31 protein-coding genes are annotated in these 40,798 nt (G+C 59.4%); 12 read left to right on the top strand and 19 right to left on the bottom strand.

All coding sequences use genetic code 11. The annotated features are described in order from the left end of the window. The 3 genes from ENGE1_RS28675 to chaB all read right to left on the bottom strand — a co-directional run. On the bottom strand, window positions 1-621 hold a 621-nt coding region (locus tag ENGE1_RS28675), incomplete at its 3' end, for a BapA/Bap/LapF family prefix-like domain-containing protein (protein WP_155731566.1). 722 nt (window positions 622-1,343) lie between these two features. After that, window positions 1,344-1,997: a gamma-glutamylcyclotransferase gene (locus tag ENGE1_RS22550; RefSeq protein ID WP_048252954.1), complete on the bottom strand. Its 654-nt coding sequence runs from the start codon at window positions 1,995-1,997 to the stop codon at window positions 1,344-1,346. Between the two features lie 158 nt (window positions 1,998-2,155). After that, window positions 2,156-2,389 (bottom strand): putative cation transport regulator ChaB, encoded by a 234-nt coding sequence (chaB, locus tag ENGE1_RS22545; protein ID WP_043083488.1) that lies wholly within the window; start codon window positions 2,387-2,389, stop codon window positions 2,156-2,158. Window positions 2,390-2,652: 263 nt separating this feature from the next. On the opposite strand from chaB, the gene chaA reads away from it, so the two are divergent. Further along, window positions 2,653-3,753 (top strand): sodium-potassium/proton antiporter ChaA, encoded by a 1,101-nt coding sequence (gene chaA / locus ENGE1_RS22540; protein ID WP_048252953.1) that lies wholly within the window; start codon window positions 2,653-2,655, stop codon window positions 3,751-3,753. Between the two features lie 42 nt (window positions 3,754-3,795). On the opposite strand, the gene kdsA is transcribed toward chaA, so the two are convergent. The 5 genes from kdsA to hemA form a co-directional block, all read right to left on the bottom strand. Continuing rightward, window positions 3,796-4,650, bottom strand: coding sequence for a 3-deoxy-8-phosphooctulonate synthase (gene kdsA / locus ENGE1_RS22535; protein WP_043083485.1), 855 nt, complete (start codon window positions 4,648-4,650; stop codon window positions 3,796-3,798). Between the two features lie 39 nt (window positions 4,651-4,689). After that, the gene (gene sirB1, locus ENGE1_RS22530) at window positions 4,690-5,499 is read right to left on the bottom strand and encodes an invasion regulator SirB1 (RefSeq protein ID WP_043083484.1); all 810 of its coding nucleotides are present in this window, start codon (window positions 5,497-5,499) and stop codon (window positions 4,690-4,692) included. Window positions 5,500-5,576: 77 nt separating this feature from the next. Continuing rightward, the gene (gene prmC / locus ENGE1_RS22525; protein WP_048252952.1) at window positions 5,577-6,413 is read right to left on the bottom strand and encodes a peptide chain release factor N(5)-glutamine methyltransferase; all 837 of its coding nucleotides are present in this window, start codon (window positions 6,411-6,413) and stop codon (window positions 5,577-5,579) included. Then, window positions 6,413-7,495: a peptide chain release factor 1 gene (prfA, locus tag ENGE1_RS22520; RefSeq protein ID WP_048252951.1), complete on the bottom strand. Its 1,083-nt coding sequence runs from the start codon at window positions 7,493-7,495 to the stop codon at window positions 6,413-6,415. Before prfA ends, prmC begins: the two co-directional genes overlap by 1 nt. Before the next feature lie 42 nt (window positions 7,496-7,537). Next, on the bottom strand, window positions 7,538-8,794 hold the full coding sequence (hemA, locus tag ENGE1_RS22515; protein ID WP_043083481.1) for a glutamyl-tRNA reductase: 1,257 nt from the start codon (window positions 8,792-8,794) through the stop codon (window positions 7,538-7,540). 203 nt (window positions 8,795-8,997) lie between these two features. Between hemA and lolB the strand changes: the two genes are divergently transcribed. The 4 genes from lolB (at window position 8,998) to dauA (ending at window position 13,366) form a co-directional block, all read left to right on the top strand. Then, window positions 8,998-9,612 carry a lipoprotein insertase outer membrane protein LolB gene (gene lolB / locus ENGE1_RS22510; RefSeq protein ID WP_048252980.1) on the top strand — a complete coding sequence of 205 codons (615 nt, stop codon included), beginning with the start codon at window positions 8,998-9,000 and terminating at the stop codon, window positions 9,610-9,612. Further along, window positions 9,609-10,472: a 4-(cytidine 5'-diphospho)-2-C-methyl-D-erythritol kinase gene (gene ispE, locus ENGE1_RS22505; protein ID WP_045289491.1), complete on the top strand. Its 864-nt coding sequence runs from the start codon at window positions 9,609-9,611 to the stop codon at window positions 10,470-10,472. The genes lolB and ispE overlap by 4 nt, the downstream gene beginning before the upstream one ends. Window positions 10,473-10,609: 137 nt before the next feature. Beyond that, window positions 10,610-11,557, top strand: a complete 948-nt coding sequence (prs, locus tag ENGE1_RS22500) for a ribose-phosphate diphosphokinase (protein ID WP_086499860.1) — start codon at window positions 10,610-10,612, stop codon at window positions 11,555-11,557. 123 nt (window positions 11,558-11,680) lie between these two features. Beyond that, window positions 11,681-13,366 (top strand): C4-dicarboxylic acid transporter DauA, encoded by a 1,686-nt coding sequence (gene dauA / locus ENGE1_RS22495; RefSeq protein WP_048252950.1) that lies wholly within the window; start codon window positions 11,681-11,683, stop codon window positions 13,364-13,366. Window positions 13,367-13,437: 71 nt separating this feature from the next. Here dauA and ychH read toward each other — a convergent pair whose 3' ends face one another. Next, window positions 13,438-13,704, bottom strand: coding sequence for a stress-induced protein YchH (gene ychH, locus ENGE1_RS22490; protein ID WP_048252949.1), 267 nt, complete (start codon window positions 13,702-13,704; stop codon window positions 13,438-13,440). 259 nt (window positions 13,705-13,963) lie between these two features. Here ychH and pth point away from each other — a divergent pair, with 259 nt between their 5' ends. The 5 genes from pth to nifJ all read left to right on the top strand — a co-directional run bounded on the left by pth (window position 13,964) and on the right by nifJ (window position 23,102). After that, a complete protein-coding gene (gene pth, locus ENGE1_RS22485) occupies window positions 13,964-14,548 on the top strand; it encodes an aminoacyl-tRNA hydrolase (RefSeq protein WP_048252948.1) in 585 nt (194 codons plus the stop codon). Window positions 14,549-14,664: 116 nt separating this feature from the next. Continuing rightward, complete coding sequence (gene ychF, locus ENGE1_RS22480) at window positions 14,665-15,756, top strand: redox-regulated ATPase YchF (protein ID WP_043083475.1); 1,092 nt, start codon at window positions 14,665-14,667, stop codon at window positions 15,754-15,756. A 253-nt stretch (window positions 15,757-16,009) separates the two neighbouring features. Beyond that, window positions 16,010-17,431 carry a sodium:solute symporter family transporter gene (locus tag ENGE1_RS22475; protein ID WP_048252947.1) on the top strand — a complete coding sequence of 474 codons (1,422 nt, stop codon included), beginning with the start codon at window positions 16,010-16,012 and terminating at the stop codon, window positions 17,429-17,431. 452 nt (window positions 17,432-17,883) lie between these two features. Further along, complete coding sequence (locus ENGE1_RS22470; RefSeq protein ID WP_048252946.1) at window positions 17,884-19,515, top strand: NAD(P)-binding protein; 1,632 nt, start codon at window positions 17,884-17,886, stop codon at window positions 19,513-19,515. A 20-nt stretch (window positions 19,516-19,535) separates the two neighbouring features. Beyond that, entirely contained in the window at window positions 19,536-23,102 is a 3,567-nt protein-coding gene (gene nifJ / locus ENGE1_RS22465; RefSeq protein WP_371320887.1) for a pyruvate:ferredoxin (flavodoxin) oxidoreductase, read from the top strand. Window positions 23,103-23,319: 217 nt separating this feature from the next. Here nifJ and qhpR read toward each other — a convergent pair whose 3' ends face one another. After that, window positions 23,320-24,381, bottom strand: a complete 1,062-nt coding sequence (gene qhpR / locus ENGE1_RS22460; RefSeq protein WP_048252944.1) for an AraC-like transcriptional regulator QhpR — start codon at window positions 24,379-24,381, stop codon at window positions 23,320-23,322. A 143-nt stretch (window positions 24,382-24,524) separates the two neighbouring features. Continuing rightward, a complete protein-coding gene (locus ENGE1_RS22455) occupies window positions 24,525-25,529 on the bottom strand; it encodes a phosphotransferase enzyme family protein (RefSeq protein ID WP_048252943.1) in 1,005 nt (334 codons plus the stop codon). 242 nt (window positions 25,530-25,771) lie between these two features. Between ENGE1_RS22455 and eat the strand changes: the two genes are divergently transcribed. Continuing rightward, window positions 25,772-27,133: an ethanolamine permease gene (gene eat / locus ENGE1_RS22450; RefSeq protein WP_048252942.1), complete on the top strand. Its 1,362-nt coding sequence runs from the start codon at window positions 25,772-25,774 to the stop codon at window positions 27,131-27,133. Between the two features lie 41 nt (window positions 27,134-27,174). Here eat and ENGE1_RS22445 read toward each other — a convergent pair whose 3' ends face one another. The 7 genes from ENGE1_RS22445 to ENGE1_RS22415 form a co-directional block, all read right to left on the bottom strand. After that, a complete protein-coding gene (locus ENGE1_RS22445) occupies window positions 27,175-27,978 on the bottom strand; it encodes a helix-turn-helix transcriptional regulator (RefSeq protein WP_106912882.1) in 804 nt (267 codons plus the stop codon). An 88-nt stretch (window positions 27,979-28,066) separates the two neighbouring features. After that, window positions 28,067-28,981 (bottom strand): hypothetical protein, encoded by a 915-nt coding sequence (locus ENGE1_RS22440; RefSeq protein WP_146144449.1) that lies wholly within the window; start codon window positions 28,979-28,981, stop codon window positions 28,067-28,069. A 1,082-nt stretch (window positions 28,982-30,063) separates the two neighbouring features. After that, window positions 30,064-32,133, bottom strand: a complete 2,070-nt coding sequence (locus tag ENGE1_RS22435) for a TonB-dependent receptor family protein (RefSeq protein WP_053075202.1) — start codon at window positions 32,131-32,133, stop codon at window positions 30,064-30,066. Window positions 32,134-32,475: 342 nt separating this feature from the next. Continuing rightward, window positions 32,476-33,819 carry a cytochrome c gene (locus ENGE1_RS22430; RefSeq protein ID WP_048252938.1) on the bottom strand — a complete coding sequence of 448 codons (1,344 nt, stop codon included), beginning with the start codon at window positions 33,817-33,819 and terminating at the stop codon, window positions 32,476-32,478. Between the two features lie 12 nt (window positions 33,820-33,831). Continuing rightward, window positions 33,832-35,616, bottom strand: a complete 1,785-nt coding sequence (locus ENGE1_RS22425) for a GMC family oxidoreductase (RefSeq protein ID WP_045289509.1) — start codon at window positions 35,614-35,616, stop codon at window positions 33,832-33,834. Window positions 35,617-35,619: 3 nt separating this feature from the next. After that, window positions 35,620-36,369: a gluconate 2-dehydrogenase subunit 3 family protein gene (locus ENGE1_RS22420; protein ID WP_048252937.1), complete on the bottom strand. Its 750-nt coding sequence runs from the start codon at window positions 36,367-36,369 to the stop codon at window positions 35,620-35,622. A gap of 656 nt (window positions 36,370-37,025) precedes the next feature. Beyond that, a complete protein-coding gene (locus ENGE1_RS22415; protein ID WP_048252936.1) occupies window positions 37,026-38,453 on the bottom strand; it encodes a purine-cytosine permease family protein in 1,428 nt (475 codons plus the stop codon). A 168-nt stretch (window positions 38,454-38,621) separates the two neighbouring features. Between ENGE1_RS22415 and ENGE1_RS22410 the strand changes: the two genes are divergently transcribed. Continuing rightward, a complete protein-coding gene (locus ENGE1_RS22410) occupies window positions 38,622-39,170 on the top strand; it encodes a HutD/Ves family protein (RefSeq protein WP_048252935.1) in 549 nt (182 codons plus the stop codon). Here the strand turns inward: ENGE1_RS22410 and dbpA are convergent, their stop codons facing one another. After that, window positions 39,171-40,544, bottom strand: coding sequence for an ATP-dependent RNA helicase DbpA (gene dbpA / locus ENGE1_RS22405; RefSeq protein WP_048252934.1), 1,374 nt, complete (start codon window positions 40,542-40,544; stop codon window positions 39,171-39,173). Window positions 40,545-40,798 lie beyond the last annotated feature (254 nt).

Below are 40,798 nucleotides of genomic sequence, written 5' to 3'. Positions count from 1 at the left end.
GTCACTGTCAGAATCCGAGTCACTGTCAGAATCCGAATCGCTGTCAGAGTCCGAGTCGGAGTCACTGTCAGAATCCGAATCACTGTCAGAATCCGAGTCGCTGTCCGAATTCGAGTCAGACTCATCAACCGGTCGGCCGGGGACCGTATCATCGCTATCGCTGTCCGAATCGCTATTGCCAGCAAAGACATCGCGCTTATGTCCGTCATCATCACTGGCCAGCAGGGTGAATGCCGTGGCACTTAAGCCACCGGCGGCAGCAAAAAGCCAGGGATTAATACCGTCCCCGGCACCTTCAATCAGCAGCGCATCAATATCGATTAAGGGTTCAAAATGCAAACCCGCCTGGGGATCTTTTACCCACCACAGCGCACCGTGCTCGTCCTCAAATACCAGCTCATTACCGTGCCCCTGGGCATCAACGACAAAGTAGTTATGGATTGTAGTTTTTTCGCCGTTTTTAAGCGTAATGACGAGATCGTTACCGGTGCGGGAAAGTTGAGATATTTCTTTCGGATCGATGTTTAATTTGACGATTGTAGGTCCGGAAAGATTGATAAATGAGCCACTAACAGAAGTCGTTGCACCGCCATCTCTGGCAGTAAGCTGTATGCTCGCCATATATAAACCCTCGTCTCAGACTTATTTTAAAAGTTATAAAACTAGAGAGATTCCTGGTGTTTAAGCAATGCTGAATCGATAAACGGCTTATATATGGACGTCATCAAAGATGAAATCCACAGCCTGCTTTGCTTGTTGCAAGCAAAGCGTCATCATCAATATTCTTAAATAAAATATCGTTCTGGCTGTTCTAATGTTTTACATGTTGTTTTTTATCGCTTTGTGCCTCAGAAATAGCCAACAAGCGCGAATGTACGCCACCTGCGTCAGCTGTAGGCCTTTGGCTTATTAACTGATTATGTTTCCTCTTATTCTGACCAGAATGGTCGGGGCATAGGTTACTGTAATTTAAGAGTGTAGACACTAATATTACAAAGAGCAGCATACCGCAATCACCAGTTTAATAAAAAAGCCATTCATATCACAGAAATTTAACTAACAGGCTGTTTTACAAGTAAAAATAATTTCATAAAAAATGAAAATTTAATAATAAAAAAAAGTTATTTATATTATATATCATCCGACCAGAGATCAAAAATCACACAAATATAAATATCAACACACGCTTAAGAGCGGGAATATACCCACATTAAAAACAAATCTTTTAATGGGATTATTTAACAGTGAATGATTAGAATAATATCCAGGCAACTTCTAAGGTTATCCGGATTATAGAGTACAGAAAATGGGCGACACAGAAAAGGACGAAGCCGATATTTTATCTAAATAAGCTGTCGGACCTTTACAATCAGATCGTTCAGGCTGTCGTCCCTCATCCCCAGGCGGGCCAGCGATTGCTCCAGCGAAAATAAGTATTGCGCATTGGTTCCCAACGGGCCGCTGGCGGCGGCAATCAGCGGCGCAACGATCTGCGGGCGGGTATCGGATTCATAGAGCGGATGGCGCGGATCCATAATAAATACCAGCGCGTTTACCGTCCGGCCATCGTCCAGATTGAGGCGGCACCAGGTCGGCAGGTAGCAGCCGGTGATCATTTCACGCTTCCACAGCAGGGAGAGTTCTTCTTCAAGGGAGCTGGCGTTTAGCCGATAGGCGACGCCGGTGGTGCGCCCGCCCTGCTTGAGGGCAAGCATGCGGCCCGGCTGACAGGCGCTGCCCCGGCCTGCGGTCAGCCGCAGGCAAAAGGCCCGGTGCCACCCTACAAGGGTGCCGGTGCAGGATTCACAAAACTCGAGAGCAGGGTTCCACATCAGGGAACCGTAACCGAAGATCCAGACGGGTCCATCATCGGGCCTGCAGGCCAGAGTCGCCGCAAGCGAAGCGGCGCGCTGTTCCGGTGACCAGAGCAGCGACTCCTCGATAGCGCCAAACGCCGTTTTACAATCGGCCTTTAGCAGGAAATCACGCGTTAACATCTTATTACACCTCCGCCACTGCGCGCTTCCCTGCCACCACATTCCCTCATGCACTGCTGAAATATTATCCGGATAATGGCGATAATATGCAATGTCGGCCCTGCGATACAGCAACCGCGGCTAAACAGACGCTAAAGCCAGTACCTTCCTCTTCGCTGCTAATGGCTTTTCTTATGCCATTTATCGTCATCGCCCTTTTGATACTCATTTTTAACCGCCGCCCAGGCAACCCGGTGGGCGGTCTCCTCCCGGCTGGCGTCGCCCCGCCTGTCCTCTTTGTGTCGGTACTGCTCCCAAGCGCTGTTAAAAGCCTCTTTGTAGATATCCTGCGCATGGGCGGGGAGCACGTGCTGGACGCTCTCGGGTAAATCGCTTCGCGTTTTATAGGGCATACTGACCTCCGGTTTTCAGGTAAAAAATGAGTGTGGATGCGGTATGCCGGAAAAGCAAACGTGAGGCAAAAATAGATTTAATAAAAAGCAACTGACTGTTATTTATCACTAAACAGAGGAAAAGCGCGGGATATGCAACCTCCGATTAAAAATCCTATCAAGAGGTAAAATTCAGTAAAATTTTGACGCACATCACAACCTGTCTGCTATTGTAGCCCGCTGGACTATCAATAATTACAAACCTGCTTACATGGAGATGCTACATGACACACGCACACGAGGCGGTGAAAACCCGCCATAAGGAGACCCTGCTTATTTTGCCGGTGCTGGCGCTGGCGGTGCTGTTTTTCTGGGGAAGCAGCCAGTCGCTGCCGGCGGTCGTCGGGATCAATATCCTGGCCCTGATCGGTATCCTCAGCAGCGCATTCAGCGTTGTTCGCCACGCCGACGTCCTCGCGCACCGCCTGGGCGAGCCCTACGGCTCGCTGATATTAAGCCTTTCCGTCGTTATTCTGGAAGTCAGCCTGATTTCCGCGCTGATGGCGACCGGCGACGCCGCGCCAACGCTGATGCGCGACACGCTCTACTCGATCATCATGATAGTCACCGGCGGTCTGGTTGGCTTTTCACTGCTGCTGGGCGGCCGCAAGTTTGCAACCCAGTATATGAATCTGTTCGGCATCAAGCAGTATCTGATCGCGCTCTTCCCGCTGGCGGTGATCGTACTGGTGTTCCCGATGGCGCTACCCGACGCTAACTTTTCAACCGCCCAGGCGCTGCTGGTCGCGCTGATTTCCGCCATTATGTACGGCGTCTTTCTGCTGATTCAGACCAAAACCCACCAGAGCCTGTTCGTTTACGAGCACGAAGACGACGGCGATGATGACGATCCGCACCACGGCAAGCCTTCGGCGCACAGCAACCTCTGGCACGCCGCGTGGCTTATCGTCCACCTGATTGCCGTTATCGCGGTCACCAAAATGAACGCGAATCCGCTGGAAACGCTGCTCACCAGCCTGAATGCCCCGGTCGCCTTCACCGGCTTCCTGGTCGCACTGCTGATCCTCTCGCCTGAGGGACTGGGCGCGCTGAAGGCGGTGCTGAATAATCAGGTCCAGCGGGCGATGAACCTGTTCTTTGGTTCGGTGCTGGCGACCATCTCCCTGACGGTGCCTGTGGTGACGTTGATTGCCTTTCTTACCGGCAACGAACTGCAGTTTGCCCTCGGGGCACCGGAGATGATCGTGATGCTCGCCGCGCTGATGCTGTGCCAGCTGTCGTTCTCAACCGGTCGTACCAACGTACTCAACGGCGCCGCCCACCTGGCGCTGTTTGCGGCCTATCTGATGACGATCTTTGCCTGACCGCCCGGAGACGTAAAAAAACCCGCCGCGGCGGGTTTTCTTTTACTTGCTGGTATCCAGCGGCTCGAAATTCTTCACCAGATCGTCAATAGCTTTGATCTGCTTGAGGAACGGTTCAAGCTTATCGAGCGGCAGCGCGGATGGGCCGTCGCACTTCGCGTGCTCAGGGTCCGGATGTGCTTCAATAAACAGGCCTGCCAGGCCCGTTGCCATGCCGGCACGCGCCAGCTCAGTGACCTGGGCACGGCGGCCGCTGGAGGCGGCGCCGAACGGGTCGCGGCACTGCAGAGCGTGGGTCACGTCGAAGATGACCGGCGAATTACCGGAGACGGATTTCATCACGCTGAAGCCCAGCATATCGACAATCAGGTTGTCGTAGCCGAACTGGGTGCCGCGATCGCAGAGGATCACTTTGTCGTTGCCGCCTTCGGCGAACTTATCGACGATGTTGCCCATCTGGCCGGGGCTGACGAACTGCGGCTTTTTGACGTTGATCACGGCGCCGGTTTTCGCCATCGCCTCGACCAGATCGGTCTGGCGGGCGAGGAACGCCGGCAGCTGGATCACGTCAACCACTTCGGCTACCGGCTGCGCCTGCTGCGGCTCATGGACGTCGGTAATGATTTTCACGCCGAAGGTCTGCTTCAGTTCCTGGAAAATTTTCATGCCCTCTTCCAGGCCCGGACCGCGATAGGATTTGATAGAGGAGCGGTTTGCTTTGTCAAAAGAGGCTTTGAACACGTACGGAATGCCCAGCTTCTGGGTTACGGTGACGTAGTGTTCGCAGATGCGCATTGCCAGATCGCGGGACTCCAGCACGTTCATGCCGCCAAACAGCACGAACGGCAGGTCGTTCGCCACGTTGATATCGCCAATGCTGACCACTTTTTGTTTCATAGGATCGCCTTATCAGAGGTTAATCGGATTCATTCCGGATTAATGCAGAGTAATGTGCTTGTGCGAGATGGTGCTGATCTGCGCACGAATGATTTCGCTGATCGGATCTTCCGGGCACTGCTCCACAAAGTAGCTGAGATCGTTAAGCGCTACGTGATCGCAGTCGAGCTGGGCGTAGATAAGCCCGCGGTCGCGAATTTCGTAGGGATCTTCCGGATTAAACTGCAGCAGCGCTTCGCTGACCCGCAGGGCGAGCTCCATCTGGTGCTCCTCCATCAGCGCCGACTTGAGGGTATCCAGCAGCTTGCGGATCACCTCGGCGTTATCGGCCTCGTCGAGATCTTCATTGAACAGCTCCGCCACCGGGCTGATATTGCCTTTCAGCCACACCTCCAGGGTGTGTTCGTCGAGGGTATCGCCGTTGAACGGATTGATAAGCCACATTTCGCCGGTTTCAACGTCGGCCCGCAGCAGCAGCTGGGTCGGAAAAATCACCGGCATCATCGGCAGCGACAGGCGCTGGGCAACCCACAGCATGATCGCACCGAGCGACACGGCGCTGCCTTCGCGGTTTTTCAGCACTTTATCAAGCCACAGGGCGTCGGAAAGCCGGTAGACGCCGCGTGAGGCGCTGAAGCCCCATTCGTTGTAAAACAGCTCAAGCAGCCGCTCAACCTGGCGGCTGTCGGTCCAGGCGGGGCTTATCTCCTCCTGGGCCTGACGCACCAGTTGCTCCAATTCGTCGGTGACGTCCTGGGCCGGAAAATCGTCCCGGATCAGCTCAGAAATGAGGATCATGCCATCACATAGCGGCGCTTTATTAAATTCAAAATCTGCTAATGACCTCATGCCCTACCCCAACTGCGGGCTGCCCGTGGCAGCCTGATAACTTCAAAATGATGGCAATGATAACGCTAAACGCCCCGTCAGTCAGCATGACGCTGCCCGAGGGTCAGGCGCTCGTTGCCGCCGTAATCGCGGCAGGTTTCAATCCGGCGATAGCCGGCGTCGGTAAACAGCTGCCGAACCGCCGCGCCCTGGGTCCAGCCGTGCTCCACCAGCAGCCAGCCGTCCGCCAGCAGAAACTGACGGGAGCGCGCGATGATGTGCGCCAGGTCGGCCAGGCCCGCGTCGCCCGCCACCAGCGCGCTTTTCGGTTCAAAGCGCACGTCGCCGAGGGCGAGGTGCGGGTCCCGCTCGTCAATATAGGGCGGATTGCTGACGATAGCGGCGAAGGTCTGCCCTTCCAGCGCGCTGAACCAGTCGCTCTGCATTATGGTGACGTTGGTTATGCCAAGTTCAGCGGCGTTGCGGGCCGCCAGCGCCGCGGCGTCGGCCACGTAGTCAACCGCCGTGACCCGGCAGTCGGGCCGCTCGCTCGCCAGCGCCAGGGCGATAGCGCCGGTGCCGGTGCCGAGATCGAGAATATCGCACGGCGCGGCGGGCAGGCGCTGCAGCGTCTGCTCAACCAAGCACTCGGTGTCCGGGCGCGGGATCAGCGTCGCCGGGGAAACCCGCAGCGGCAGCGACCAGAACTCTCGTCTGCCGACCAGATGCGCCACCGGCTCACCGCCGGCGCGGCGCGCCAGCAGCGCCTCCAGCGCCGCTTCTTCGGCGGGCGCCAGCGGCGTTTCGTCAAACGCGAGGATAAAGGTGCGCGCCCTGCCGGTGACGTGCCCGAGTAAAATCTCCGCGTCCCGCCGCGGGCTTTCGCCGCCCGCCAACCGGGTTACCGCCGCGCTCAGCCACTGCTTAAAATTCATCATTCCTGATCGGACAGCGCCGCCAGCTGGTCGGCCTGGTACTCCTGAACGATAGGCTCGATCAGCATGTCAAGCTTGCCTTCCATAGCTTCGTCCAGCCGGTAGAGGGTCAGGTTGATGCGGTGGTCGGTCACCCGGCCCTGCGGAAAGTTGTAGGTGCGGTTGCGGTCGCTGCGGTCGCCGCTGCCCAGCAGGTTGCGGCGGGTAGAGGCTTCGGCCTGCTGACGTTTAGCCATCTCCGCGGCGCGAATGCGCGAGCCCAGCACCGACAGCGCCTTAGCCTTGTTCTTGTGCTGGGAGCGCTCGTCCTGACACTCGACGACGATGCCGGTGGGCAGGTGGGTGATGCGGATCGCCGAGTCGGTGGTATTAACGTGCTGACCGCCCGCGCCGGAGGATCGGAAGGTGTCGATGCGCAGATCGGCCGGATTAATGTCGGGCATTTCCGCCTCCGGCACCTCCGGCATGACCGCCACGGTGCAGGCGGAGGTATGAATGCGTCCCTGGGATTCGGTGGCAGGCACGCGCTGTACGCGGTGGCCGCCGGACTCGAACTTCAGCCGGCCGTAGACGCCCTCGCCGCTGATTTTGGCGATCACCTCTTTAAAGCCGCCGTGCTCGCCCTCGCTGGCGCTCATGATCTCAACCCGCCAGCGGCGGGATTCCGCGTAGCGGCTGTACATGCGGAACAGGTCGCCGGCAAACAGCGCGGCTTCATCGCCGCCGGTCCCGGCGCGCACTTCCACAAAGACGTTGCGCTCGTCGTCCGGATCTTTCGGCAACAGCAGCACCTGCAGCTGCGCCTCAAGCTGCTCGCCCTTCTCTTTCGCGTCGCGCAGCTCTTCCTGCGCCATCTCGCGCATTTCCGGATCGTCGAGCATCATCTGTGCGGTTTCGATATCTTCCTGCACCTGCTGCCAGTCGGTAAAACATTTCGAGACGTCGCTGAGCTGCGCGTATTCGCGGGACAGCGCGCGGAAGCGATCCTGGTCGGCGATGGTTCCGGCATCGCCCAGCAGCGCCTGGACTTCCTCATGGCGCTCGTGCAGAGCTTCCAGTTTGGCAACAATAGAAGGCTTCATAGGCGTAAGTGCACCCTGTTATTAAAATAAGTGAGAGCTGCGCTATTCCAGCCCGAGGCTGTTGCGCAGAATATGCAGGCGTTCGTCATCCCCGTCGCGGGCGGCCTGCTGAAGTGATTTGGTCGGAGCGTGGATCAGGCGGTTGGTGAGCTTATAGGCCAGATCCTGCATGATAGCTTCGGCGTTGCCGCCCTGCTGCAGGGCAGCCAGTGCGCGGGTCGTGAGCTCGTCGCGCACCCCTTCTGCCTGAGAGCGGTACTCACGGATTGTCTGGCTGGCGCTCTGGGCGCGCAGCCACGCCATAAATTCGCCGGCCTCCTGCTCAACGATGGTTTCGGCCTGTTCGGCCGCCACCTTGCGCTGGGCCAGGTTGTGCTGAATGATGCTGTGCAGATCGTCAACGCTGTAGAGGTAGGCGTTGGCGAGCTTGCCGACTTCCGGCTCGACGTCGCGCGGTACGGCGATATCGACCAGCAGCATTGGCTGATTGCGGCGGGCCTTCAGCGCCCGCTCAACCATGCCCTTGCCGATGATAGGCAGCGGGCTGGCGGTGGAGCTGATAATGATATCCGCTTCTTTAAGGCGCTCGTCAACTTCGCTCAGGGCAAGGACTTCCGCATTCACTTCATCCGCCAGCACCTGCGCGCGTTCGCGGGTCCGGTTGGCAATCAGCATCTTCTTGACGCCGTGCTCGCGCAGGTGGCGGGCAACGAGTTCAATGGTTTCCCCCGCGCCGACCAGCAGCACGGTGACAGACGAGAGAGATTCGAAGATCTGTCGCGCCAGAGTACAGGCGGCAAAGGCGACGGAGACGGCGCTGGCGCCAATATCCGTTTCGGTGCGCACCCGCTTGGCAACGGAAAAGGATTTCTGGAACATGCGTTCCAGCTCGCTGACGTTAAGATGGCCGCGGCTGGAGTCGGCAAAGGCCTTTTTCACCTGACCTAAGATCTGCGGCTCGCCGAGTATGAGCGAATCCAGCCCGCTTGCGACGCGCATCAGATGGCTGACCGCCTCATTATCCTGATGCCAGTAGAGGCTGTTGCGCAGGTCGTCTTCATTAAGCTGGTGGTAGTCGCACAGCCAGCGGATCAGCGATTCGCGCAGGTTCTCCTGCTCTTCAACGCTGAGATAGAGTTCGGTGCGGTTACAGGTAGACAGCACCACGCCGCCCTGCACCATTGGCTGGGAAAGCAAGCTTTCCAGCGCCTGGTCAAGCGTATCCGGCGAAAACGAAACCCGTTCTCGCAGCGCGACTGGCGCGGTTTTGTGGTTAATGCCTAATGCGAGCAGCGTCATGGATGAAGAAGTAATGCCAGCGTTGATAAGGTTAGTCTGGACGCATCATACAGGATGCGCAAGGTCAATAAAAGAGATGCGGCCCTTTTGCAGCCATCGTTAAATTCATGATTTAAGACAATCTGAGCGTAGACGCTGCCGCGAGGCAACGCTACGATTGTTCTCAATAACTTTAATAGATAACAAGGATTTTCCCTATGAGCATGACCCGATTGATGCGCCTGGTGCCGCTGGCCGCGCTGGTTCTCTCCGCCTGTACGCTCAATCACGCGCCGAAAGGGCCGGGACAAAGCGTGGACTCGCCGCAGTGGCGGGCGCACCAGCAGCAGGTTCGTCAGCTTAACCAGTATCAGGCCCGCGGCGCGTTCGCCTTCATTTCAGACGATCAGAAAGTGTACGCCAACTTTTTCTGGCAGCAGACCGGCCAGGATAACTATCGCCTGCTGCTGACCAATCCGCTTGGCAGCACCGAGCTCTCCCTGACCGCCAAACCGGGCAGCGTGACGCTTGTCGATAATAAAGGGAAATCCTATACCGCCACCGACGCCGAGGAGATGATCGGCAAGCTCACCGGGATGCCCATTCCGCTCAACAGTCTGCGCCAGTGGATCCTCGGCCTGCCGGGTAACGCCACCGACTACACGCTGGATGACCAGGCGCACCTGAGCGAACTGACCTACGCCGAAAACGGCAAAACCTGGAAAGTGGTTTACGGCAGCTATGATGCGAAAACCACGCCGCCGATGCCGTCAAACATGGAGCTGACCGAAGGCAGCGAGCGCATCAAGCTGAAGATGAATAACTGGATCGTGAAATGAGTCCCACGCGCTGGCCGTCTCCGGCAAAACTGAATCTGTTTCTCTACATCACCGGGCAGCGTCCCGACGGCTACCACACGCTGCAGACGCTGTTCCAGTTTCTTGACTACGGCGACACCTTGACGATTGACGTCCGCCGCGACGGCCAACTGCGGCTGCTGACGCCGGTAGAAGGCGTGGCCGATGAGGAAAACCTGATTATTCGCGCCGCCCGACTGCTGATCGCGGCCGCCGGAAAAAGCGGTCGTTACGACGCCGCCTGCGGTGCGGACATCAGCATCGACAAACGCCTGCCGATGGGCGGCGGCCTCGGCGGCGGCTCCTCGAATGCTGCCACGGTGCTGGTGGCCCTTAACCACCTCTGGCGGTGCGGCCTGACGGTCGATGAGCTGGCGGCGCTGGGCCTCACTCTCGGCGCCGACGTGCCGGTGTTCGTCCGCGGCCACGCGGCCTTTGCCGAAGGCGTGGGTGAAGTGTTAACCCCGGTCACGGTGGCGGAAAAATGGTATCTCGTAGCGCACCCCGGCGTCAGCATCCCGACCCCGGTCATTTTTAAGGATCCGGACCTGCGCAGAAATTCGCCAAAAAGATCAATAGAAACGTTATTAAATTGTGAATTCAGCAACGATTGCGAGGTTATCGCAAGAAAACGATTTGGTAAGGTTGATGCGGCGCTTTCCTGGCTGTTAGAATACGCGCCGTCGCGCCTGACTGGCACCGGAGCCTGTGTTTTTGCTGAATTTGACACCGAATCCGCTGCCCGTCAGGTGCTGGAACACGCCCCCGACTGGCTGCAGGGCTTTGTTGCCCGCGGTGTTAACACCTCGCCGCTGATGCAGGCATTGAACGGGGCAAACTGAGTGTCGGTGACAGCGTCACCCCGTTCCAGACGCTGCATCGTGCTCGCTAATACACCGAATGGATGAAGCCGTGCCTGACCCGCACAAGTTCCAGGACCGCTTTATCCACCACTGGACGCATGCCTGAGGTTCTTCTCGTGCCTGATATGAAGCTTTTTGCTGGTAACGCCACCCCGGAACTAGCACAACGTATTGCCAACCGCCTGTACACTTCCCTTGGCGACGCCGCTGTAGGACGTTTTAGCGACGGTGAAGTCAGCGTACAAATCAATGAAAACGTACGCGGTGGTGATATTTTCATCATCCAGTCCACTTGTGCCCCCACTAACGACAACCTGATGGAACTGGTTGTCATGGTCGATGCCCTGCGCCGCGCTTCTGCAGGCCGTATCACCGCCGTAATCCCCTACTTTGGCTATGCCCGTCAGGACCGTCGCGTACGTTCCGCCCGTGTGCCAATCACAGCCAAAGTTGTCGCGGACTTTCTGTCCAGCGTCGGCGTTGACCGCGTATTGACCGTAGACCTGCATGCTGAACAGATCCAGGGCTTCTTTGATGTGCCGGTAGATAACGTTTTCGGCAGCCCGATCCTGCTCGAAGATATGCTGCAGCTGAAGCTGGAAAACCCGATCGTGGTTTCTCCGGACATTGGCGGCGTCGTGCGCGCCCGCGCCATTGCCAAGCTGCTTAACGATACCGACATGGCGATCATCGACAAACGTCGTCCGCGCGCCAACGTCTCTCAGGTAATGCACATTATCGGTGACGTCGCCGGCCGCGACTGCGTACTGGTTGATGACATGATCGATACCGGCGGCACCCTGTGCAAAGCTGCCGAAGCGCTGAAAGAGCGCGGTGCTAAACGCGTATTCGCCTATGCGACGCATCCGATCTTCTCCGGTAACGCGGCGAAAAACCTGCGCGACTCGGTGATTGACGAAGTGATTGTGTGCGATACCATTCCGCTGTCCGACGAGATCAAAGCGCTGCCGAACGTGCGCACGCTGACCCTCTCCGGAATGCTGGCGGAAGCGATTCGCCGCATCAGCAACGAAGAATCTATTTCCGCAATGTTCGAACACTGATAGATTTTAGCTGCTGTTAAAAACCCGCTGCGGCGGGTTTTTTTGGCCCTGACGACAATTTGTATGACTAATGCCACCTTCAGACGCCGCTCCCGACGCTGATGCGCACGAGGTGATTGCCCAGTGAACAGATCCCATCTTGCAGAGATCCTGCCTTTCCGCGCGCTCATTGACGCCTGCTGGAAGGAGAAGTACACCACCCAACGCTTTATTCGCGATCTTATCGCCGGGGTAACCGTCGGGATTATCGCCATTCCGCTGGCGATGGCGCTGGCCATCGGCAGCGGCGTGGCGCCGCAGAACGGTCTCTATACGTCGGCGGTTGCCGGGATAGTGATCGCCCTGGCCGGCGGCTCGCGCTTCAGCGTTTCCGGGCCGACGGCGGCGTTTGTGGTGATCCTCTATCCGGTCTCCCAGCAGTTTGGCCTTGCGGGGCTGCTGGTGGCGACGCTGATGTCCGGCGTATTCCTGATCCTCTTCGGACTGGCGCGCTTCGGGCGGCTGATCGAATACATCCCGGTGTCGGTGACCCTGGGCTTTACCTCCGGGATCGGTATTACTATCGCCACCATGCAGATAAAGGACTTCCTCGGCCTGCAGATTGACCACAACCCGGAGCACTACTGGCAAAAAGTCGCCGCGCTGGCGACGGCGCTGCCGACGCTGAATATCGGCGATACCGCCATTGGCGCGGTGACGCTGGCGGTGCTGATCTTCTGGCCGCGTCTCGGCATCCGCCTGCCGGGCCACCTGCCCGCCCTGCTGGCCGGCTGCGCGGTCATGGGCGTGGTTAACCTGCTCGGCGGCGACGTGGCGACCATCGGCTCGCGCTTTCACTACCTGCTGAGCGACGGCACCCAGGGCAACGGCATTCCGCAGCTGCTGCCGCAGCTGGTACTGCCGTGGCACACATCCGGCAGCGGCTTCACCCTTAGCCTGACGTCCATCCAGGCGCTGCTGCCGGCGGCATTTTCGATGGCGATGCTCGGCGCCATTGAGTCCCTGCTGTGCGCCGTGGTGCTTGACGGTATGACCGGCACCCGCCACAAGGCCAATAATGAGCTTATCGGCCAGGGGCTGGGCAACATCATCGCGCCGTTCTTCGGCGGCATTACCGCCACGGCGGCGATTGCCCGCTCGGCGGCCAACGTCCGCGCCGGCGCCACCTCACCCATCTCGGCGGTGATCCACGCCGTGCTGGTACTGCTGGCCCTGCTGATCCTCGCCCCCCTGCTCTCCTGGCTGCCGCTGTCGGCGATGGCCGCGCTGCTGCTGATGGTGGCGTGGAACATGAGCGAGGCCCACAAGGTGGTGGCCCTCCTGCGCCGGGCACCGGTGGATGACGTTATCGTCATGCTCATCTGCATGTCGCTGACGGTGCTGTTTGATATGGTGATCGCCATCGGCGTCGGCATCGTGCTGGCCTCGCTGCTGTTTATGCGCCGCATTGCCCGTATGACCCACCTGGCGCCTGTCGCGGTCAGTGCGCCGGATGATGTGCTGGTGATCAGGGTCATTGGTCCGCTGTTTTTTGCCGCCGCCGACAGCGTGTTTACCGATCTGAAGGCGCGCGCCGAAGGCAAGCGTATCGTGGTGCTGAAGTGGGACGCGGTGCCGGTGCTCGATGCCGGCGGGCTGGAGGCGTTCCAGCGTTTTGTTCAGGCGCTACCGGAAGGCTGCGAGCTGCGGGTGTCGAATCTGGAGTTTCAGCCGCTGCGCACCCTGGCGCGGGCGGGCGTGCAGCCCATTGCCGGGCGTCTGACCTTCTTCCCGAATAAGGAAGCGGCGCTGGCGGATATTGCGGCCTGACCGACCGCACGGTTCCGGAAAGTAAAGCGCCGCCCGGCAGAGGGCGGCGCTTTAGAAAACAGACGAGAGTGTTAGTGGATGTCGCGACGGCAGCGCTTGTCGTAGTGGCGGTGCCACCAGTAGCGGTCGCATACCTGCTCCCGGCCGCTGATACGCGCGCCGGCAAGCCACATCACTGCGCCGACGAAGATGGCGAGCACCGCGCCCTGCGCAAATAGGGCGGGCATATTAAAGTCGGGAAGCTGATTGAGTACCGCACAGGCAATACCCGCAACCATCACAACCATCCCTATGCCCATAAACGAATTACCGCATACTGCCGCATTTTTACGTTTCATATGTCACCTCCGGAAGCCGGGTTGACAGGGAGTGTCCCTGCTCCATGTGTGTAAAGTATAGGTGACACTTTAAGCGATATGTGCGCTGACGATCACAATTGCGAACATTCTCACAACATAACTTTACATATAACGCGATGAATTAGTGGGTTTTATAATTATTTCACCAGGCAACTACTTCGCCTGCCGCTTAACTTTGTCAACCGCGCCCGCAGCCAGTACACTACGCGGCAATTGACGATGTACTCAGGACCTGAACGTGACGATTAAACTGATTGTCGGCCTCGCCAACCCCGGCGCCGAATATGCCGCCACCCGCCACAACGCCGGCGCGTGGTATGTGGATCTGCTGGCCGACCGCGCCCGCGCCCCGCTGCGCGAAGAGAGCAAATTCTTCGGCTATACCTCGCGGATTAACCTCGCCGGGGAAGACGTGCGTCTGCTGGTGCCGACCACCTTTATGAACCTCAGTGGCAAGGCCGTTGCCGCGATGGCGACCTTCTTTCGCATCAATCCGGACGAAATTCTGGTGGCCCACGACGAACTGGACCTGCCGCCCGGCGTGGCAAAGTTCAAACTCGGCGGCGGCCACGGCGGCCACAACGGCCTGAAGGATATCATCAGCAAACTCGGCAATAACCCCAACTTTCACCGCCTGCGCGTCGGCATCGGCCATCCGGGCGATAAAAACAAGGTTGTTGGATTTGTGCTCGGCAAGCCGCCGCTCTCCGAACAGAAGCTGATCGATGAGGCCGTAGACGAAGCGGCGCGCTGTACCGAAATCTGGCTGAAGGACGGCTTAGCCAAAGCCACCAACCGCCTGCACGCGTTTAAGGCACAATAACGCCCCGCCGGGCGGCATTTTTGCCTCACGCCGTGTATAATAGGCGCAGTTGTTTACTTTTCTGCAGCCTGTTTCCTGTAACAGGTTGATTATCAAAGATTAAGGTGATTTACATCATGGGATTTAAATGCGGTATCGTCGGCCTGCCTAACGTCGGCAAATCCACCCTGTTCAACGCGCTCACCAAAGCCGGTATCGAAGCGGCCAACTTCCCGTTCTGTACCATCGAGCCGAACACCGGGGTTGTGCCGATGCCCGATCCGCGTCTGGATAAATTAGCCGAGATCGTCAAACCGCAGCGCATCCTGCCGACCACCATGGAGTTCGTCGACATCGCGGGTCTGGTAAAAGGCGCCTCGAAGGGCGAAGGTCTGGGCAACCAGTTCCTGACCAATATCCGCGAAACCGAAGCCATCGGCCACGTGGTGCGCTGCTTTGAGAACGACAACATCATTCACGTCGCGGGCAAAGTGAACCCGGCGGAAGATATCGACGTTATCAACACCGAGCTGGCGCTGTCCGACCTCGACACCTGCGAGCGCGCCATGCACCGCGTGCAGAAGAAGGCCAAAGGCGGCGATAAAGACGCGAAGGCCGAACTGGCGGCGCTGGAGAAGTGCCTCCCGCACCTGGAAAACGCCGGGATGCTGCGCGCGCTGGATCTGAGCGCCGAAGACAAAGCGGCGATCCGCTACCTGAGCTTCCTGACCCTCAAGCCGACCATGTACATCGCCAACGTTAACGAAGACGGCTTCGAGAACAACCCGTACCTCGACCAGGTGCGCGAAATCGCCGCCAAAGAAGGCTCCGTGGTGGTGCCGGTCTGCGCCGCCGTCGAATCCGACATCGCCGAGCTTGACGACGAAGAGCGCGACGAGTTTATGGCCGAACTGGGTATCGAAGAGCCGGGCCTTAACCGCGTGATCCGCGCGGGCTACTCCCTGCTCAACCTGCAGACCTACTTCACCGCCGGCGTCAAAGAAGTGCGCGCCTGGACCATCCCGGTCGGCGCTACCGCCCCGCAGGCGGCGGGCAAAATTCACACCGACTTCGAGAAGGGCTTTATCCGCGCCCAGACCATCGCTTTTGACGATTTTATTACTTACAAAGGCGAACAGGGCGCGAAAGAAGCGGGTAAGATGCGCGCGGAAGGGAAGGATTATGTCGTTAAAGATGGCGACGTGATGAATTTCCTGTTTAACGTCTAAAACGCCCCGCCGCAGCGTTCGCTTACCTCCGCAGCGTTGCCAGCAAAAATCCACGCGCCCGCGTGGATTTTTTCTTTCTCCGCCCGCCGGTTTATCAATCCGATATTTTGCACATCACTATGATAATCCGCTGCGAATAGCGCAGCGGATTATGTGCCCCGACTCACAGTAATTTCCCACCGACAGGCAAACTGTAAATGGCATATTTTTTGCCCGATTCGTACAGATTTCAATCTGCGATGGATAATTTATTATGGAAAGGGAAATAACAATCTATATCATTATTATCGTCTACATGGCGGTAATGATAGGCATCGGGCTGTATGCCAAAACCAAAATACGCAGCAGCGAAGATTACCACCTGGCGGGTCGCAGGCTCGGGCCAATTATGCTGGCGGGAACGCTGGCGGCGACGGAAATTGGCGGCGGCAGCTCGGTGGGCGTGGCGGCAAAAGCCTACGGCGCCTGGGGCATCTCCGCAGGCTGGTATGTGATAGCCACCGGCCTTGGCATTTTCCTCGTCTCTTTTATTGCGCCCTATATGCGGCGTGCCGTCGCCATGACGGTGCCGGAAATTATTGGCCGACGCTACGGTAACAGCAGCTATCTGATCACCACCGTGCTCTCTCTGGCGGCGCTGGTCGCGCTGGGGGCGGCGCAAATCACCGCGACTGCCACCATCGTGCACGTGCTGACCGGCTTTGACAGCCACTACGCAATCGTCGTTTCCGGCGTCATCGTGGTGTTCTATACCTGGCTCGGCGGCATGTGGAGCGTAACGCTAACCGATTTTGTGCAGTTCTTTTTGATTGTCTTCGGGTTCGCGATTGCTGTCCCGGTCGCGCTCTCCATGCTCGACGGCGGCTGGCAGTTCGTGGTGAATAACGTGCCCGAAAAGCAGTTCGAATTCACCCGCCTCGGCTGGAAAACCATCATTGGCCTTACCGTAATGTACTTTATGACCTTCGCCACCGGACAGGAGGCGGTGCAGCGCTACTACTCCGCCCGCAGCGAGCGCGTCGCCCTCACCGGCTCGCTGCTTTGCAGCCTGTTTATGGCTATCTACGCCTTTATTCCCGCCGTGCTCGGCCTGATTGCCCTGGCGGCATTTCCGTCCATTGAGCCAAACAACGCGCTGGCGACGGTGTCGGTCAATCTGCTCCCGCCCCTGGTCTCGGGGCTACTGCTCTCCGCGGTGATCTCGGCGACGCTGTCGAGCGCCTCCGGCGACCTGCTCGGCGCAGCCAGCATCTATACCCAGGATATTCACGCCCGCTATATCTCCCCTGACCTGACGCCGGAGCAGAACCTCCGGCTCAGCCGGCTCGTGGTGCTGGTGGTCGGCCTGATCTCTATTGCCATCGCCCTGTGGAGCGGTGAGATCATTGCCCTGCTGATGTTTGCCTTTACGCTGCGCGCAACCGGCCCCTTTGCCGCCTATCTTTTTGGCCTGCTGTGGGAGAAGGCAACGCCGCGAGCGGGGCTGTGGTCCATTATTTTTGGTTGCCTGGCGGGTCTGGGCTGGCAACTGGCGGGCGAGCCCTTCGGTATTATGGCCATCATCGCCGGTTCGCTGACGAGCGTGGCGGTATTTTTACTTGTCGCGTGGATAGAGACATCGCGCGGCGTGCCTCCGGCGCCGTCCGCCTATCCGCCAGCCCCGCCCGAAGCATAATAGGGGCCGCCGCCGGGTACTGATGCAGGCCCGGCGGAGCCTGACAGCGATAGCGGTTCCCGGCTGCGCGCAATTATCACATTGATAGCCAGGACGCGCGGCGGGCTATTCTCACCGGCAAGAAATCGCTTAACTTTAGCGATAGCTCACATAATAAGCGCTGTATTGCGCTTATTTTTAGCTATGGCACAACCGTTGCTAAAGCTATTAAGTGTTTCATTCTGACGCTGCCCTTTTTTCTTTTCCTTATCACAGTAAGACAACCCTCTGCCCGGGAAGCAACAATAATAATATTCAGGACAGCGTCGGTAATAATTACTTTAAGTAATCATTAGCGGAAATAATGGCAACCGTTATTTCACCGGCAGAATAAAAATGATATCGATTCTCGTTTTATTCTGCCGGAGGTAAATAAGCCGTTATTATAACAACCATAAGAAATAAGCAATGTTATGAAAAAAAACCAACATGATATGACACTACCGCCGGATCTCGCCGGTCATTCCGGCACGGGCCCGGTTCGTCGGCAGCGGCCGATCTATCAGGATTCACTTCCCCCCTGCAATCACGCCTGTCCCGCAGGTGAAAATATTCAGGCATGGCTGGCGCTGGCCCAGGAGGAGCGCTACGAGGAGGCCTGGCAGTCGCTGATAGAAAATAACCCGATGCCCGCCGTCCACGGCCGCGTCTGCTACCACCCCTGCGAGAGCAGCTGTAACCGCGCCCGCGTCGATCGCCCCGTCAGCATCCACGCGGTGGAGCGTTTCCTCGGCGATCTCGCACTTGAGCACGGCTGGAAGCCCGCCGGTCAGGCGGCGAATAGCGGGAAGCGCGTGCTGGTGATTGGCGCCGGGCCCTCGGGTCTCTCCTGCGCCTGGCACCTGAAACGCCTCGGTCACGATGTGGAGATCCACGAGGGGGGCCCGATGGCGGGCGGCATGATGCGCTTCGGGATCCCGGCCTACCGTATGCCGCGGGACATTCTCGATCGTGAAATTGCGCGGATCCTCTCTACCGGCATTACGCTGAAGCTGAACCAGAAGGTGGAGGACGTGCTGGCCGCCAGGCAGCAGGGCCAGTTTGACGCCGTGTTTATGGCCATCGGCGCGCATCTTGCGAAGAAGGTGGATATTCCGGCGCGGGAAGCCGGGAAGATCCTTGATGCGGTCAGCTACCTGTCGGCGGTAGAGCGCGGAGAAGCGCCGAAGCTCGGGCGACGGGTCGCTATCTACGGCGGCGGCAACACCGCGATGGACGCCTCCCGTACCGCCCGTCGCCTGGGGGCGGAAGAGGTGATGATTATTTACCGCCGCGACAGAGACCATATGCCCGCCCACGGCTTCGAAGCCGACGAGGCGCTGGAGGAAGGGGTCAAAATCAACTGGCTGCGCACCATTCGCGATATCGACAGCACCACCATGACCGTTGAAGAGATGGCGCTGGACGAAAACGGCCGCCCGCAGCCTACCGGGCGATTTGAAACCCTGAACGCCGACAGCCTGATCCTTGCTCTGGGCCAGGACGTGGATATTTCGGTCCTCCAGCGCATTCCCGGTATCCGGCTGCATAAAGACGGCGTGGTCGACGTTGACGCGCATATGATGACCAGCGTGCCGGGGATCTTCGCCGGCGGCGATATGGTGCCTTCAGAGCGCACCGTAACCATTGCCACCGGCCACGGTAAAAAGGCCGCGCGCCATATCGACGGCTGGCTGCGCCAACAGCCTTACCATAAGCCAGAAAGCGTTCCGGTCATGGAGTATCCCGGCCTGCACCTCTGGTACAACACCGACGCGGACGCCGTGTCCCAGCCCATTCTGCCGCCGGAAACGCGCAGCGGATTCGATGAAATTATTGGCGGCCTGAATGCCGGCCAGGCGCACTATGAGGCCGCCCGCTGTTACTCCTGCGGCAACTGCTTTGAATGCGACGGCTGCTACGGCGCCTGCCCGGAAGGCGCCGTCATCAAATTGGGCAAGGGCCTGCGCTATCAGTTCGACTACGCATTATGCACCGGCTGCGCCGCCTGCTTTAACCAGTGCCCGTGTCACGCCATCGAGATGGTCGCCGAGGAGAGCCGCTGATGAAAGAGAATGATACCAACATGGTGATGATGGACGGCAGCGAAGCGGCTGCCTGGGTGGCCTATAAGGTGAGCGAAATCTGCGCCATCTATCCGATTACTCCGTCATCCAATATGGCCGAACTGGCCGACGAATGGGCCTCGAAGCAGATCCCGAATATCTGGGGCGATATTCCCACGGTGATGGAGATGCAGCACGAAGGCGGCGCCGCCGGCGCCGTGCACGGGGCGCTGCAGGCGGGCGCACTCAGCACGACCTTTACGGCCTCCCAAGGCCTGATGCTGATGCTGCCGAACATGTACAAAATTGCCGGCGAGCTGACCTCCGCCGTCTTCCACGTCGCCGCCAGGGCGCTGGCGGCGCAGGGGCTCTCCATTTTCGGCGATCATCAGGACGTCATGGCCGCGCGGACCACCGGTTTTGCGATGCTCAGCGCCGCTTCCGTCCAGCAGGCGCAGGATATGGCCATGATTGCCCACGCGGCGACTCTGGAGGCGCGCGTTCCGTTTATCCACTTCCTCGACGGCTTCCGGACCTCCCACGAAGTGAATAAGATTTCGCGCCTCACCGACGATCAGATCCGCGGCATGATTGACGATCGCCTCGTGCGCGCCCACCGGGCCAGGGCCCTGAATCCCGATCGGCCCATTATGCGCGGCACGGCGCAGAACCCGGATACCTATTTTCAGGGCCGCGAGAGCGTCAATGGCTGGTACGATCGGGTACCGGACATTGTTGAGAACGCGATGGCGCGGTTCGCCCGCCTGACGGGCAGGCGCTACCGGCTGGTGGAGTACTACGGCGCCGACAGCGCCACCCACGTGCTGGTGGTGATGGGCTCGGCGGCGTCAACCGTCCGCCAGACCGTTGACTCTCTGAATCAGCAGGGCGGCCGCTATGGTGTAGTGACCGTTCACCTCTACCGCCCCTTCCCCGCCGAGGCGCTGGTGAAGGCGCTTCCCGCCAGCGTGAAGTTTGTCACCGTGCTGGACCGCACCAAGGAGCCCGGCGCCAACGGCGAGCCGCTGTACCACGACACGCTGGGCGCACTGGTCTGCGCGCTGCAGCAGGGCAAGATAGACCGGCTTCCGACCATCAGCGGCGGCCGCTATGGACTGTCGTCGAAAGAGTTTACTCCGGCAATGGTGAAGGCCGTGTATGAGCAACAGCAGCAGCCGGCGGCGAGACGCTTTTTCACCATCGGCATTCACGATGACGTCACCCATCTCAGCCTCGACTGGGACGAAACGTGGCATATTGAGCCGGACAATCAGGTTCGCGCCCTGTTCTTTGGCCTGGGCGCCGACGGCACCGTCGGCGCGAATAAAAACAGTATCAAGATCATCGGCGAACTGCCCGAATACCACGCTCAGGGCTACTTTGTCTATGACTCGAAAAAGTCCGGATCGCGCACCACATCGCATCTGCGCTTCGGCCCCTCGCCCATCGACTCGCCGTACCTGATAAGCGCCGCAAACTTTATCGGCTGCCACCAGTTCAACTTTATCGAAACCCTCGACCTGCTGACCTATGCCGCGCCGGGCGCCACCCTTCTGCTGAACAGCCCCTGGGGTCCGGATGAGGTCTTGCACCACCTGCCCGCCGGGGTACAGCAGCAGCTTCGCCAGAAGCAGGTGGCGCTGTACGTCATCAACGCCGCCGAGGTCGCGCGCGCGAACGGCATGGGCTCGCGGATCAATACCATCATGCAAACCTGCTTCTTTGCGCTTTCAAAGGTCATGGCGAAGGAGCGGGCCATCGCCCTGATTAAGAAGAGTATTGAAAAGAGTTACCTGCGCAAGGGCCAGGCGGTGGTTGATAAGAACTTTGCCGCCGTGGACGCCGCGCTGGCGAACCTGCACCGGGTGGAAATCCCGCCGCAGACCCGGAGCAGCGCCGAGTCGGGCTGGCACGTATCGCCCGAGGCGCCGCGCTTCGTACGCGAGGTGACGGCAGAAATGCTGCAGGATCGCGGGGACCGCATTCCGGTGTCGATGATCCCGTCCGATGGCACCTGGCCTACCGCCACCAGCCAGTGGGAGAAGCGCGATATCGCCCTGACCATTCCGCAGTGGCGGGAAGATCTCTGCATTCAGTGCGGCAACTGTTCGTTCGTCTGCCCGCACGCCGCCATCCGCGCCAAGTTCTACCACCAGGATCTGCTCAGCGGCGCGCCGGAGGGCTTCAAAAGCGCACCAATTAGCGCCCGCGGCTTCCCCGATACCCGCTACACGCTGCAGGTTTATCCCCAGGACTGCACCGGCTGCAACCTGTGCGTTAATGCCTGTCCGGTGCAGGCCAAAGACGCCGACGGCGCGGAGATCCGCGCGATCAACATGGTGGATAAGCTGCCGGTGCTGGAGCAGGAGAAGTCCGCCCTCGCCTGGTTCAGGACAATCCCGTGGCCCGCGCGCTCAACCATCGATTTCTCAACCGTGCGCGGCGTGCAGTATCTGGAGCCGCTGTTTGAGTTCTCCGGAGCCTGCTCGGGCTGCGGCGAAACCCCGTATCTGAAAACCCTGACCCAGCTGTTCGGCGATCGGATGATGGTGGCTAATGCCACGGGCTGCTCGTCGATCTACGGCGGGAACCTGCCCACGACGCCCTGGTCGCAGAATCGGGACGGTAAAGGCCCGGCCTGGTCAAATTCACTGTTCGAGGACAACGCCGAGTTTGGTCTGGGCTTCAGGCTGACCGCCGATCACCACCGCCATCAGGCCGCGCAGGCCCTGCAAGCCCTGGCACCGGAGTTGGGCGAGGCGCTGGTGGATGAGATCATTAACGCCCCGCAGCAGATTGAGTCCGACATCTACCGCCAGCGTCAGCGGCTGCAGCGGGTGCGAGAAAAACTGGCCGACAACCAGTCGGAGCAGGCGCAAAATCTGCGCAGTATGCTCGACCACCTGGTCCGCCGCTCGGTGTGGATCGTCGGCGGCGACGGCTGGGCGTACGATATTGGCTCTTCCGGGCTCGATCACGCCCTGGCTTCCGGGCGCGATATCAATATCCTGGTGATGGATACCGAAGTGTACTCCAACACCGGCGGGCAGATGTCCAAGTCGACCCCGCTGGGGGCCACCGCCCGCTTTGCGGCGGGCGGTAAGACCATGGCGAAGAAGGATATTGTTCTGCAGGCGATTTCCTACGGCAACGTCTACGTCGCGCGGGTCGCCTTCGGCGCCAATCCCCAGCAGACCCTGCAGGCGATACGCGAGGCGGAGGCCTATCCGGGCCCTTCCCTGATCGTTGCCTACAGCCACTGTATTGCTCACGGGATCGATATGACGCTTGGCCTGGAACAGCAGCATCGCGCCGTCGCCTCCGGCCACTGGCCGCTGGTGCGCTATAACCCGGTGCTGCGGGAAAACGGCAGCAATCCGTTTACCCTCGACAACCTGCGCCCGACGCTGCCGCTGTATGAGTACCGCCGCCATGAGAATCGCTTTATGGCGCTGATGCAGCAGAATCCGCAGGAAGCCGAGCGGCTGATGGCCATCGCCCAGTCGGTTGCGCTCCAGAAATGGGCCACCTATGAGAATCTCGCCATGCGTCCGGCAAGCACGTTCCATCCGGATGCGAGACGCTGATTTATTACCGGCCTCAGACTGCCTGAGCTGTCCCTCAGGCTGCTGACGAACCCCGCGTTTTACGCGGGGTTCTTTTTTACGGCTGCCGCCGGCGAAGAGTGAGGCCGCGAACGCCGATCAATCTTGTTTATTCATCTCTGTTACCGGCAAGTGGACCACCGTACGGCGGGCCCTGTGCCATTTCGCTCTTTCACCGGAGAGTGAAAGACAGCGACGCTCAGCCGCGCGCGCCCCCTGCCTGCCGGCAGCGGCTCGGGCTGCAGCCGAACCAGCGGCGAAAGGCCCGCGAGAAGGCGCTGACCTCCGAGTAGCCCAGCAGCAGCGCCATCTCCGATACCGGCAGGTTGGGCTGCTCCAGGTAGTGGGTCGCCATCTCTTTTCTGACGCTGTCCACCAGCGCGGTGAAGCTGGTGCTCTCCTCCTTCAGCCGCCGCTGCAATGACCACGGCGACAGGTTGAGCCGGTCGGCGATAACCTCCAGGGAAGGCTCACCGTTGACCAGCTGCAGGTGGATCTGCGTGCGGGTCTGGTTGACGCAGCCCTGCCCCGCCGCCGGCGCATTGATGCGGCGGATGGCGTCCTGCATCACCAGCAGCAGCATCGGATCGTGCTCCGGCATCGGACGCTGGAGGTCGCGGCGCGGAATAATCAGCGAGTTGAACGGCTGGTCAAAGTAGACCGGGGCGTCGAAGAGCTTGCAGTGCTCGTGCCACTGCTGCGGACGCGGATGTTCGAAGTGGACCTCCCGCGGCGCCCAGCTTTTGCCGAGCACGTGGCGGACAATATTCATAAACATGCCCAGCGTCAGCTCGGCGTCCTGGCGGCGGGCGAGGATCGCCCCGTGGCGCACCTGATAGTCGAGCTGCAGGCACTCGCCCCGCTCGGTCAACCGGGTGAAGGTATCGTGCTGATGAAAGGGAAAAGCGTTTACAACATTGCGCAGCGCCGTCTCCAGCGTCGGCGAGCAGAGGCCGATATAGCCGATAAGCCCCAGGGACTGCGGCCTGAACTGGTTGCCGTAGTAGAGGCCAAAATTGTCCACATCCGCCTGGCGGGCCGCCACCTCCATCACTTTGCAGTAGCTGACCAGATCGAGGCTCAGGGTTGGGCAGGACAGCAGTTCGGGATCGATGCCGCTGATGCCGAGAATACGGTCGGCGTCGCCGCCCCTGGCCTTGATAAAGTCGCAGAGGCCCGATGCGGCGGCGGACAGTACGCCGCGATGGCCGCCGGCGGCGGGCATCGCGAGCGTGAGGCTTTCGGAGATGGCGCTGGTCATAGAATGCTCCCGCGGGTTATCGAGGATAGAACAGCTAAGCAATAACCATACCAGCGATTTACACCTTACTATTCAATAAGATAAACAACCTCTCTCTGCCGCCCTGCACTACGGACAGGCAACCGCGCCCCGGCGTCGTGCGCCTATACGCCCAGCGGCAGCGCCGCGCCGTCGAGATAGCGGCGGCACAGACGCACCGTGTGTCCGGTCCAGCCATCGCCCAGGCTCTGCGCCATTTCCGTTTCGCGGTGCGACGCCACCCAGGCCGTCAGCTGAATGCGGCGCTGGGCCAGCATCGCGGGCACGATAGCCAGTTCCTCGTCGCCGATGTGCGCCACCTGCTCGTAGCCCGCCAACCAGTTTTCCACCCACTGCGGGGCGTTGGGGTGATGTTCAGCAAAGCTGACGGCGGCGGCCAGATCGTGCAGATACCAGCCCATCCCGCAGTCGTCGAAGTCGATGACCCGGGTTTCGCCCTTGTGCAGCAGCAGGTTGGTCAGGCGCAGGTCGGCGTGGATCAGGCCGTAGCGCTGGGGCGACTGGCCGAAGGCCGCCATCTGCCGGCGGATGCTGGCGATGGCCTCCTCCACCACCGCGCAGTCGCCGCCGCTCAGGCCGCCCGCGTCGCGCCAGTCCCCCCAGTGTCCGTCGGGCGCGACCATGCTCTGGTGATCCCAGACGATGCGGCGAAAGCCCTCCGGCCGGTGCCACTGCCTGCTCTGCCGGTGCAGCTCGGCGGTGATTTTTCCCAGCTGGCGAAACGCCGCCGGGTCAACTTCGGTGGTCGGCATCTCGCCCTCGATCCAGTGAAACAGCACCGCGTGGCGCACGCTGCCGTCCGCCAGGGTTAGGATCTGCACCCGTTCGCCGTCGCGATCGTAAAGCGCCTCCGGGACGCAGATCCCGGCCTCGCGCAGGGCGTCGAGCCACAGCAGTTCGCTCTCAATGTCCCGGCGGCTGTGGTAGTCGCCGCGGTGGATGCGCAGCGCGTAGCGCCTGCCGGCGCGGGTGACCAGCAGCGTGGCGTTCTCCGAGCGGCACAGCAGTTTAACGGACGCGCCGGCAAACGCCGGATAGCGGACCAGCGCCCGTTCGGCCAGCAGAATGACGGTGTCGTTGCTGAGGGTATCGTACTGTTTTGCGCCCATATCCGGCTCCCTTTCTCTGATGAGTGTGTCCCGGATGGTGGCGCGAAACCCGCGGTGCCCGCTTGACTGCGGAACTGGAACAGTTGACCGCAGAGCGCGGGGCGGCGCGGCGGCCGACGCGGTTGACCTCAGGCAGCGCGTTTCTGTTTTCCAGGGTCAAGTTTTTCTCCCGCCCCTGGCCGCATCATCAGCACGACACTATCCATAACGCCGTTTTCAATAACATCTCGGGGAGTAGCGCAATGACAGAGAAGCTTAAACCCACGCTCGGCACCCTGCACCTGTGGGGCATCGCCGTCGGACTGGTGATTTCCGGGGAGTATTTTGGCTGGAGCTACGGCTGGGGCGTAGCGGGCACGCTGGGTTTTCTGGTGACGACGCTGTTTATCGCCATCATGTACACCTGCTTTATCTTCAGCTTTACCGAACTGACCACCGCTATCCCGCAGGCGGGCGGCCCTTTCGCCTACAGCCGCCGCGCCTTTGGCGATGTCGGCGGACTGATCGCCGGGATAGCCACGCTGATTGAGTTTGTCTTTGCCCCGCCGGCAATTGCAATGGCGATTGGCGCCTACCTCAACGTCCAGTTCCCGGCGCTCAATCCGAAGTACGTCGCCGTTGTCGCCTACGTGATTTTTATGGGCCTCAACATTCTCGGCGTCAGCCTGGCAGCGACTTTCGAACTGCTGGTAACCGTACTGGCGGTGGGCGAACTGCTGGTGTTTATGGGCGTGGTCGCTCCGGGCTTCAGCCTGAGCCACTTTACCGCCCACGGCTGGGCGGGCAGCGACGTCTTCTCCGGGGCGGCGGTATCGAGCATGTTTGCGGCGATCCCGTTCGCCATCTGGTTCTTTCTCGCCATTGAAGGTGCCGCGATGGCGGCGGAAGAGGCAAAAGATCCGCGCCGCACCATTCCTCGCGCCTACATCAGCGGCATCCTGACGCTGGTCATTCTGGCAATGGGCGTGATGCTGCTGGCGGGCGGCGCCGGCGACTGGCGCACGCTGTCGGACATTAACGATCCGCTGCCGCAGGCGATGAAAATGGTCGTCGGCGAGCATTCGAACTGGATGCATATGCTGGTGTGGATCGGCCTGTTCGGCCTGATTGCCAGCTTTCACGGTATTATTCTCGGCTATTCGCGGCAGTTCTTCGCTCTCGCCCGCGCCGGCTACCTGCCGCCGTCGCTGGCGAAGCTGTCGCGGTTTAAAACCCCGCACCGCGCGACGCTGGCCGGCGGCGTCATCGGCATCATCGCCATCTTCTCTGACGGCATCAGCCTGCAGGGCATGAGCCTGACGGCGGCAATGATCACCATGGCGGTGTTCGGCGCCATCGTGATGTACATCATGAGTATGCTCAGCCTGTTCCGCCTGCGCCGCACCGCCCCGGATCTGCCGCGCTCGTTCTTAGCGCCCGGCTATCCGCTGGTCCCCGCTATTGCGCTGGGCGGATCGGTGATATGTCTGGTGGCGATGCTGTGGTTTAACCCGCAGATCGGCGCGCTGTTTATCGCCTTTATGGTGGCCGGCTATCTCTATTTTCTCACCACGCGCGCAAGGCGTAATGCGATTGCCAGGGAGGCGGCAGCGGTAGGAGAGTAAGTTATCGGCGGCATGTCCTGCACGTGCCGCCGTTAGCGGGACTAACGACGCCGCCCACGCTTATGCCTGCCCAGACCCGGCATATCCTCAAGGACCTCCGTGATGCTGCGATAAAACCAGGCTTTCTGTACGTGCCCCTGTAGATTGAGTTGACGCATCACCTCCTCTTCCCGGCCCCATACGGTTTTGGGGCTGATCCCGTTGAGTTCGGCGACCTGCCTGACGCTGAGCCCCTTTATCAGCAGGCGTATTGTTCGCCACTGCCCGGGCGTCATAAACCGACCAGAGAAAAGGCCGCCCGTGCGCTCAACCGGGACCAGGCACGCCTTCATTATTTTTGTTAATTCGCTTATCGGGGTGTTTAGAGACGCAACCCGCACGCCGCGAAGCCTTACCGTCAATGCAGAAGGAATACACTCGCTGAGCATCAGCTGTTTCACCCCCGGCATTCTTCGGCTGATTTGTATTGCCAGCGATGACATTCCCGCTAAACGCTGCACTCTGGCATCAATCCAGATGATAATATCGGGATGAAAGTTTTTTGCCACCATCAGGCTATATTGCAGGCTTTTCGCATCGCTAAAAATTTGCAGGCACAGCGGATAAAGTGTTTTGAATAAATTGATGATGCCGTGCACAGCCATATTATTTGCGGAGACAATCGCCACATTCTTCCATTGCTGCCGGGCGACACTGGCATAATCACAGTATAACCTCAGGGGTTCTCGCGCAGCGCAATCTTGCTCATATCCGGGCCACTGCGGCATCACGTAATTTCCGGAAATAGCGTCATTATTAACCATTGAGGCAATTTCAGTTCCAGAAATGCATTGTTTTCTATTCATACAATATATCTCAATATAACCAATTAGCTCAGCAGAAAATCTGCCAAGCGCACTGCCTTCATTTCTATTTATTGTTATCAGATAGAATTCAGAACAATGACCAAAAATAATTGCTGTCGCTGACGCGTCCAGCCTGCAGCAACGTGGCGGCCATCCATGCCAGTACCACTGCGCACATTACCGTAATAACAGCGCGAATAACGACATCCGGTAAGAAGCCGAATATACTCTTTGCGCCATTAGCAAGCGGTACGAAACTGGCCGGGGCAAGAACCACGTTTAACAGGAGTACCAGCACCAGGCCGTCAGGCACAGAAAAAATGTCTGGATATTCAGGATTACTATTAGCCATAACCGGCAGCAGCAGAACCAGCCCCTGCCAGCGCAAGCCTCCCCGACTCCACAGCGAACGCAGGATAGCGGTCGCCATCAATAATAGCCCCGCCAGCGCCGGCAGTCGGGTAAGCTGAAAGAGGCCAGTAGCGTTCAGAGGCATCCAGGAATACATACCGTCAACAGCGCTGCCCCCGCGAAAGAGGGTAAGGCGCGTAAACAGTAGAGGTACCTGAAAGAGCCCCGCGGCGACAAGCATCAGCAGTACCCCGAGCCGCTGCCTGCGGCTGAGCGGCAGCCGGCGCAGCAGCCACAGCAGGCCCAGCAAGGCCCAAAGGCCCAGCACGTGCGGCAGGCCTTTCGCGACAGTTATCGATGAGGTCGCCCACAGCAGCGGCAGCGACCAGAGGATGGCACCGGGCAGCATGAGGCGCAGAGACGGCACGGCGGCAATCGGTCGCATGACATTCGCAGGCAAACGGACGACAAGCCAGAGCGCGGCCAGCGCCGCCGTTGCCCAGCTGATGGCATTAAAGTCAGTAGCCGGAACGCTATCATCGGCCGCAAACCAATAACTACAGGTTCCGGTAAATAACCAAATAAAGAATATTAGCATTACTCCGCAATACGTTATTCGATTGGGAATAATTAATGCTTGATCAATTTTCATATCTATCAATAACAGTTAATAGCGTGAGAATGGCTCCCGACGCTTAGCCCTGAAAACGTGCAGCTTCCGGCGCTCTCACTCACCGGAACAAGATTCAAGGTAATAGAAGACAATTAAAACCACGGGATTATTCTTAGCGTCTCAGAGAACCCGCAATCGGCACCAGGGGAATAACAAAAAACCTTAAGCAGGTGACATTTTCAGGAAATGTCTCTCTCATGTCAAACCGTGACTGCCATCACAATCAAGCAAGGATAACTCAATGATTTATGGATTAAAAATCCACTCCCCGCATATCTTTTTTACCTTCATGCAGTGATAAACTTCAATCTCAATTTCAACCACACACTCAAAAGAAACAAAAAACCAGTAAATAAATAAAAATAAGAATAAAAATCTTTTTTCAAGATTAAATGCAATTTTTTATCTCATGAATAAGTGAAAAAATGAACATATCGAATCACAGAGATATCTGAAAAGCGCTTTTAGCGTTCCCTTTCCCAACGCAGCAAACAAACAGTGGAATTACAATCAGTTACCAGGCAGGCAAGCGGCGATACAACATCTAATTCACGGCATTAAATTTAACCACTGCGGTTAAAAACCGCAAATAAGAGTCAACAAAATGGATTAAGACAGGCTTACTACAGTTAAGAACTATTAATGGCATCCAGCAAGACTATTCTCAAATTTCGCCAGAATATTTTAATTTCATTCATCAAATGACTGGAGTTATCTGAGAAAAGAGGCATTTTTCCATCTCTACCGATAGGCTTAAAACGTTTTTATCTCTTATAAAGCTATTTTCTGCCGTATATATGCGATAAAACATCGGCTCAGGCACGGAGACATAAGCCGGAACAGGCTAAAAATTAGCCTCCGCGCCAGGTTTACTTAGCGAATCAAGGACCTGCAGCCGTCCGGCTTCGCGTACCCTCCTCTCTTCCGGCAGGGTCATTGCCGTGCTGAAGCGGCCGTTTGGCAGTGAAGCGCGCGTCGTCAAGCAAACGCCTGTTGGTCGTGATTATCATTAATACCCTCGCCAGATAACACTTTGCCTGCATAGCCGGCGGCTGAATGGATCAGAACTTCACGCCGATACCGGCGGTTACCGAGCGCCCCGGAGCGGGCTGGCGGCCCCACGGGCTGGTATCGATGCCGCGGAACCAGTAGTCGCGGTTGAACAGATTATTCACGCCAACATAGCCGTTCACCGTCGTACTGGCTGATTTGTAGAGATCGCGGCTGACCTGGGCGTTCCATACCCAGTAGGAGGGCATCGGGCCGGCATCGCCTTTCGCCGTTTCGCGCTCACTGTTGGCAGCGTCGGAGAACGAGCGGCTGAAGTAGTAACCGTTAAGCGCGAAGGTGGTGCCGCGCCAGTCGTAGCTGCCGTCCAGCGTCACCTGGTTGCGCGAGGAATATGGCACCCGCTTGCCCTTATTAACGCCGTTGCGCTGCTCCGCCTTCAGGTAGGCATAGCCAGCGTGCAGCCTAAGTCCCTCAACCGCTTCCGGGCTCCAGAACCCCTCAAGCTCTATGCCCTCGTGGCGCGTGCGCCCGATGTTGTCATAGCTGTCGGTGCTGCTGTTGTAAGAGATCTGATCCTTATAGTCGATGCGGTAGAGGCCGGTCTGCAGGCTGACATTTTTAGTCGGCGTATAGCGCACCCCGCCCTCATAGTTCCACGCCAGTTCAGAGCTGACGTCGCCGCCTTTGACCACCTGTGTGACCTGAGCCGGACGCACGCTCTTCTGAGTGTCGGCGTACAGGAACCACTCATCGGTCAGCTGATAGCCGAGGGTGAGGCCCGGCAGCCACTGGCCATCTTTAGCATTGGCGCGGAAGTCGCTTTTGCGGTCGCTGTACTTCTCGCCGATGTGCTCGTAGCGCATCCCCGGCGTGATGGTGAACTTGTCGTCGAACAGCTTGATGGCGTTGCTGACGTAGCCCGCCCAGGCCTTATCGTCGAAGTACCAATCGCGGGTCACGCTGGTCAGATCGGTGGTCAGCGCGCGCTGGCGCACCTGATAATCAATTTTCTCTTTCACGAAACGGCCGCCGACGATCCAGTGCTGATTGACCTTATCGCCGTTAACGTCGAAGCTGAAGCGCGGCTCGGTGCCCCAGGTTTTAAAGTGGCGCGGCGAGTTCTGCACCAGATCCGCCGGCAGCGCCGGATTGAAGTTCTGCCCCGGCACCTGGCTCATGCCGAGGTGAAAATCGCGATCGGAGTTGTGGGCGAAGAACATCCAGTTAAACTCGGCCGAATCAATGAAGCCAAGTCCGCCCAGCTGCTGGTTGTACACCGCGCTGTAGCGCTTGGTGTGACCGTCGTAATCGTCAAACGGCCGGGTGCTCTGGCGCCGATTCTGGTGATAATCTTTTGCCGACAGGGCTCCGGCAAGGTTGGCGTGGGCGTCGTAGTACTGATAGGAGAAGTTCAGCGAGGTGGCATCGTTAATATTCCACAGGCCGCGGATGCGGTAGTTCTGGGTTTTGCTGCCGCTATATTCGCGAAAGGAGTTCCCCTTCACCTGGTTGCCCTCAACCTGCAGGCCAAAATTATCATTCAGCATCCCGCCGGTGCGCAGATAGGTATCCCACAAGTTGCGGCCCTTACCGTAGAAAGTAGCCCGCTCGGCAATCTCATTTTCCCACGCCAGCGGGATAGGCTTGCTGATAATATTAATCACGCCGCCGACGTTGTTCGGGCCGTACTGCACCGCCGCCCCGCCGCGCACCACATCGACGCGGTCAACGGTGGCGAAGGTGACCGGGAACAGCGACATCCCCTCCTGACCGTAGGGCGCCAGGGCCAGCGGAATGCCGTCCTCCAGGATCTGCACCCGCCCGCTGCGGCTGTCATACAGGCCGCGCACGGCGATTTGCGGCAGTACGCCCGTTCCCGTTTCATCCTGGATTTTCACGCCCGGCACCCGCTGCAGGGCATCGTCGAGGGTGCGGTTGGCCCCTTTAGTCAGCTGATCGTTGTCGATAACCGAGCGGCTACCGGCCCAGGTTTTCACCTCATCGGCGCGGGAGTCGCCGAGGATATTGCCGTTAACCACCATGGTCTGCTCTTCTGCCGCGCCGGCGCACTTCGCCGCGAGGAGGAGAGTCAGTGCGGTGGCCACATTTGTGTATCGCATTTTTACCCCTGATTAAGCGCAAATAGTGAAATGATTCTTATAGAGATTCTCGTTATCAATAAATCGCCGCTATTAGCACGCTAATGTAAACATTTGTCAAGCCACCTACATTCGCACTTTTCCCGAAGAAAGCGCAGCAGAGGCGTTGTGTGTCGTGATAATTACCTGCAGCGGTGGGCGTTTGCGGCATGGGCGGGGAGGTAGATTGCCGTCACAGAAAGACGTTCAAATAAAATGAATAAGACGTTAACTTTTTTTGCATCAGGCTGGCAGCGAATATGCTTCCGCGATGCGGATAAGGTGAGACGGAGCTTCCGCAGGGGGCGGAAGCTCCGGGGTTAATTACTGCCCGGGCTGCGGCGGCAGCTTAGAGACGTCAGCGCTGCCCATCGCCTTCTCATCGGCGATGGTGTCGCGGTCTTTACGCACTTTAGCCACATCCGATGCGGTCACCGCAGAGGCCTTGTTGCCCCAGCTGCTGCGCACGAAGTTGGCGACGTCCGCTACCTGCTGATCATCCAGCCGCCAGCCGAAGGACGGCATCGTCAGCTGCGACACCGCGCCTTTCACCGCCGGCGTGGTGCTGCCGGTGAGGATGATGTGGATAAGCGAGGTCGGATCGTCGGTCTGCACTACCGGGTTGCCCTTGAGCATCGGGAACGCCTTTTTGTAGCCGGCGCCGTCGGTGCGGTGGCAGGCGGCGCAGTTATCGACGTACAGGGCGGCGCCGGTTTTGCTGTCGTCACCCTTCCACAGCCGCGCGGCGGTGTCGTCTTTCTCCGGCTCGGCCGACTGCTTGCCGCCCTGCGGCGGCAGCGATTTGAGGTAGCGGGAGATGGCCGTGATGTCCTCGTCGGAGAGGTACTGCAGGCTGTGCTCCACCACGTCGCTCATGCCGCCGAACACCACGCTCTTGTCGTTGCGCCCGGTTTTCAGGAACTCGGACAGTTCGGCTTCGTTCCAGGTGCCCAGGCCCTCGCGGTTTTCACCGCGCAGGCTGGTGGCCTCCCAGCCGTCGATCGGCGCGCTGCTGCCGGAAAGGAATTTGTCGCTCTCGTCGTTGCTCAGCGCCTTCTCCTGCATGGTGATGGCGCGCGGCGTGTGGCAGGCGCCGCAGTGGCCGAGGCCTTCAACCAGGTAGCGGCCGCGCTCGATGACCGGATCGGCGCCGCTTTTGGCGACAAACGCCTGCGGGTCCGGCGCAAACATGCCGCGCCAGATCGCCAGCGGCCAGCGCATCGACAGCGGCCACGGGATATCCACGTCGCGGTTGGCCTGCGCCACCGGCTTCACGCCGTGCATAAAGTAGGCGTACATCGCGCGCATGTCCTCTTCGGTCACCCGGGCGAATGACGGATAGGGCATCGCCGGATAGAGGGTGCTGCCGTCTTTGCGCACGCCTTTGCGCACCGCATCGTCGAACTCTTCAAAGGTATAGTTGCCGATGCCGTGCTCTTTATCGGGAGTGATGTTGGTCGAGTAAATCGCGCCGATCGGCGTCATCATCGACAGGCCGCCGGCGAACGGCGCGCCCTGGCGGCCGTTGGTGTGGCAGGCCACGCAGTCGCCCGCGCGGGCGAGATATTCGCCGCGCTTAATGAGGTCGGCGTTACTGGCATCATCCTGCGCCCAGCTGGCGCAGCTTATCAGTCCGAGCACCAGCGCGGACAAAAGGTGTTTTTTCATTGTCTGCGCTCCTTATGCCTGAACCAGCGGGCCGGGGTTTTTCAGATACTGTTCGCGGATCGCCTTCGCCGACCAGTAGGCCAGCGCGGCGACGGTGCCGGTCGGGTTATAGCCCAGCCCCTGCGGGAAGGCCGAGGCGCCGATGACGAAGACGTTATGCACGTCCCAGCTCTGCAGGTAGCGGTTCACCGCGCTGGTCTTCGGATCCTCCCCCATCACCGCCCCGCCGTTCATGTGCGTGGTCTGGTAGGAGGTGGTATCGAAGTGGCTGTTGGCGTTTTTCGGGCTGCCCATCATGTATTTCGGGTTCATGGCTTTGGCAATCGGCGCCATTTTCTCGTACATGAACTGCGCCATCTTGATGTCGTTCTCCTGCCAGTCGAACGTCATGCGCAGCAGCGGCTGGCCGTAGATGTTCTTGTAGTTGGGATCGAGATCGAGATAGTTCTGCTTATAGGACTGGTGCGCACCGTGGGCGTCCATCGACAGGTGGTGGGTATAGGTGTCCGCCACCGCCGATTTCCATTTGCTGCCCCAGGCGGGCGTGCCCGGCGGTACCGGCAGGCCGGAGATAGGCTTGGTCCCGGCCTGGTTGACCCAGAACGGCGAACCGCCGACAAAGCCGTGCGGGCCGTGGTCAAAGTTGTCGGCGTTGAAGTCGTCCACGCCGACGCCGTTGCCGCCCGCGCCGATGAACGGGTTGGTGAAGGTGTCTTTATCGAAGATGGCCTTGATGGTGGTCATGTTCTGATAGGCAAAGTTGCGGCCCACCACGCCCTCGCCGGTTTCCGGGTTGTAGGGTTTACCGATGCCGGAAAGCAGCATCAGGTGCACGTTGTGGAACTGGAAAGCGCCGATAATCACCAGATCGGCAGGCTGCTCGACTTCGCGACCCTGGGCGTCCACGTAGGTGACGCCGGTGGCGCGCTGCTTGTCGTCGGTGAGGTTAACCTTCAGCACGTTGGCATTGGTGCGCAGCTCGAAGCGTTTCTCCATACGTAGCGCCGGCAGAATATTCACGTTCGGCGATGCTTTAGAGTACATGTAGCAGGCGTAGCCGCTGCAGAAGCCGCAGAAGTTGCACGGCCCCATCTGCGCGCCGTAGGGGTTGGTATAGGAGTCGGAGGTGTTGGCCGACGGCAGGTTATAGGGATGATAGCCCACCGACTGCGCCGCCTGCTGGAACAGGGTCGCCGAGTGGGTATTCTTCTGCGCCGGCAGCGGGAAGTCGCTGGAGCGGTCCGGGGCGAAGAAGTTGCCGCCCTTATCCTTACCGACCACTTTACCCTTGACCGACCAGGCGGTGCCGGAGGTACCGAACACCTTCTCGGCCTTGTCGAAGAACGGCTCCAGCTCGTCGTAGGTGACGCCGAAGTCCTGAATAATCATGTCCTGGGGAATAAACGATTTGCCGTAGCGCTCTTCGTAGTGGCTGCGCATCCGCAGCTCAATCGGGTCGACGCGGAAGTGGACGCCGGACCAGTGCAGCCCCGCGCCGCCGACGCCGGTACCCGGCAGGAAGGCCGCCAGCTGGCGATAAGGTACTGCGGTCTGGCTGGTGTTATGGCGGATGGTGACGGTGCTTTTAGAGAGATCCTGGAACAGCTTGCGGCGGATATTGTAGGTCAGCTCGTCGATGACCTGCGGATAGGCGCCGTCGGGCCAGGTATCGCGCATCGGGCCGCGCTCCAGCGCCACCACGTTGAGGCCCGCTTCGGTCAGCTCTTTGGCCATGATCGCGCCCACCCAGCCGAAGCCGACAATCGCGACGTCTGTTTTTTTCAGTACAGTTGCCATGGGTTATGCCCTCACTCCCTTGATTGATACCGGCGGGAACGGATAGCGCTCGCCGCGCTCCACCCAATCCATAAAGTCCGCGCGCGCGCCCGGGAAGTTAATCAGCGTCCAGCCCACCATGCCTTTGTTGCCGCCGTGGATAGGATCGCTGAAAAAGCCTTCGCGGGTATTCTGCAGCAGATAAGAGAAGAAGAGTGTCGAAGGCAGCTGTTCGAACTGCGCGTCGCCGGATTCAAACTGGCCGAGTACGGCGTCCTGCTGTTCGCCGCTGAGTTCGGCGAAAAGCTTGCCGTGCTGCTTTTTGCACCAGGCGTTGGCATCGTGAATGCCGAGGTTGTAGATCTGCTTCGGCACCAGCGGCAGCTGGTAGCCCATCTCTTTCGGCACGTCGGGATTAAAGGGGCCCTGCATGTACCAGATTGACCCGGTGGCGTAAGGGGTATTCATCTGCCGGTCGATAAATTCGGGCACGCCCGCCTCCAGCGCCCCCGGCCCGCGCTCGTCCGCCGGGATCAGGCGGGCGACGGCGGCATTGATAAATGCCCACTCAACGTCGTTAAAAAACTGCGGCTGCCACTTCTCGCCGCTTTGCGCCGGGGCCGCAGGGGTTTTCGGCGTATCTTCTGCCGCCGCAGCCGCACCGGAGAAGCCCACCGCGCCGATGCTGCCGCCGGAGACAACTACGGCCGGGATGAGACTCATTGATTTAACAAGAAAGTCCCGTCGGGAACTGTTATTTTTCTCGCTCGCCATATCACATTCCTATCCAGAAAATTGTTATCGCTATAAACATCAAAAACCTGAAACGATTTAAAAGAGAGCTAAAATCGGATTATTATCGGTTACAGATCGCAGCCGGTTGTCCGGGGATAAGCAGAACACCGTTATGAATGAGTGTAGTCAGTAATTATTATTTTCCCCTTGTCTTCAGGGGTTTCTCCTGCCGCCTCGTCTGATAAGCCGCTGACGAAGCGCGTTAATGTTAAGTGAATCACAAAACCATTGCCAGCCTATTGTTATCAAAGGTGGCTTATTGCTAATTTGTAAAGTTATTTTGCAAAATTATGAACATCTCTATTTCGTCACGTAATAATAACGCCGTAACCATATTCTCCGGACGCATATAAAAACAGCAGGCCGCCCGTCATCAGGCGGGCAGCCTGCTGTTTTTAGCGTCGCGGAAAATTATTTCACCCGCGCCGCGTTCACCTGTACGCGGTTGTTACTGATAGCGCCGGTGATTTTACAGGATGCGCCCCGGCATCATCACGATGAGATGCTGTTGCGCTGATGCCTGGGCCACTGCGACGAATGAGAAAAGGAATGGCGGCGAAAATATAAACAATTTGCCACAGTTATCCAAAAAAGCAGAAACAAAAAATTACCGAAACAGAAGCCGGATCGCGCCTTCAGCTCCCGACCGGATAATAGGTGCGCGCCGGAAGGCGTCGCCCGTCCCGGTGCCGCAGCGCGTAATATAGCCCGGCCGTAGCCAGCCAGCCCACCAGCCAGGAGACGTCATTGCCGGCGAAAATCCACGTCAGCGCGCCGTGAAAAAGCGGGTTTTCGATGAACGGCAGCTGGATCAGCACGCCGGTAATGTAGACGGCGATCCCCAGCGCATTCCAGCCGCCGTAGCGCGCTTTGGCATCGTACAGCGCGGGGATGTCTACCGCGCCGGCGGAGATAACGTAGTAGTCCGTCAGGCTGATGGCGCTCCACGGTACGAAAAAGGCGAGCAGGAACAGCAGGAAGTGGGTGAAGTTCTTTAAAAAGGCGGGTTCGCTGAGCAGCGCAATGGCGCAGGAGGCGGAGACCATCAGCACCACAAACAGCACCCGGCCGCGCTGGCCTATCGCAGAGCGCTGGCGAAACCCGGCAACAATCGTGGTGAGCGACATAAAGCTGCCGTAGGCATTCATGGTGGTGAAAACCAGCTTGCCAAAGCAGATGGCGAAATAGATAACCATCGCCGCCGCCTGGCTTTTACCCAGGCCCACGATATAGCTCACCTCGTGCCCAGAAAAGGCGCTGCCGGCCACGGCGGCGGTGAGCACGCCCAGCGTCATCGACGCCTGAGAGCCGAGCACCGTACCGCAGAAGACGGCCAAAAAGGTGCCGCGTCCGGAGGTGTTTTGCGGCAGATAGCGCGAATAGTCGGAAACATAGGGACAAAAGGCAATCTGCCAGGAGGACGAGAGCGAGACCGCCAGCAGGAACATCGGCAGCGAAAAGCGGCTGTCGTGCATCAGGCCGGCCAGCGGCACATTCCACAGCAGCGAGGCAAACAGCCAGATAAAGGCCAGCACGCCGATAACGCTCGCCGCTTTGCCAAGCCGGTGGATCGTGCGATAGCCCAGTACGGCAATCACCACGATCAGGACGCTGAACAGGATCATGCCGCCGGTATCGGAGATCGAAAGCAGCTTCGCCATCGCCTGCCCGGCCAGCACCGTCCCGCTGGCGGAGAAGCCGATATACATCAGGCAGGCCAGCGCCAGCGGGATAACCGCGCCGTAAACGCCGAACTGCGCCCGGCTAACGATCATCTGCGGCAGCCCCAGGCGCGGCCCCTGCAGGGCGTGGAGCGACATGATGCACGCCCCCAGCAGCTGGCCGATAAACAGCCCCACCAGCGACCAGACCACGTCTCCGCCCAGCACTACCGCCAGCGCGCCGGTGACGATCGCGGTGATTTGCAGATTGCCGCCGAGCCAGAGGGTGAACTGGCTGAAGGGGTGGCCGTGGCGCTCGCGCCCGGGGATGTAGTCTATCGAGCGCGATTCGCGGAAAGCGGTTTTGCCGGGCGTTGCCCGATCTGGCGTTGGAGATGGCATAGGCGTCCTTCGGCTGGGAGATGATGGATATGATATGCCTTGTATATACAACCATTGACATCTGTCGACACCCGCCCGATGATCGTTTTGTGAGTCACGTTGTGAATTTTTTGTTACTTGAGGTAATGAAATGGTTAACTGCGTAGCCGTGCCGGACGAGGCCGCCCGATGATAGTCCCCTTCACCTTCGCTTCACTGCCGGTGAGCCGCTGGCAGAACGGCGCCGGAGAGACCCGGGAGATTGTCCGCGTCCCGCACCCGGAGGCCCCCTTTCTGTGGCGCTGCAGCGTGGCTACGCTGCAGGCCGACGGCCCCTTTTCGCGCTTTGAGGGGATCGACAGGACGCTGGTTCTGCTGGAGGGCGAGCCTTTCTGGCTGCGCGGCGGCGGCGTGTCGCACTATCTCCGGCGCGGCGAACCCTGGTCCTTCCCCGGCGAACGGCCGCTCGTCAGCGAAGGGATCGCCGGGCCGGGACTGGATTTCAACATCATGACGCTGCGCGGCAGGGCCCGGGCCGGCGTAGTGAGCACGTCGGCGGCCTGCTGTCCGGGCGGCGAAGGTATCGCCTGGGTCTGCGCGGGCCGCTGGCGCATGGCGGGCGAAGAGTATGCCGGGGCAAGCGGCATCTGGTGGCAGGAAGAAGCTCCCGGCGAGCTGGTCCCGCTCACCGGGGATGCGCTGCTGATGGTGACAGAGATCGTCCGGACGGCGGGCTGATTACCTGAGCAGCGTCGCTTTAACCGCGCGCCCCTTGATTTTGCCCTGCTGCAGCTGCTTCAGCGCATGGCGCGCCGCGGGGGCTTTGATGGCCACATAGGCGTGGATCGGATGAATATCGATTTTGCCGATATCGGCACCGTCGATGCCCATATCGCCGGTCAGGGCGCCGAGAATATCGCCGGGGCGGATTTTGGCCTTTTTACCGCCATCGATGCACAGGGTCGCCATCGCCGCCTCCAGCGGCGCAGTGGCGGCGCCGGCGGGCAACGGCCTCCAGTCGAGGGTCATGCTGAGCATCTCTTCCAGCACCGTCGCCCGCTGGGCCTCTTCCGGCGCGCAGAAGCTGATGGCAAGTCCGCTCTCCCCGGCCCGTGCGGTGCGGCCAATGCGGTGCACGTGGACTTCCGGATCCCAGGAAAGCTCAAAGTTAATCACCATCTCCAGGGCCTTAATGTCGAGGCCGCGGGCCGCCACGTCGGTAGCCACCAGCACGCGGCTGCTGCCGTTGGCGAAGCGCACCAGCGTCCGGTCGCGGTCGCGCTGCTCCATATCGCCGTGCAGGGCCAGCGCGCTCTGGCGGCTCTCGCTCAGGGCGTCGCACACCGCCTGGCAATCTTTTTTCGTGTTGCAGAATACTACGCAGGAGGCGGGCTGATATTTGCTCAGCAGCTGCTGGAGCAGGCGAATCTTACCGCCGCGCGCCACTTCATAAAACTGCTGCTCCACCGCCGGCAGCTCGTCAACACTATCCGTTTCAACGGTGACCGGCTCCCGCTGGATGCGGCTGCTGATGGCGGCAATCGCCGTCGGCCAGGTGGCGGAAAACAGCAGGGTCTGCCGCTGCGCCGGGGCATGGGCAATCACCTCGTCAATGGCGTCGGCAAACCCCATGTCCAGCATCCGGTCCGCTTCGTCCAGCACCAGGGTCTGCACGCGGTCGAGGTTCACGGTCTCTTTTTTCAGGTGATCCAGCAGGCGTCCCGGGGTGGCGACGATAATATGCGGGGCGTGGGTCAGGGAGTCGCGCTGGACGCTGAACGGCAGGCCGCCGCAGAGGGTCAGTATTTTGATATTCGGCATGTAGCGCGCCAGGCGGCGCAGCTCTTTCGCCACCTGATCCGCCAGTTCGCGGGTCGGGCAGAGGATCAGCGACTGGGTGGCAAACTGCGCCGGGTCGATATGCTGGAGCAGGCCCAGCCCGAAGGCGGCGGTCTTGCCGCTGCCGGTTTTCGCCTGGGCGCGGACGTCTTTTCCGGCCAGAATGGCGGGCAGCGCGGCGGCCTGCACCGGCGTCATGGCGGTAAAGCCCAGTTCGTTAAGGTTGGCGAGTTGTTCCGGCGGGAGGGCGTTCAGTTCAGCAAATGAGGTCACGGGATTGTTCCGGTTAAGACATCAGGATTGGCGCGCATCTTAGCACAACCTGCGGCAATCCTGATGCCTGTTTACCTCCCTGCTCTATTTAGCCAGGCGTGGAAATAGCGTCCTGCCGGTCAGCTGGTTGATCTGTTCGAGTTCCCCCTCGCGGAAATCGGCGTAGCTATCCAGCATCCGGGTAAAGGAGGTCCCCACCGAGGCCGGCGCGTAGGGATAGTCGCTACCAAACAGCACGTGCCCCGGTTGGGCAA

Source organism: Pluralibacter gergoviae ATCC 33028 = NBRC 105706 (assembly GCF_001598855.1).
Classification (GTDB): domain Bacteria; phylum Pseudomonadota; class Gammaproteobacteria; order Enterobacterales; family Enterobacteriaceae; genus Pluralibacter; species Pluralibacter gergoviae.
Note: the sequence above shows the minus strand (reverse complement) of the source record. Positions and strands in the feature narration are given on the sequence as shown.

Excerpts from the sequence above, each read along its gene's own strand:
- ispE (WP_045289491.1), top strand. The coding sequence starts at position 9,609 with ATGAGTCCCACGCGCTGGCCGTCTCCGGCAAAACTGAATCTGTTTCTC.
- ENGE1_RS22445 (WP_106912882.1), bottom strand. The coding sequence starts at position 27,978 with ATGAATAGAAAACAATGCATTTCTGGAACTGAAATTGCCTCAATGGTT.
- chaA (WP_048252953.1), top strand. The coding sequence starts at position 2,653 with ATGACACACGCACACGAGGCGGTGAAAACCCGCCATAAGGAGACCCTG.
- nifJ (WP_371320887.1), top strand. The coding sequence starts at position 19,536 with ATGGTGATGATGGACGGCAGCGAAGCGGCTGCCTGGGTGGCCTATAAG.
- ENGE1_RS22425 (WP_045289509.1), bottom strand. The coding sequence starts at position 35,616 with ATGGCAACTGTACTGAAAAAAACAGACGTCGCGATTGTCGGCTTCGGC.
- qhpR (WP_048252944.1), bottom strand. The coding sequence starts at position 24,381 with ATGACCAGCGCCATCTCCGAAAGCCTCACGCTCGCGATGCCCGCCGCC.
- kdsA (WP_043083485.1), bottom strand. The coding sequence starts at position 4,650 with ATGAAACAAAAAGTGGTCAGCATTGGCGATATCAACGTGGCGAACGAC.
- chaB (WP_043083488.1), bottom strand. The coding sequence starts at position 2,389 with ATGCCCTATAAAACGCGAAGCGATTTACCCGAGAGCGTCCAGCACGTG.
- ENGE1_RS22430 (WP_048252938.1), bottom strand. The coding sequence starts at position 33,819 with ATGAAAAAACACCTTTTGTCCGCGCTGGTGCTCGGACTGATAAGCTGC.
- lolB (WP_048252980.1), top strand. The coding sequence starts at position 8,998 with ATGACCCGATTGATGCGCCTGGTGCCGCTGGCCGCGCTGGTTCTCTCC.
- ychH (WP_048252949.1), bottom strand. The coding sequence starts at position 13,704 with ATGAAACGTAAAAATGCGGCAGTATGCGGTAATTCGTTTATGGGCATA.
- prfA (WP_048252951.1), bottom strand. The coding sequence starts at position 7,495 with ATGAAGCCTTCTATTGTTGCCAAACTGGAAGCTCTGCACGAGCGCCAT.
- ENGE1_RS22415 (WP_048252936.1), bottom strand. The coding sequence starts at position 38,453 with ATGCCATCTCCAACGCCAGATCGGGCAACGCCCGGCAAAACCGCTTTC.
- ENGE1_RS22440 (WP_146144449.1), bottom strand. The coding sequence starts at position 28,981 with ATGAAAATTGATCAAGCATTAATTATTCCCAATCGAATAACGTATTGC.
- ENGE1_RS22455 (WP_048252943.1), bottom strand. The coding sequence starts at position 25,529 with ATGGGCGCAAAACAGTACGATACCCTCAGCAACGACACCGTCATTCTG.
- ENGE1_RS22420 (WP_048252937.1), bottom strand. The coding sequence starts at position 36,369 with ATGGCGAGCGAGAAAAATAACAGTTCCCGACGGGACTTTCTTGTTAAA.
- hemA (WP_043083481.1), bottom strand. The coding sequence starts at position 8,794 with ATGACGCTGCTCGCATTAGGCATTAACCACAAAACCGCGCCAGTCGCG.
- ENGE1_RS22410 (WP_048252935.1), top strand. The coding sequence starts at position 38,622 with ATGATAGTCCCCTTCACCTTCGCTTCACTGCCGGTGAGCCGCTGGCAG.
- eat (WP_048252942.1), top strand. The coding sequence starts at position 25,772 with ATGACAGAGAAGCTTAAACCCACGCTCGGCACCCTGCACCTGTGGGGC.
- ENGE1_RS22550 (WP_048252954.1), bottom strand. The coding sequence starts at position 1,997 with ATGTTAACGCGTGATTTCCTGCTAAAGGCCGATTGTAAAACGGCGTTT.
- ENGE1_RS22475 (WP_048252947.1), top strand. The coding sequence starts at position 16,010 with ATGGAAAGGGAAATAACAATCTATATCATTATTATCGTCTACATGGCG.
- ychF (WP_043083475.1), top strand. The coding sequence starts at position 14,665 with ATGGGATTTAAATGCGGTATCGTCGGCCTGCCTAACGTCGGCAAATCC.
- ENGE1_RS22435 (WP_053075202.1), bottom strand. The coding sequence starts at position 32,133 with ATGCGATACACAAATGTGGCCACCGCACTGACTCTCCTCCTCGCGGCG.
- prmC (WP_048252952.1), bottom strand. The coding sequence starts at position 6,413 with ATGAATTTTAAGCAGTGGCTGAGCGCGGCGGTAACCCGGTTGGCGGGC.
- ENGE1_RS22470 (WP_048252946.1), top strand. The coding sequence starts at position 17,884 with ATGAAAAAAAACCAACATGATATGACACTACCGCCGGATCTCGCCGGT.
- sirB1 (WP_043083484.1), bottom strand. The coding sequence starts at position 5,499 with ATGAGGTCATTAGCAGATTTTGAATTTAATAAAGCGCCGCTATGTGAT.